Genomic DNA, 55,745 nt, shown 5'->3' with positions numbered 1-55,745 from the left:
CCTCCCAGCCAAGCCCCAGCCATTTCAGGTCGCGAAAAATGCCTGCCTCGAATTCCGGCGTGCAGCGTGTCGTATCGATATCCTCGATGCGCAGCAGCAGGCGTCCGCCCGCCGCCTTTGCCAATTTCTGATTGAGCAGCGCCGAATAGGCATGGCCGAGATGCAGTTCGCCGTTCGGGCTCGGCGCGAAGCGGAATGTCAGCAGTGTCATTGTCCGGCGGCAATCGGGTTGTGTGGCGCTTTCGCCAATTGCTACTTTGCGCCGGTGGCGTCGTGCGTCCAGAGGGACACGTGACGAAGCGTGCGGCACTTTTGATTTTGGAACAAGCAGACATGCAACGCATCGCCAGTCTCGACGACATTGCGCAAGGGCTGGATAGGCTATGCTTACTCGACCCACGCCTGGAAAAAGTGCGCGGCATGGCCGGCGAGGTGCCGCTCAGGCTGTCGGAGCCGGGGTTCAGGAGCCTTGCCTCGATCGTCGTTTCACAACAAGTGTCCCGCGCGAGCGCCGATGCCATCTTCGGCCGGCTGACGAGACTGCTCGATCCGCTGACGCCGCAGGCGATACTTGCCGCCGACGAGGCGATCTTTCGCGAGGCCGGGCTGTCGCGGCCCAAGCAGCGCGGCCTGGTTGCCGTCGCCCGGGCGGTGGCCGAGGGACTCGACCTCGATCACCTGTGCCGGCTCGATGCAAGCGAGGCGATCGCGGCCATGACCAAGGTGCCGGGCATCGGCTCGTGGACGGCTGAAGTCTACCTTTTGTTTGCCGCCGGACACCCAGATATCTTTCCGGCGCGCGATGTTGCGTTGCAGAGCGCGGTCGGCCATGCACTCGGCATCGACCCGCGTCCGCCGGAGAAAATGCTGATCCGGCTTGCCGAATCATGGAGCCCGTGGCGCGGCGTCGCATCGCGGCTTTTCTGGGCTTATTATCGCGAATTGAAGGGCAGGGATGCCGCGCCTCCGGCCTGAATCCGCAAAAAAGCATTGAAATCATGCGTTTTTGAGACCCGGCATGATCGACAATCCGCTTCACATCCCTGTCATGTCGGGCTTACAGTATCCGCGTCGACCGGTTCTAGGGTGAAGGAGGTCAACGACGTGACGGTTGCCGTATCTCCGGATGGGCTTCCAGCGCTGGTGCTGAATGCGGATTACCGTCCGCTCAGCTATTACCCCCTGTCGCTCTGGTCCTGGCAGGATGCCATCAAGGCGGTGTTCCTCGAGAGGGTGAACATCGTCGCCGAATACGAACACGCCGTCTCTTCACCGACCTTTTCGATGAAGCTGCCGAGCGTCGTCAGCCTGAAGGCTTACGTGAAGCCGTCGAGGCATCCGGCGTTTACCCGTTTCAACGTCTTCCTGCGTGACCGTTTCCAATGCCAATATTGCGGCACGCCGGACGATCTGACGTTCGACCATGTCATTCCTCGCCATCGCGGCGGCGCCACGACCTGGGAGAATGTCGTCGCTGCCTGCTCGCCCTGCAATCTGAGGAAGGGCGGCATGATGCCGGCCCACGCCAAGATGTGGCCGCTGCAGAAGCCCTACCAGCCGACGGTGCATGATTTGCATAATAACGGCCGGCTGTTCCCGCCCAACCATCTACACGAAAGCTGGATGGATTATCTGTACTGGGATGTCGAACTTGAGCCGTGAGATCATCCGATAATTCGGGAGGCTGGCCGTCTGAAGCGATTGTCTGCGCTTCCGATGCTCACGGACCAATGTCCGCTCCGCTTCGGTTCTCGACAATCACTCCACCCGACTCAGCCTGCCGAATTCTTGGATGATCTCGTGTCGCGCTAAATCAGTCGCGGGCAAAGGCGCCGCGGAAGGCGACGACTGCCAGGACAAAGCTGGCGATGGCGTTCCAGCCGGCCAGCGACAGGCCGAGGATGCGGAGCGCCGCCTTGTCGCAGGAGGGCGGGACGAATTTGTCGAGCGCATCGAGCACGCCCTTGCCGCCGGTGTCCACCGGCCCGGCGGCTGCGGTGCAATCGGTCGGGCCTGGCCACCACGCCCATTCGACGCCGGAGTGATAAACGCCGAGATAGACGCCGTAGAGCATCAGCAGGCCGCCAACAGCCAGCAGGCCACGGCTTACCCAGGCGGGCGCGTGAAGAGCCGACGCAAGCACCGCCAGCAGCATCAAGGGCACGCCGACGTAGTAAGGCGTGCGCTGCTCGAGGCAGAGCTTGCAGGGGATATAGCCGCCGAGATACTGGAAGGCCAGCGCCGAGCCGACCGTGGCGGCCATGGCGACAGCGAGAAACAGGGCGGTGCGCAGCCGCTGGCGTCCGGTATCGGCATTCACGGTCGCTGTCATCGGACTCAGTCCATTCGGTTCGATGTCGTTCAGACGGCGTATTTGACGACGATATAGAGCAAAATCAGGGCAGCGGCGGCGGCGCCTGCAATCTGGCCAAGGCGCTTTTCGATGAAGTGGCGGATCGGCTCGCCATAGCGGCGCAAGAGCCAGGCGAGAAACAGGAAGCGAGCACCGCGCGCCACGATTGCCAGCACGATGAACAGCAGCAAAGGAACACCGATGACGCCCGACAGGATCGTCACAACCTTGATCGGCGGCAGATGGGCGAGGCCGGAGGTGACCAGCATCAGGATGATGAAGCCGACACCCGATGAGACGCGCATCGCTTCGAACTCGTCATATTTGCCATAAAATTCGAGGATCGGCCGCGCCACCGCATCATAGGCATAATGGCCGATGAACCAGCCGGCGATGCCGCCCAGCACCGAGGCGACGGTGGCGACCAGCGCGTAACGATAGGCGCGATCCGGCCGTGACAGCGCCATCGGCAGATAGAGGACGTCGGCCGGCACCAGGAACACCGAGCTCTCGACGAAGGCGATGAAGGCCAGCCACCATTCGGCGGATTTGCTCGCCGCCAGCGACAAGGTCCAGTCGTAAAGTCCGCGAAGCATCGGCACTCCTAATGCACGCCCAAACCAGAAGCGGTCTTGGGATCACGACATGTACAAACAAGACTTGGAAGCGCCCCGCATCAACCTCGTCGGACAAGGTGCGCTTCAATGACATGCGCCGCCTGTCTAGAAAGATTTTCCGCGCTGCACAATGGCAGCTGCTTCACGAAATCGAAAGGCTGAGGCTTGAGCGAGCCCAGATGTCGCGATTTGGCCAGTTGACGAGCAAGCCATGGCGTCGAACACTTGCCCGCTGAAGTGCGTCAAGGCAGTTTCCAATTACATCGTGGGTTTTCCGGTCGAACACGATCCGTGTTTAAATACCGGCGATTCCTGTCGCATCCTCTCTCCCTGCTTCGCCCTTTGCGCCGCCATGTCGTTGTCTGATTTCATTTATCGCCCCTTTGAGAAGCTCATCCGTCCGCTGGATATTCCACCCGCGCCGCTGCCTGCGAGCGGGCCGTTTGCACTGCTCCTGCATTTTGCGCGGATGTTCCGCGGCACCCTTGCGGCCATTACCGTCCTGATGATGGCGGTCGAGGGGATTCAACCTTGCGACGATTTGGGGGGCCTCGTTCGTCGTCGATGGGGTGAGCGCGAAGGGCGCGGCGGTTTTCCTGCAGGAGGACTGGCCGACGCTGGTCGTGCTCGGCGTGCTGGTTTTCCCCGTGCTGCCGTTGCTCATCTTCGTGGGCAATGCGCTGAACTCGCAGACGGTGGCCGTATGCATGCCGGCGGCGATGCAGTGGCAGGGCCACAAGGCGGTGGAACGTCAGGATCTTGCCTTCTTCCACGACCTCTTCGCAGGTCAGGTGGCGTCGCGCATTTCGCAAGTCGCATCCGCCGTGCAGCAGCAGATCGTCGTGGCCTTCTACAGAATACCGCTGTTTCTGGTGCAACTCGTCGGGTCGCTCGTTCTGCTTGGCGCGTTGTCCTGGCCGCTGGCGCTTCCGGTTTTCCTCTGGATCTCCGCCAACATCGCCATTGCGGTGGTGGCGGTACCCCAATATTCCGAGCGGTCGCGCCGCTCGGCGCGGGGGCGAAGCCTCGTGGTCGGCGCCATGACCGACCTCTACAGCAACATTCAGATGGTCAAGCTGTTTGCGGCGGAAGACAGCGAGGCGGGCGCGATGCGGACCGTGATGGAAAACGCCATCGAGACCCAGCAGCGCGAAAGGCGCATCTATCTGACGACCGATATGGGCGTCGTCCTGCTCAACGTTGCCCTCTTTCTCACCAACGTTGCCATAGGGCTCTGGGGATTTGTCGCCGGCTTCGTCACGTTGGTCAGTTCGCCGCTTCGATCGCCATCGTGCAGCGGCTCAATGCCAACTCCCGTGCCTTCCTGCAGATGGGCCAGCAGATTTTCCAGGCGGTGGGCACGATCCGCGACGCAATGCCGGTCGTGACGACGCCGCCGACCATAAAAGACGCGCCGAACGCCAAGCCGCTCGACGTCACGGCCGGCGAAGTCGAGTTCAAGAACATCCAGTTCGAATACCGCGAGGGGCAACGGGTGATCGAAGACCTGTCTCTCACCGTGCGCGCCGGCGAGAAGGTCGGGCTCGTCGGCCTCTCCGGGGCCGGCAAGTCGACCCTTGTCAGCCTGCTCCTGAGGTTCTTCGAGCTGAAGGGCGGCGCGATCCTGATCGATGGGCAGGATCTCCGCAGCGTGACCCAGGCCAGCCTTCGGGAGAGCATCGGCGTCGTCACCCAGGACGTCTCACTGCTGCATCGCTCCGTCGGCGACAACATCCGTTATGGCCGGCCCGATGCCCCGCCGGAGGCGTTGGAGCGCGCCGCGATGCTGGCCGAGGCCGACGGCTTCATCGCCGATCTCAGAGATGGCGAAGGCCGCACCGGCTACGACGCTTTCGTCGGCGACCGCGGGGTGAAACTTTCCGGCGGCCAGCGTCAGCGCGTCGCGATCGCCCGGGTGTTGCTCAAGGACGCGCCAATCCTGGTTCTCGATGAGGCGACGTCCGCATTGGACAGCGAGGCCGAGGCGGCGGTCCAGGACAAGCTCGCTCTTCTGATGGAAGGCAAAACTGTGATCGCCATCGCCCATCGCCTGTCGACGATTGCCAGGATGGACCGGATCGTCGTCCTCGACAAAGGCCGCATCGTCGAGGAGGGAAAACCATCGGCGCTGCTGGAGCGCGACGGGCTCTATGCCCGACTGTGGAAGCTTCAGACCGGCGGCTATATTGCCGACGCCCTCGAGGAGATGTGAGCCGCCCTCGGTGATGATGTTTTTGCTCATGGCCGGCTCGATACATTCTGCTTTCACTCCGGAAACCGGACTTGGCTGAACTCGTTTCCACCATAACGTTCGGAAGCCGATCCCAACTTCATCGATCATGAGCGAAGCCATAATCCCGAACTCCCGTGCCGCCATTCTCGAGCGGCGATCTGCCGGCGCGCTGACATGGTCCGGCCCCGCCCTGATGTTGTTCGCGCGGTCGGCTTTCGCTGTTGCCGCGCAGGGCCTGGTTGCGGCCGTGTACGCTGCGCACGGTTCGGCGACGCCCTGGCGCGACGCAGGGGCTTGGCTGCCGGTATACGGCAGCTTGATCGACGCGGGCTGCCTTGGACTCCTTTGGTGCCTTGCGCGGCGCGAGGGCATCACGTTGCTCGATTTGGTCGGTTTCGATCGCAACCGCTTGGGGCGCGATCTGTTGTTGGGCGTTGCGCTCATCCTCCCGAGCCTCGTTTTCATCTACGTTGGGATCACCGCCAGCAGCCTGTTGGTCTATGGCAACCCTGACGCACCGCAAATATACGGACCTTTGCCGCTCTTGCCTGCGCTCTACGGGGTGCTGATCTTTCCGTTGGTCTGGGGCATTACGGAGCAGACCACCTATAACGGCTATCTTCTGCCGCGTTTCCAAGTCTTGTCGGGAAGCACGGGATTTGCCGTTGCCGTCGTAGCGTTTTCCTGGTCGTTTCAGCATGCGGTGATGCCGCTGACGTTCGACCCGCATTTCATGCTCTACCGGCTCTTGGCACCCATCGCGCATTCGACATTCATCACCCTCGTGTACCTGCGCGTGCGCCGCATCCTGCCGCTGGCGACGGCGCATTGGCTCATGGATGGGGCGTCGGTATTCATCGGCATTCTGTGGCCGCTGTTGCGGTAGAAGGGTTCAAACGGGACGAGATGCCCGCTATCGATCGAAGCGCCGTATCACGAAAACCGAAAGGCTGGGCTCGAGCTAGATGGGATCTCGGGAATTGGCCAGTTGACGAACAGGCCTCCAACCGTATAGTCCGCGCCCATCCAGGCCGCCCGGCCTGAGCCCCTATGGCGGAATTGGTAGACGCGCTCGACTCAAAATCGAGTTCCGCAAGGAGTGCTGGTTCGATCCCGGCTAGGGGCACCACTTTTTAAATTCCCACCCACTTCTTATTGAACCTAATGGCGTGGATGGGATCGTCCAGCGACGCGCCCGACCGTGGCCGAATGATTGCACCTTGCCTGCTGCCGCGAGCTGCTCGAGCTTCCGCTGAACGGTGCGCGGACCAGCCCCAAGCGCAAATCTGGCGTTCCTCACCGCACGCGATCAGGCGTGCCGCGGTCCCGCAAAAAGACGTTGCCGCAAAGTCGATCGCTGCCCGACGGACATGTTTCCTCCCGCGAACTACCCACCAGACCCGGCCCACAGATGCAACCTCGGGAGGTGAGATATGCGGTAACATTATGGCACAATGCGAAACAGCTTCGTCTTGGATCGTGCTGCGGGCCGGACCCGCCGCCGTGCCTAGCGCAGGGCCGCCACGACGTCGGCGAAGTCGGCCCGCTTGCCATTGCCGGCGCGACGCAATTGCACCTCGACGGGCTTGCCGTCGGATTGGTCGCAGTAGACGATGGGTCCGGGCCGCACCCATTTGTCGCCCCACTCGGTCAGCGCGATAATGACCGTTTTGAATTCCAGCCCCTTCCGGGTCAGGACGTAGTCGGCCTGCTCGCCGGCGGCACCCGGGCGACGGTCCATCAGGCCGGCCTCGACGAAATCCTCGAGGCGCTTGGCCAGGATGTTGGTGGCGATCCCCAGGCTCTTCTGGAATTGCGAAAAGCGCGTGCAGCCGCCGAATATCGCGTCGCGCAGGATCAACAGGCTCCAGCGCTCGCCGACCAGTTCCAGGGCCCGTGAGGCCGAGCAGTTTTGTTTTTCATAGAGACGACCAAGCATGGTGTGAACATACCCTATTGACTTGCATCATGCAAGTATGCATTGTGCTTGCATGATGCAAGCGACAGAGATCGAGAGAGCGTCGCTCCACTTCATCGCCCGAGATTTCGGGTGTCCATCAACCAATCAGATCCAGACAGGAGATATGTCATGAAAAAGGAAGAAGATTACACGACGTCATTCGTCGTTAAGCAAAGCCCCGAAGAGGTTTTTGCCGCGGTTGTCAATCCGCGAGCCTGGTGGTCGGAAGATATAGTTGGCGATACCAATAAGCTCGGTGCGATATTCTACTATCATTTCAAGGATATCCACCGCGGCACATTCAAGGTCACGGAGCTTGTGCCTGGCAAGAAGGTCGTCTGGCACGTCGTCCAGAACTACTTCAACTTCGTCAAGGATGCGACCGAGTGGACCGGCACGGACGTGGTCTTCGAGATCGCGCCGACCGAAAAGGGGACCGAGCTGCGTTTCACCCATGTCGGGCTGAAGCCGAGTGAAGAATGCTACGATGTCTGCCATGACTCCTGGCGCTTCTATGTCGCGAGTCTCCGCGACCTGATTTCGACGGGCAAGGGGCAACCCAACAAGGGCGAAGAGAACGCCAACCCAACGGTCGTGCCGCAAAGCGAGGATACCCGCACCGCCGAGCGCAAGGCGGCAGGCGATGGCGCCGGGATGATCGTCATGACGACGGCAGCGGCGAAGCCCGGCATCGAAAGCAAGGTGCGGAATGCCCTGCGGGACGTGGCGGGGGCGGCCCGCAAGCAAAGCGGGTGCATCGACTATAGCGTCTTTCGCTCGGAGGCAGAGCCCAACGTTACCATCTGCGTCGAGCGCTGGGCATCGAAGCAGGAGCGCGACGCTTTTCTACGCTCGGCGGACGCGAAGAATTTCGTTTCGGCCATAAGCGGCGCCTTCCTGGAGCGGCCTTCGCCGATCTCCTACACGACGTTGGAAGTCGGGTCCTAATTGCAAGGTTCGCCTGGTCACCGCGCCGGCTGCCCTGGAGCAATGCAACGGGGGAGACGGCGTCCAAGCGTGGGAACAGAAAACCATAACCTACTTGCATGATGCAAGAACGAATGGCTTGCATTCATGCAAGAGGAGGAGAGATCGCCGTGCCGAAATCGATGGAAGTCACAAACAAAGCCGTTCTCGTGACCGGGGCCAATCGCGGCCTCGGCAAGGCGCTGGTCGAGGAAATATTGAGGCGGGGTGCCAAGCGCGTCTATGCCGGCGCGCGCAAACCGCTCGCCCACGCGGATCGGCGCGTCACGCCGCTGATCCTGGACGTGACCGATGCGGTGCAGATTGGGGCGGCTGTCGAGCGGATCGGGTCTCTCGATATCCTCATCAACAACGCCGGCATCGGGCTCTACGACGATCTTGGCGATCGTGCTGCGCTCGAGCGACACCTCGCCGTCAACCTGCTCGGCGTGCATGGCGTAACCCACGCATTCCTGCCGCTGCTCACGCATTCGCGCGGCGCCGTGGTCAACATCCTGTCGGAAGCGGCTCTCGTTCCCTTCCCGATTATTCCGTCTTACTCACTGTCGAAGGCCGCCGCGTTTTCCATGACGCAATCGCTGCGTGCTCTCGCCGGCGCTCGTGGCGTGAGCGTTCATGCAGTCCTGTCCGGTCCCATAGACACCGACATGAGCAGAGACGCCGATATACCGAAGAGCTCCGCGGAGAGCGTCGCGAAAGGCATCCTGGACGGCATGGCGCGAGGGGAAGAGGAAATCTTCCCTGATCCAAAATCGGCATCCATGGCCGAGAGCTGGCGCGGAAGCGCGTTCAAAGCGCTCGAACGCCAGATGGCGGCTTTCGTCCAAGCCATGCCCGGCGAGCCATAGGCGACTGGCCATCGATGCGCTGCCAGCATTTGCAATTCAGCGCCCCACAGTGGAGCGGAACATCATGCTGTTGAACGCAACTTCCCCGGTTTTCACCAGCGGATCACGATGACTTTGTCGGTCCCGTTGGCGAGTTCGACAGCTTCGGTGCCATCCGGTTTGCGGCTTTGGATTCTGGCGCTCTCGACAGCTTCAACGCCAACAACGTTGACTGCAAAGGCTTCATCGATTTCGGCGGCACAGACCAAGGTGTCCGGCGGCAGGTCCTTTATTTGATCCAACAACTCGCGAAGCTTCATGGTCGAATCTCCTTGGCGATAGCAGGAATGAGCAGCACGCTTTCGCCGCACATTCGGAACCATGTCCCTTGAGAAAGGTTCCCGATGAGGTGGAGATGCCGCAGAATGGGACGAACACGGCGATCCGCCCGTCGCGATGATGTGAACGCGCCGTGCGAAGCATCTGTCTCAAATCCCTGTCCCTAATGCTGCCGGCGCAATTCCTTGTTGATCATGCCGCCCATCGCTAGACCGACCGCCATCACCGCAAAAGTCGCCGCGATAGATCGCTTCGGCAGCACCGTCTCCCAACCTGGCGTCAACCGCTTCGGCACGAAGCCATAATCTGTTGCCGCGGCAATGGCCGCTGCCGCCAACGCATCGCGAAATATCAGAAGCCACGACGCGGCGGCCTCGAGGCGAGCCATAGTTCGAAAAGGAATGCCCAGAAGATGGAGGAAGCGTGATGCGTGCCATAGCCGACGAGCGTGTGCGCCACGTCACCGCGCCGCACCGACGCGGCCTGTTCGCCGTAGAGCCAGTGGCTGGTCGCATTCGTGGGCTGCAGGGCGCCTTTGCCTTCCCGCCTGGCAAGCAGGGCCAGCGCAGCTGTCGTGGCGAAGCTGACGATCGTACCCGAAACGGCTGCGGACAATCCTGTCTGGATCAGACTTTTCACTTGGTCCTCCGTCGTTTCGCGGTCGGCTCCTTGGAACGCCTTTGTGAATTCGCGGCAGTGTCGTGTGATTGCCAAAACGGCAAAACGAGTCCGAAGTTCCGGGAACGGACTTTTGGTTGGACGTTATCCCAGGAGCGTCCTCCGGGATAACGCCTTTGAAGTCCGGCTGCCTTTCCTCGCAAGCTACGGATCGTACCCTGAGCCGCTATTACATCGGCCCCGGCACCATCTTGGTCGGCTGCTCAGGCATCGGAAACGGATAGTTGTCGCATTTCACGTCCGGGTTCGTCGGGCTGAACATTCCGAGCGGGTTGTCCTTGAACAGCCAGGCGTGAAGGTCGTAGTGGTGGAACTCCTTCGGGATGAGCGGATAATGCCCCTCCATCGGCCCCTGGAATGTCTGGCCGAAGAGCTTCGGCGGCTCCTTTGTGTCCGGCGTCAAGGGCACGAGCCATTCCGCGCCGACCAGGCGCAATTCGCCGCCGACCGGCTCATAGATCAGCACATTGGGGCGCGTCGGATCCGCGGTCGGGCCGACAGTCGTGACGTTGACGAAATGGATGCCCATCGCGCCCTTCGGGTAGTCCATCGCCCCCTCTACCTTTTCGCCGCTGTAGAAGACGCATCCTACCGTCGATAGATAAAGCTCGCGAATGGCAACCTTGTAGTCTTCATACCTGGACAGCGATTTACGCAGGGCATCGATCTCGGCTTTGTCGGGTTCGGCCGCCCGAGGAGTGGCGGCGTTCAGACACGCGCCAACGAGACCTGCCAAGGTGAGGATACCGACACGCCTGAGGTGAGTTGTTTTCATCATGCATTCCTCCCAGATTTTTTTCTTCTGGCCGTGCAGGACCGAGGCGGCAGTGATGCTGGACGCGCGGCCGTAATCGATCGCCTCATCCCGGTTGGGACTGCGTCGATGCTAATCCTTTCCGCTGATCGGGAGAATTAACCCTGACGACCTAGGCCCGAGCGGGCCGACGGTGCGGAGACGGACGGTCGGGCCCACTTTGGACCCCAAGCACTAGCGCCGGCGCAGCAGGCTCCTCATCCGGTTGCGCAGCAGACGCGCCATGTTGCGGGTTTCGCGGTAGAGGTGAAGCTGCGACGCCGCCTGGCCGGCGGGGCGGTCGGCGTCCGGCGTCAGCCCGATCACCAGCGTGCCCATCGGCTTGCGTTCGCTCCACAGCCGGCTCATCACCGGATGGTCGGGCACCGCGCAGGAATCGGTCATCATGATGTTGGGGTCGTCGAGATGCTGCCTGGTCACCTCGATCATCAGCAGCGTGCCCGGCGAATAGGCGGCGAGCGTCTCGTCATAGGCGGTCTTCCAGGTGTAGGCGACGCCGGCCTCGACGAAGACGATCAGGCAGGCGACGGTGCGGCCGTCGAGCGTCAGCGAATGGATGCGGCAGAGATCCTGCTCGGCCAGCCGGTGCACCGCTTCGCGGGCGAAGGCGGCGCGGTAGCGGTCGATGGCCATGGCGGTGCGCTCGCGGCCTTTCCAGCCGGCAGCCTCCAGCGTCAGGAAATTTTCGATGGCGTGGCGGATCTCGTCAGGCCCGCGCGCCACGACATGCTGCAGCCGGCCGAGGTCGGCGAGGCGGCGCTTTAGGCGGCGGAACTCGCGATAATGGTGGGCGCGCAGCGAAGCCTTCAGATATTCCTCGCCGTCGAGCGCGCTTTCGAGCACCGGGCGCTCGGCCTTGCCGGTGGTGACCAGCGTCAGGCCGCGCGTTTCGGCGACGCTGGCGAGCAGGCTCGCCACCGGGCCGTCCAGCCTTATGTCGGGCAGCACGAAGACCTTCGGCAGCTTGAGATGCGGCCTGGACAGCATCGCGAAGAAATCCTCGATGACGCCGATCGGATCGTCGCGATCGACCAGCGGCGTGCCGATCGGGCCGAACGGGCTCGACCAGGTGCGCATGACAGGAACGCCGAGCGGCACCATCGGCCGCTCGACCGAGAACGGCACCAGCAGGCGCAGCCGGTTGCGGTACTGGTCACCGTCCCGGATGACGGCCAGCCGCACCTCGCGGTCCTCGAGCCTGGGCATGGCCGGCGCCAGGAAGCGCGGATTGAAGAAGACGTTGGACTCGATCGTGCGGGTACAGAGATAGTCGAGCTCCTCGACCAGGTCGAAGCCGGCGGAGGCCGGATAGATGGCAAGCTTGCGCTCGGGCCGGTTGTTGGCGAGGATCTCGACATGGGCGGGATCGGCTTCGCGGGCAAGCCCGGCAAGGCCGGACACCATGGCGCCGGCCGGGCCGCCGCTGGTTTCCTCGAGCAAGGGGACGGCAGCCATCAGGCGGCTCCTTTGGCGGGCACGAAAATGACCATGGCGATGCCGAGCTTGCGCCAGACCGTAAAGGACAGCGCGCCGGCCTCGAAGATCATGGCGAAGACGGTGGCCATCGCCGCGCCCCACAGACCGAAGAGCGGGATCAGCACGACGCTAAGCGCGATGTTGAAGGCCAGCGTCATGGCATAGACGGCGGCACAGATGTTCTGGTTGCCGCTCATGGTGAGCAGGCTTTCGCAAGGGCCGACGGCGGCCCGCGCGACGACGCCGAACACCAGCAGGAACAGCAGCGGATAGCCGGCGGAAAATTCCGGGCCGAACAGGGTCAGCATCGGCTCGCCCAGGGCCAGCACCAGCAGCGCCATCGCCAGCGACGGCCAGAAGGTCCACGACACGGTTTCGCGGGCGAAGGCGGCGAGCTTTTGCGGCTCGCCATGGGTGAACTGCGCATAGCGCTGGGCGACGCCGGCCTTGACCGCGAAATAGACGAAATGCACCAGCGCCAGCGTCTTGACGGTGGCGAAATAGACGGCGACGTCGTTGGGATCGAGATAGGCGCCGACCATCAGCACGTCGGCATTGGTGAGCAGGAAGAAGAAGCTCTCGACCAGGAAGATCGGCAGCGAGACGATGAACCATTGGCCGAAATGCAATTTCATCGGCCCGGCCGGAATCCTTTTGTCGATGCGCGACGTCACGCCGATAAGCTGGCCGAGCGTGGTGGCGTAGGTGGCGGCGATCGCGGCGAAGATCGCGGTCTTGGCGTCCGGCGCATAGCCCGCCAGCAGCATCAGCGCCATGAACGCCAGGATCAGCAGCGGCCGCACCAGGAATGTCGGCGACAGCGCAAACAGCGCCCAGGAATTGGCCCGCGCCAGCCCTTGCAGCAGGTCGGACATGGCGATCATCGGCAGGCAGATGATGCCGAGGATGAACGGCACGACATAATAGTTCTCGATAAAGGGCGACAGTAGCCAGACGCCGAGCGCGCCGAGGCCGGCGATCACCGTCGAGGCAATCAGCACGAACAGCCGGCTGGCCCGCACGATGCCGCGCAATTCGGCTAGCATGCCGCGCTCGCGATATTCGGGAATGAAGCGGATGATCGAGGTGTGGAAGCCGAGGCAGGCGAGATTGCCGACGATGACCATCGTCACCCACACGAGCACGAAAATGCCGTATTCGAACGACCCCATCCAGCGCGCCATCAAAACCTGGCTGACGAAGGCGATGACGGCGCTGACGATGCGGACCGAAAAGGCGATCAGCGACATGCGGCCGGCCTCGCCGCGCGCGCCGGCGCTGAACAGGACGGCATCGATCAGGCCAAGCAGCGGCCTTATGCGCAGCGCAACGCGCTGCGGCAGGAACCGCCCGGCTGTCGTCGCCGCGGAAAAGCGCACCCAATACTCTCCGTTTTCCGCCAATTTACAGGGGTTGGGTGTAGCGGAGACACATTAAGAAACGGTTGGGTGAGCTTTCCTTCGCCCCGTCTCTATACGGGGAGAAGGTGCCGGCAGGCGGATGAGGGGCGGCGCGCTGCTCATATTCATCATTCGCGCAACCCTTTACCCCGCTCGGTAGTGTCTCAGTTTGAAATACGCGGAAGCGCCTATCCCGTTTGCCCCATATGCGAAAACGCCTATATGCTTAGCGGAAAGCATGGCAGCAACAATGGTCTACACTGTCATCTGGTATGGAAGACAGGGCATCGTCGACAAGGTGATCTTCGACGACGAGAAGACCGCGAAAGATCATGCAACCTCCATGTTCCAAACCCGAAAGGGTGACGATGGAATCGTGTCCGTTGAAGTTCGTAAGGACAACGGCGCTGTCGTTTTTAGCCATGCGGAGAACTAGGAGTGCCCACCGGACCTAAGGCCAGAAGCGCCCCGCCGACGTGATCGGCAACGCCGTCCGCGTCCTGCGCATTGCGACAGGCGAGGAAGCTGACGATGTGATTGACGACGGCAAGGACCCCACTGCCAAGGCCCTTGGCGCAGAGCGGAAAGAAGCGGGCCGAGAATATGACGCCAGAGCGTCGCGCTGAGATCGCCAAAAAGGCTGCGGAAAAGCGTTGGGCAATCAGAAATAGCGCTTGCGTGTTAATAATTTAAACCATACGGTATGGTAAGATTCGTTAACACGGAGCTATCCACATGCCCCAAATGACCCCGACGCGCGTTCTCCGGGAAGAATGGGAGGTTCTACCGCGCCTTGAGTACCTGCAGCTTGAAAGGGCCAAGCTTCTCATTGCTCGGAACATAGCCGTCGGCGCGGCGGCTGATGCGACCCTATTTTTCCCAGCCAATGCAGCCGGGACGTTCTCTTATCACTATGGCACCTTCTCGCTTCGGAATGAGTTTGTCGGAGCCGATTGGGTTCTTGACCGGACAAATGGTGTCGAAATAATCCGGAATGAGGCAAGGCGCATCAAGATCGTCTTTGCGAACGTCGACATCGCCTGCAGCGATCACCATGACCCGAAGCCGCGTTCCAGCAAGGGAGCTGGCGCGGAGCGCCTTTGCGCGGGCAATGACCTGTTTGGTGGCCTGCCTAGCTATGCTCCGGTCCATCAAGCCGACGAGAAAGGCTGGACTGTATACTACTTGATGGTTGCTCCGGACGGGGCGGCCGAATTGAGTTGTCCCGTTGTGAAGGGCGGTCGATTTACGCATTTTGTGGAGCGGCTTTTCCTCTCGGATGGCAGTGATCTGGATGCAGAGCCGAAGCTGTCGTTTGATAGCGATGATGTCGCCGATGATTTCGACCCGAAGGTTGCTCGCAAGAAGTAATCGTCATGGCATTCAATCCGAAAAGGCTCGTCCTCGCTCGGAAACGACGGCGGATGACAGGTAAAGGACTCGCTGAAGCTGCGGGGTTGTCCCCGATTACCGTTTCGCGCATCGAAAACGGAGAAAACGAACCCGACGAGATGAGCATCGGCAAGCTTGCCACCGCGCTGGACTACCCGGCAACCTTTTTCCACCTAGATGACCCTGACGAGCTTGATACGACAGCCGTTAGCTTTCGCAGTCTTTCAAAAATGAGCGCGAAGGAACGGGATGCGGCGATCAACGCAGGACGCCTGGGTTTGGAACTTAGTGATTGGCTTGAAGAGCAATTCAGCCTGCCCGACACCAACCTTCTCGACTTAAGCTATGAAACAGACCCGGAAATGGCCGCCCGCGCTCTGCGCGGGTATTGGAATCTCGGCGAGAAACCAATCGGCAATATGCTTGGCCTGCTAGAGGTGCACGGCGTGAGGGTTTTCTCTCTGTCGGAAGCAACTAGCTCTGTCGATGCCTTTTCGTTCTGGCGCGACGAGAGGCCTTATATCTTTTTGAACAATTACAAGACGCCAGAGCATAGCATTTTCGATTCTGCCCATGAGCTATGTCATCTGGTGATGCACAGGCACGCTGGTGCGCAACGGTCACGTCTTGCCGAACGCGAGGCAAACCAATTCGCTTCGGCATTCTTGATGCCGGAACACGACGTGCGTTCACGTGTGCCCCGATTCATTACCGTAGATATTATCCTCCGTGCGAAAGCCCGCTGGCGCGTATCTGCGATGGCGATGGCGTATAGGCTTCATTCATTGAGCCTGCTCACGGAGTGGCAATACAAATCAGCCTGCATTGAACTAGGCCGCCGTGGCTATCGAACCGGTGAGCCGAACGGCATCGAGCGCGAAACGTCGGCGGTTTGGCGAAAGATTCTCGCTCATCTTTGGAGCGAGCGCATGACGAAACATGAGATCGCAGCATTGCTGCATCTCCCGCCAGACGAACTAGAGGGATTGATTTGGGGGTTGGCAGGACCGGTCGTTCGACCAGACCGCGACGATATTCTCGCGCCGCTGCGCATCATATGATGTGAGCGCCCGGCGCGAGGCTGTGCGCGACGGAGCTCCCGGCCATCGACCTGATCGATGGCGACGGACTATGCGACCTGCTCAAGGACCAGAAGATCGGCGTGCAGGTGAAGATGGTTGAGGAAATGACTGTGGACGAAGCCGCCTTCCCGGGATTTTGGCGGGTCAAGCCTGCGGGACAGCGCCCCCTCTCTGGCCTGGCCTTCGAAGCCCTACAAGCCAAGCAATTGGCTTTTTGTCCGCTGCGCGGACCGCTTCTCACTCCGCTCGGGTGGGTAGGGAGATTGGCAGTCGCCAACATCCGCGCTGCCCCTCATCCGCCCTTCGGGCACCTTCTCCCCGTATAGTGACGAGGAGAAGGAAGAGTGTCGCTTACATCCCCTTCATCGCATCACATGAAACATTCGGGTTCATATCCGCGAACACGCCGGTCGGGTTGCCCTTCCAGGCCCAGACATGCAGCTCGTAGAACGGGCCGAGGCCATAGCGGTTGGGCGCGCTGTTGAAGTTGAACAGATGTCCGTCGAGCGAGGCCGGGCCTTTCGAGGTGATGTATTCGACCGCGATCAGTTTTAGCGTCCCGTCGGCCGCCGGCTCGTACATCACCGCTTCAGGCTTGGCGACATCGACAGCGTCATCCTTGAGGTAGCCCGGATTGACGTAGTGGATGCCCATGGCGCCGCCGGTGATGCCGCTGGCGCAGGGAATCGGCGCATAGCCCTCGGCGGTTGCCGCCGCCACATTCTCGAAGCGGCTGTTGGCCGCGCGTACCATGTCGGCCAGCGGATTGCCGTCCTTTGCCTGGGCCGCGGTGGCGGCGATCGACAGGATGGCCAGGGCGGCAAGGCGCCCGGTGCAAAGATTGATGTTCATGTTCTCTCCGGTTGTTTGAGGACGCGCACCGAGCGGGTCTGCTCAACGCTGCGGCGTCCGTTGGAATTTTGCGAAACAGGTCGCTCGTCCTGTTTTCATGTCGGCCGCAGTGATGCGGCCGGTTGCACGGCTTGTATCAGCCCGTCCAAACGGCGCGGCGGCCTAATGGTCCCACCAATAATATTCCCAGTATTCGCGCCGCTGCTCGCGGTCGGGCAGTCCGATGTCCTGCCTCAGATAATCGTCTTGCGGGGGCAGCCGGCGCCGCCTGCCCAGCAGACGCGAAGGCAGCGCCGCCGCGATCCGCCATAGACGGCCAAGCAGGGAACCGCCGGGGTTTCCCACGACAGGCGCCGGTTCGCCGACCGGCATGCCATCAGGCATGTCGCAATTGCCGCGAATGGCAGTTTGATACTCATCCTTTTGTCCGCCACTTGGGGTTTGCCTGCCATCAACGGTAAAAGTAGGGGTCAAGAACCCGCACCTCCGTGATCTTGTCGACAGGCAGCGAATTCTTCTGGGCGGTGCTGCGGATCGCCTCGGGCGAGGGCGCGTCGTAGATGCAGAAGCTGCGCTTCTTGTCCGGCGACACGTAGGACTGCAGCCAGGTAACGCCCTTTTCGGCATTGCGCATGACGACACCGCCCAGCGCGTCGGCGCCGGCTTCGTTCATCGGCACGTTGAGGCCGTCGGGGAATGTGCGTTCGATCAGATAGCGAGGCATGGAAGCCTTCCTTTCTCCAGTGGGTCACGCCCGGTTTGAGCGCGGCTCGACATTGATCACGCCCGCCAAGAGCGCACATCGGAACCTTTCCCCATTTTTGGCGGGACGATTCCCTATGTTGGCAGCGTTATGGACGGGGGATATGTTGACGGGTCCATCGCGGGTCCGCCTTTTCGGCGAACTCGATCTGCGTGAGCGAATGATGCTTCTGGAACGGCAGACACAGCTGGAGCGACTCGACGGGCTGCTGGCCGATGCCGGGCGCGGCCGTGGCTGCGTCGCGGTGCTTGCTGGCGAGGCCGGGGCCGGCAAGACCGCGCTTGTCGAGGCCTTCATCGACCGGACTGTGCAAGCCACGCGCATATTCCGCAGCGCCTGCGAGGATCTGTCGATACCCGATCCGCTCGGGCCGCTTTACGATCTGGCGCGGGACGCGCAATGGGCGCTGCCGCAGGCGATCGACCGTCGGCAAGGACAGAGGCTGCCGCTGTTTTCGGATGCGCTCGACATCTTCGAGACAAAGGCGCAGCCGACCCTGCTGGTGATCGAGGACTTGCACTGGGCCGATGATGCGACGCTCGATTTCGTCCGCTTTCTCGGCCGGCGCATCGCCAACAGGCATCTCTTGCTGCTGCTAACGGCGCGCACCGATCGCAGCGAGGGACAGATGCGGGTGCGCCGCGCGCTCGGCGAGATACCGGCAGGCAGCGTCGCGCGCATCGACGTGCCGCTGCTCAGCGAGGCAGCGGTGCTGTCGCTGGCCGAGGCGGCGGGGCGCGATGGCGATGCTATCTACCGGGCGACGGCGGGCAACGCCTTTTTCGTCACCGAACTGTTGTGCAGCGGATGCGAGGAAAAAACGGCGCTGCCGGCAAGCGTGCGCGACGCGGTTCTGGCGCGCGCCGAGCGCCTGTCGGCCGGCGCCCGCGCGATGCTCGACGCGGTGTCGGTGTTCCCACGCCGGGCCGACGCCTGGGCGTTGCAAGGCCTGTGCGGCGTCGCCAGCGCCGGCCAGCTTGCCGAATGCGTCGCCAACGGCCTGTTGGAGGATCAGGGCGACGGCTATGCGTTCCGGCACGAGATCGCCCGCCGCGCCATCGAAGCGATGTTGACGACGAGCCACCGGCGGCAGTTCAACCAGCGCGCGCTGGCCGCCCTGCTCGAAAACGGCGAGGTTTCCACCGGCCGCCTGGTGCATCACGCGGTGGAGGCGCACAATCTGCAGGCAGTGCGCGAGCTGGCCCCGGTTGCGGCGCGCGAGGCCTCCCGCGTCGGCGCCCATCGCGATGCGGCCGGCTTCTATGAAGCCGTGTTGCGGCAGGCCGACAGCCTGCCGGTGGAGGAGCGCACGGCGCTCTATGAGAAATATGCCTTCGAGTGCCACCTCATCGGCAAGATCGACGAGGCCATCGCCGCGCAGGACCAGGCGCGCCGGCTGCATCAGGCCCAGGGGAATACGGGGAAGGAAGGGGATTGCCTCAGATGGCTGTCGCGCTTTGCCTACCTGCTTGGCGACCGCATGGCTGCCGATGCCCTTGGCGAGCAGGCGGTTCAGCTGCTGGAGGCCGCGCCGGCCGGGCCGGAACTCGCCATGGCCTATTCCAACCTCTCGCAACTGGCGATGCTGGCCGAAAGGCTCGACGACACGCTGCGGCTCGGCAACAAGGCGATTGCGCTCGCCGAACAACTGAACCGGCCCGACATCGTCTGCCACGCGCTCAACAATGTCGGCAGCGCCGAGCAGTGGCTGGATCTGGCAAACGGACGGCTGCACCTTGCCCGCAGCCTGGAGATCGCGCTGGAGCAGAATTTTCAGGAACATGCGGCGCGCGCCTTCACCAACAGCGCCTGCAGCGAGATGAACCAGCTCGGCTTCGCTGACGCGCGGTCGTTCCTCGATCGCGGCATCAACTATTGCGTCGAAAACGACCTCGTCACCTGGCGCGACTATATGCGCGGCGTGCTGGCGCAGCTGCTGCTGCGCCAGGGGCAATGGGAAGAGGCTGCCGCCGAGGCACTCGAGGTGATCGCCAACGAGCAGGCGACGATGCTGGTCCGCCATCCCGCCGTGGTGGCGATGGCAAAGCTGCGCGTGCGGCGCGGCGATCCTTCCGCCGAGCCGCTGCTTGCCGAAATGGCGCGGTTCCTCGAAAAGGGATCGGAATTGCAGCGGCTGGCGCCCTATGCGGCACTGATGGCCGAGCGGGCATGGCTTGGCCAGGGCGACCGGGAGGAGGCGTTCGGCCTGATCGCGCTGGCCGAGAGCCTGTCGACGACACGGGCGGTCTTCGGCGAGCTGGCGATGTGGCGGCAGAAGCTGGCGCCGGACCTCGATCCCGGCGACACCATCGGCATGGCCGCGCCCTACCGGCTGCTGCTCGCCGGCGACTGGCAGGCGGCGGCAGAACTATGGGCCGAGATGAACGCGCCCTACGAACGCGGGCTGGCGTTGGCAGAGGGCGACGAGACCGCACAGCGCTCGGCACTGGAGATTTTTGAGAGCCTCGGCGCCAGGCCCGTCGCCGTTCACCTGCGCGACACCATGCGGCGCAACGGGGTCAACCGTATTGCAAGGGGGCCGCGCCAAACGACGCGTGCCAATCGTGCCGGCCTGACCCAGCGCCAGATGGAGGTGCTGCAACTGATCGAGCGCGGGTTCTCCAACAAGCGGATTGCCGAGCAGCTGACAATTTCGCCGAAGACGGTCGATCACCACGTCTCGGCGGTTCTGGGCAAGCTGGAAGCGGTTTCGCGGGGTGAGGCGACGGCCGCGGCACGCGATTCAGGGCTGATTTGAGAAGCGAATAAATCAAAGGCCGGCGACCCTTCGCGCCCCCCTCTGGCCTGCCGGCCATCTCCCCCTCAGGTGGGGAGATTGGCTAATCGCGAACGCTAGCGCTGCCCCTCACCCGCCCTTCGGGCACCTTCTCCCCGTGAACGGGGAGAAGGAAGGTGGCGCTTACGCAAACGCCCCATGGCAATGCTTGTATTTCTTGCCCGAACCACAGGGGCAAGCCTCGTTGCGGCCGACCTTGCCCCAGGTCGCCGGGTTCTTCGGGTCACGGTCTTCGGGGGCGACGATGGCGTTGGTCTCCTGGCGGACCAGGACGGCCGTCTCGCCGCCTTCGAAATCGTCCTCGCCGGTGAAGCCGTCGATATGGCTGCCGAACATGTCGGGGGCTTCGGGCGGCGGCGCATCGGCCGCCTGGCGGACCAGCTCGACGCGCATCAATTGCGCGGTGACGGCCTGGCGCAGATTGCCCAGCATCGCCTGGAACAGCTCGAACGCCTCGCCCTTGTACTCCTGCAGCGGATCGCGCTGGGCATAGCCGCGGAAGCCGACGACCGAGCGCAGATGGTCGAGATTGACGATGTGCTCGCGCCACAGATGGTCGAGCGTCTGCAGCACCACGGAACGTTCGACATAGGTCATCACGTCGGGGCCGAAACGCTCGGCGCGCTCCTTGGCGGCGGCGTCGGCGGCCTGGCTGACGCGCTCGCGGATGTCGTCCTCGGCGATGCCTTCTTCCTTGACCCAGTCCTCGACCGGCAGATCGAGATTGAGGAATTCGGCGATCTCGGCCTTGAGGCCGGCGACGTTCCACTGCTCGGCATAGGCGTTTTCGGGAATGTTCTTGGCGACGATCTCCTCGATGACGCCTTCGCGCATCTCTGTGATGGTCTCGGACAGGCCCTCGCCGTCCATCAGCTCGATGCGCTGCTCGAACACCACCTTGCGCTGGTCGTTGGAGACGTCGTCATATTTCAACAGGTTCTTGCGGATGTCGAAGTTGCGCGCCTCGACCTTCTTCTGCGCCTTTTCCAGCGCCTTGTTGATCCAGGGGTGGATGATCGCCTCGTCTTCCTTGAGGCCGAGCTTCTGCAGCATGCCGTCCATGCGCTCGGAGCCGAAGATGCGCATCAGGTCGTCCTGCAGCGACAGGAAGAACTTCGAGCGGCCGGGGTCACCCTGGCGGCCCGAGCGGCCGCGCAACTGGTTGTCGATGCGGCGCGATTCATGGCGTTCGGTGGCGAGCACGTAGAGGCCGCCGGCGGCGAGCGCCTTTTCCTTCAGCCGGGCGATGTCGTCGCGGATTTCCTTTTCCCTCGCCTCGCGCTCGGGGCCGGCCGGCATGTCGCCAAGCTCGTCGGCGATGCGCATGTCGGCATTGCCGCCGAGCTGGATGTCGGTGCCGCGGCCGGCCATGTTGGTGGCGATGGTGATGGCGCCGGGCTTGCCGGCCTGGGCGACGATCGCCGCCTCGCGCTCGTGGTGGCGGGCGTTCAGCACCTCGAAATCCTTAAAACCTTCCTTGCGCAGGCGTTCGGCCAGCTGCTCGGACTTCTCGATGGAAGTCGTGCCGACCAGCGTCGGCTGACCCTTGGCGCGGGCTTCCTTGATCTCCTTGACGATCGCCTTGTATTTCTCCTCGACCGTCCGGTAGACCTCGTCGTCTTCGTCAATGCGGATGACCGGCAGGTTGGTCGGGATCTCGGTGACGTCGAGATTGTAGATGTTGGCGAATTCCTCGGCCTCGGTCAGCGCCGTGCCGGTCATGCCGGCGAGCTTCTTGTAGAGGCGGAAATAGTTCTGGAAGGTGACCGAGGCGAGCGTCTGGTTCTCCGGCTGGATCGCCACATGCTCCTTGGCTTCGAGCGCCTGGTGCAGGCCCTCCGAATAGCGGCGGCCGGGCATCATGCGGCCGGTGAACTCGTCGATTATGACGATCTCGCCGTTGCGCACGATATAGTCCTTGTCCCGCTGGAACAGCCGGTGCGCCTTCAGCGCGTTGTTGACGTGGTGGACGATGGCGACGTTCTCGACGTCGTAGAGCGACTCGCCCTTGAGCAAGCCGGCATCGCGCAGCATGTTCTCCAGCTTCTCGGTGCCTTCCTCGGTGAAGATCGAGGTCTTTTGCTTCTCGTCGATCTCGTAGTCCTGCGGCTGCAGCTGGATGATGAAGGTGTCGATAGTATTGTACATTTCCGAACGGTCCTCGAGCGGACCGGAAATGATCAGCGGCGTGCGGGCTTCGTCGACCAGGATGGAATCGACCTCGTCGACGATGGCGTAGCTGTGTCCGCGCTGCACCATCTGGGCGCGCTCGTACTTCATGTTGTCGCGCAGATAGTCGAAGCCAAGCTCGTTGTTGGTGGCGTAGGTGACGTCGGCGGCGTAGGCGACGCGGCGCTCCTCGTCGGACAGGCCATGGACGATGACGCCGACTTTGAGGCCGAGGAATTTGTAGACGCGGCCCATCCATTCGGAGTCGCGCGTGGCCAGGTAATCGTTGACCGTGACGACATGGACGCCGTTGCCGGCGAGCGCGTTGAGGTAGACCGGCAACGTCGCCACCAGCGTCTTGCCTTCGCCGGTGCGCATCTCGGCGATGCCGCCATTGTGCAGCACCATGCCGCCGATCAGCTGCACGTCGAACGGCCGCATGCCGAGCACGCGGCGGGCGGCCTCACGCACGGTGGCGAAGGCCGGCACCAGGAGGTCGTCGAGACTGGCGCCGTTGGCGATGTCCTGGCGGAATTTGTCCGTGCGGGCCTGAAGCTCGGCGTCGGAAAGCGCCCGCATCTCGTTTTCCATGTCATTAATCGCCTCGACGCGCGGCCGGGTCGATTTGACCCGACGATCGTTGGAGGAGCCGAAAACCTTACGGGCGAGACCGCCGAGACTGACCATCCAATGGCCCTTTCGATAGCATTCCAAGTCATTGCGACGGGCGCCGGCCGGCCCCCATCAAATGCGCGTGAACGCGGACAAACGCAAAAAGCGCCCGGAAAACGGTTCTGGACGCAAAGTCGTTGGACAGATAAGAGGGGGCTCATTCGATGTCAACGCCGCGCCCGCCCTGTCGACCGCGCCAAATTCCGCCACAATCCTGCTGGTCTGGAAGCCATTCCGCTCTAGCTACCCCGCTTTGGAGATAACCGTAATGTCAGTATTGTTCCGCCGCGCGTCGCTCGCCAGCCTTGGTCTGGCATTCGGGCTATCGGCCCTCTCGCTGTCGCCGCTGATGGCGCAGGAAGCCGCCCCTGCCCAGCCGGCGGCACCCGCCCCGGCAGCCAAGCCGGTCGATCCGAACGCCGTGGTCGCCACCATCAACGGCCAGACGCTGACCGAGGCAGACCTTGGGCTTGCCGAGGGCGAGCTGTCGCAGCAGTTCGCGCAGCTTCCGCCCGAGCAGCGCCGCGCCGCGGCGCTGTCGGCGGCGATCGAAATCCGCGTGATGGCGGCTCAGGCGGTGACCACCGGCCTCGACAAGGATCCCGACTTCCAGCGCCGCATGGCCTTCCTGCAGCAGCGCGCGCTGCATGGCGAAATGGTCGAGAAGGGCGTCGTCGACAAGGTTACCGATGCCGAGGTCCGCGCCCGCTACGACCAGGAAATTGCCAACACGCCGCCCACCAACGAGGTGCACGCCCGTCACATCCTCGTGAAGACGAAGGAAGAGGCAGACGCCATCATCAAGCAGCTCGACGGCGGCGCCGACTTCCAGAAGCTTGCCAACGAGCACACCAGCGATCCGAGCGGCAAGACCAGCGGCGGCGATCTCGGCTGGTTCGGACCTGGCCAGATGGTGCCGGAATTCGACAAGGCGGTATTTGCGCTGGCGGTCGGCAAATACACCGAGCAGCCGGTGCAGTCGCAGTTCGGCTGGCACGTCATCAAGGTCGAGGACAAGCGCACCAAGCAGCCGCCGGCCTTCGACCAGGTCAAGGACCAGGCCCGCCAGGCGGTCATCCGCGACAAGTATTTCGCGCTGGTCAAGTCGCTGCGCGCCAACGCCAAGGTCGACATCCCGGATGCGAACCTGAAGAAGACGGTCGACGCACTGGAAAGCGCCAAATAGGGCTAGATTGAGCTACGGCAGGGCGCTTGCCGCCCTGTTGCTTCTATTTGGGGGCGCGACCGATGATGCGTCGACGCCGCCGCCGGATCGGCGTGGCGTCGCCGGCATCCTCAGCGACTATGCCTTTCAAGACATAGCCGACCGCCCTGCGCAGCGTCGCTTCGTCCTCGTCCAGGCGGTTCGTCAGAAGATGCGTCCAGGCGAACGAGGCGATCAGGTCGGCGACGACAGTGGCATCGACATCGGCTGCCACCTCTCCCCTTGCCTTGGCGCGTTCGACCATCTGGCCGGTATGGACACGACGCCCTCTTGCGTATTCGGCTAGAGCGGCGGCCGCGTTTTCATCCGACTGCGCTTCGGCAATCAGCGATCGGAACACGCTGCCCGACGATGTGTCGCGCCAGTGCGCGAACAAGCTCTTCAGGAAGCCGACGAGATCCTCCTCGAGCTTCCCGGTATCGGGATTGTCGACGCGCTTTTGCCGCTGGTAAACGTCGAGCAGCAAGGCGGCCTTGCTTGGCCACCAGCGATAGATCGTCGGTTTTCCGGCGCGTGCGCGGCGCGCCACCGCCTCGATCGAGAAGCCGGAATAGCCGGTTTCGACCAGTACCGCCTCTGCGGCATCGAGAATGGCATCGGCGCTTTCCGGGCTGCGCCGTGCGCCAGCCGACTTGCGCCCGGGATCGGTGATTTCGCCCATCTCTTCTTCCTTACCCGCGATTTCAGCAGCCATCATATACAACTCTTGAAGAAACGGAACGATCCGTTTTATATGTAACGGAACGTTCCGTAACGATAAGGAGAGTTTGATGAACTCGACCGCCGTGACCCGCTTTTCGCGCCTGCGCTTCGCCCTGCTGGTGCTGCTCGGCGTGTATCCGCTGATCACTGCCATTTTGTACGTGGTTTTTCCGCTGACGCAGGAATGGCAAATCTGGCAACGCACGCTGGTCATCGCGCCGCTGATGGTCTCGATCATGATCTGGGGGCTGATTCCGGGCGTGCAGCGGGCGTTTCGCGGGTTCATCAACCCGGCGGTCCGCTGATGTTCATTCCAGCGCTTGCGACGTTTCCGACGCAACGCGCCACGCGCCATCGGCCAGCACGAGTTCCAGCGTCACCCGCGCCTTGCCGGTCAGGCGCTGCGCCGATTTGTCCTTCGGCACATAGTCGTAGCGCATGGCGAAAACCACGTCGGCACGGTTCTTGCCGTGCGGCGTCACCTTAAGGCTGCCGGGCTCGAGACCGAACGACCACGATGCCCATTGCGCGAACCAGCCGGTCTTGACCTTGACGATCGCCTCGCTGTCGTAGCGCGTGCCGTAGATGGTGGCCGACGAACCGTAAAGCCGCCTGACGGTTTCGCGCATTCTCCTGGCATCAGGCGCCAGATAGTTTTCGCGCAGAAACTGCTCGATGGCGCTCTTGTCGCCGACGGAGCGTTCGAGCGCAGCCACCTGCGACGCGGGAGCCGGGCTGACGGCCGGTTTCGGTTGCTGGGCAGTGTCTGCGCCCGGAACGAATTCGAAACGCTCGAGCAGCGACCCCTGCTCCCAGGGACGCTGCGCCTCGCGCGTTGCGGAAACGACGTCGCGGCGCACCGCGATCATCATGTCGTTGATGCTCTGTCCGGGCTCGGCCATGTGCCGCAAAAGTGCCGCCGCAAACGGCGAGTTGCGCCCCGTCCCGTCCATTGCCACAGCGCCGGGCGCCGTCGAGAAGGCGATGAACGAGCCGCGCGTCGACTCGAACTGGGCAAGGCCGGCGAGAGCCGTCGCCGAGCGCGTCGTGGCCCTGCGGCTGAGACTTCGGGCAAACGGGTTGTTGCGGCAGGCATCGAGGAAGACCAGGCTGACCTTGGTCTGCTGCTCCATGATGTCGAGAACCTCGTCGATCGGCACCGCCTCGAGCTGCAGCTTGACCGGCATGTCCAGCCGGGTGTCGACCGGCACGATGAAGTTGCGCCCGTCGACCTGCAGGCCATGGCCGGCATAGTAGAACAGCCCGGCACCGGCGCCTTGCAGCGCATCGGAGAATTCGCCGATCTTGCGCTCGAGCTCGCGCTTGCCGAGATCGTTGCCTTCGATCACTTCGAAGCCGATGGCGCGCAGCTTGTCGGCGATGTCGAGCGCATCGTTGACGGGATTGGCCAGCGTGCCGGCTTCGGCGTAGCTGCCGTTGCCGACCACAAGCGCCACGCGCCGCGCCGTCTGCGCATCGGCGCGCAGCAGCAGAAAGCCCAGAAACGCCAGTGCCAAGACCACAAGCCTGCCCATGGGGCAGGATCATAGCGCTATCGCTCGCAGCGACGCCAACAAATTTGCAACAGCCTGCTTGCTGCATGAGGCGGTGTCAGGCTTCCGGCATCCGTAACGGCTGTGAAACGCCTTGCGCCAGCGCGTGCTATCGGGCAAACCGGCGTTCCTTTCGCGATTTTTCCCGCCCGGGGTCTTCCATGTCCACACAGGTTTCGCCGCTCGCGCCGAAGAAATATGCCAAGATGCCGGCCATCGAGGGCGTGCGCGTCGCCACCGCCGAGGCCGGCATAAAATACAAGAACCGCACCGACTTGCTGGCCATGGTGTTCGACGCCGGCACCACCGTCGCCGGCGTGTTCACCAGGTCGAAATGCCCGTCGGCGCCGGTTGATTTCTGCCGGCAGAACCTCGTGGCTGGCAAAGCACGCGTGCTGGTCGTCAATTCCGGCAATGCCAATGCCTTTACCGGCCAGAAGGGCCGCGCCTCGACGGCACTCACGGGCGAGGTGGCGGCGAAGGCGGCCGGCTGCACAGCGGGCGAGGTATTCCTGGCCTCGACCGGCGTGATCGGCGAACCGCTCGACGCCGGCAGGTTCAGCCATCTGCTGGCCGGGCTGGTCAAGGACGGCAAGCCGGACTTGTGGACCGAAGCCGCCAAGGCAATCATGACCACCGACACCTATCCCAAACTGGCGACCGCGACGGTCAAGCTCGGCGATGCCGACGTCACCATCAACGGCATCGCCAAGGGCGCCGGGATGATCGCGCCCGACATGGCGACGATGCTTTCCTTCATCGCCACCGATGCGCCGATCGCAGCACCCGTGCTGCAGGACCTCCTGTCGCGCGGCACGGCCAAGACCTTCAACGCGGTTACCGTCGATAGTGACACCTCGACCAGCGACACGCTGCTGATATTCGCCACGGGTGCTGCCGCCAGGCGCGGCGCGCCGGCAATTTCCGACCCCAAGGATGCGCGCCTCGGCGCCTTCCGCCGTGCCCTCGGCAAGGTGCTGAAATCGCTGGCACTGCAGGTGGTGCGCGACGGCGAGGGCGCCCGCAAGCAGGTCGAGGTCACCGTCACCGGGGCCAAATCGGCCCGCTCGGCCAAGCGCATCGCGCTGTCGATCGCCAATTCGCCGCTGGTCAAGACGGCAGTCGCCGGCGAGGACGCCAATTGGGGCCGCGTCGTCATGGCCGTCGGCAAGGCCGGCGAACCGGCCGACCGCGACCTTCTGTCGATCTGGTTCGGCGACAACCGCCTGGCCTATCAGGGCGAGCGCGACGCCGCCTATTCCGAGGAGGCGACTTCGGCGTATATGAAGCGCGACGAGATCCGCATCCGCGCCGATATCGGCATCGGCCGCGGCAAGGCGACGGTGTGGACCTGCGATCTCACCAAGGAATATGTCGCCATAAACGGCGATTATCGGAGCTGATGGCGTTGGCTTCCAGACATCCGGCAAGCGTGTTGGCGATCGTGCGCCGCTATGAGGCGGCCGGCTTTCGCGCCTGGCCGGCGGCCGCCGTCCATTATGACGGCACCTGGGTGGTTCGGCTGACGGCCGGCCACCCGGCCAAGCGGCTGAACTCGGTCAATCCGCTCGATCCGGGCGACATCCAGCACATTGCCGAGCGCATCGGCCGTGCCAGCCGCCGCTTCGACGCCTATGGCAGGCCGCTGACCTTTCGCATCTCGCCGCTGTCGGGGCCGGATCTTTCGAAGTACCTCGACGGCGAGGGCTGGAGCATATTCGCGGAGTCGCTGGTCATGCGGCTGCCGCTGGCGGACGCCATACTCGACGATGCCATGGACCAGATTCCGTTGAAGGACATCAGCCGTTTCATCGGCGCGGCGCTCAAGGTGAGCGGCTCGGATGTGTCGCTGCGGCCGGGCCTGTCGGAGATCATCGGCGCCATCCAGCCGGAGGCCGGGCTGTTTGCGCTGGAGGCCGGCAGCGAACCGCTGGCAACGTTGATCTGCGTGCATGACGGCGACCTTGCCGGCCTGTTCGAGATCGCCACCGACAGGTCGGTGCGCAACCAGGGCCATGGCCGCCATCTCATCCGGTCGGCGCTGAAATGGGCGCGGCTGCGCGGGGCGCGGGAAGCCTGGCTGCAGGTCGAGGCCGACAACGCGCCGGCGCTGGCGCTCTACCGTTCGCTCGGATTCGACGAAGTCTATCGCTATCGCTATCGCCGGCCACCCGGCGCATGAGCGGCTTGGATACGATCGGCAAACGCCTGCTCCTGGTCGCGGCCTGCGCGCTGGTCGATGCCGACGGGCGCGTGCTGTTGGCGCAGCGGCCCGAAGGCAAGCAACTCGCCGGCCTGTGGGAGTTTCCGGGCGGCAAGGTCGAGCCCGGTGAGACGCCGGAACAATGCCTGATCCGCGAATTGTACGAGGAGATCGGCATCGAAACCGACATCCCTTGCCTGGCGCCACTCACCTTCGCCAGCCATTCCTACGATGATTTTCACCTGCTGATGCCGCTGTTCGTCTGCCGTCGATTCCGCGGCATTGCCCAGCCGAAGGAAGGCCAGGTGCTGAAATGGGTGCGGCCGCGCCAGATGCGCGATTTTCCAATGCCGCCGGCCGATGCCCCGCTGATCCAGTTCCTCATCGATCTGCTGTAACGGCCGACCTGCCGTAAGTCGGGCAGCGCCGCAACGCGCTGGCAGCAGCGTTAATGAAAGATTTATCTGACCGTGAAAAATTGACGCTAGGCGGTTACGCCGATTCCACCGCTGGGGAGCGATTTGCATGAGCCTTGAAAAGGACTGGGACTCGCCTTGGCCCGACCGCCTTCCTGGCGCCGCCAATGCCGGCATGGGAATATTGCGCATCGCCCTCTTGTTCGGCTCGGCCGCGGTGGCTCTGGCCTTGATCGCGACGCCCTACCTCGACAGCCGGACCCGCTCGCAGTTTGCCCGCGACGGGCTTGATACGATGAGCACCGGCTCGATCGGCCAGCGCGACAGCTATACGCTACGCAAGAGCGTGCTGCAGCCGCTGCCCAGTTCGGTCTGCGTTATACGGGCCGATGGCAGAAGCAGCGGCGACTGCTGACTCCTCAACAGATCTCCAGGATTCGGCTGTTTCCTAGAATGCAGCTGGTTCACCGCGCGTTAAGCCTGTCGCATTAACCTTTCTTAACGGGTCGGCGCTAGGTTCGGGCAAGAGGGATAGGCGCCCATGAAAATCTTGCTGCAACGATTTTTAGAAGACGAGAGGGGTGCGACGGCTATCGAATATGGTTTGATCGTCGCCGTTCTGTCGCTTGCCATTGTCGCTGGTATTGGCCAGGCTGCCGGCGCCATCCAGTGGTTGTTCAGCGACAACAGCAGCAAGCTTGCCAACGCTTTTGCACAGTGACCTGCTTAGCTTTTGCGTGGGATACGCTTAGCTTTTGCGCAAGGATGCGCTCAGGGGCCGCCGGGGTTTTCCAGGATTGTCTTCAGCGATATTTTTGCGGAGCCCGGCTTCAGCGGCTTTTGCTGAGAGGCATCGGGCGCCCAGCCTGACATCCAGACCACCGAGAAACTCGCCCTGACGCGGCCATCGGCATCCGAAAACCGCTCCGCATAGATTTCGGCGGCGCGCGCGAACAGCGCTCGCGTGCCCGGCCGCCTGCTGCGGTCGACAAGCGCGCTGGTCTCGCCCATGGCGCGCAGATCGGCGACCAGGCCAAATAGCGAATCGTAGCGCACCGTGATCGTCTCGACGTCGGCAACTGGCAGTGCCAGGCCGGCGCGCTGCAGCAGCGCGCCGGCGTCGCGGACGTCGGTGAACGGGATCACACGCGGGCTGGCGCCGCCATAGAGTTCGGTCTCGGCGGCAAGCAGGCTTTCGCGCAGTTCGGAGAGCGTGCCTGTGCCGGCGAAGGCGCCGAGGAAAAGCCCGTCCGGCTTCAGCGCCCGGCGGACCTGCACCAGCATGCCGGGAATGTCGTTCATCGCCTGCAGCGACAGCAGCGAGACGGCGAGGTCGAGGCTTTCCGGCTCGAATGGCACGGTTTCCAATGGCGCCAACAGTCCTGGCTGGCCACCCAGGAAAGCGGCGTCGGCCTCGACACGCACGTTTTCCGTCACCTTGCCGCTTTCGGCGAGCACCTCTGCTGCTGCCGGCGTCTGGCAAAACAATGAGGCCGCCTTGCCGAACCTGCGTTCGACGGCGCCGAGCCGGTCGGCAAGATCCTCGGCCGCCCGCCGCATGAGGAAATCCGCGCCGGCGATGGGGCGGGCCAGTGCCCGGCGCTTGCGAGCCAGCCAGAGCGAGGTGTCAATTACAGGCTGCAATGGGCAGGTCCTTGTGCTTCGCTCTCTGATATAGTGATGCGGAGGACCAACCACGTGGCCGATCCCATGCCAGAGATCAAGCGTATTGCGATCAAGAGCATTGCCCGCAAGGCATTGGGCTGGCCAGCGCGCCTCTTGTTCCCGCCGGTCTGTGCCGGCTGCCGCCGCCATGTCTCGCAGCCCGGCGTGTTGTGCGGCGCCTGCTGGCCGAAACTCAGGCTGCTGGAACGGCCATGGTGCCCGGTGATGGGCACGCCGTTCACCCACAATATGGGTGAAGGGTTCCTTTCGGCGGAGGCGATAGCCGACCCGCCGCCGTTCGAGCGCGCGCGGGCGGCGGTCGCCTATTCCGGCGTTGCCCGCCAGATGGTGCAAGGGCTGAAATACCAGGACCGCACCGATCTGGCGCCGTGGATGGCGCGCTGGATGCTTCGCGCCGGTGCCGAGCTCATCGCCGAGGCCGACGTGGTCGTGCCGGTGCCGCTGCACTGGCGGCGTTTCTTCAGGCGGCAGTTCAACCAGTCGGCGGAACTGGCGCGGGCGGTGGCGCAGCTCGGGGAGCGGCCCTTCGCGCCATCAGCCATCAGGCGCGTCAAACTCACGCGCCAGCAGGTCGGGCTTGAGCGGCGGGAACGCGAGGAAAATGTTCGCGCCGCATTCAAAGTGCCTGATGAGGCGGAGATCGAAATCGCCGGCCGCCGGGTGCTGTTGATCGACGATGTCTACACCACCGGCGCCACCGTCCGCGCGGTCGCCAGGGCATTGAAGAAGGGCGGTGCCGGCGCGGTCGACGTAATGACCTTCGCGCGTGTGCTGCCGGGGGACTTTCGGGCCGACGAATCGGCGCCTATATAGCCTAGATGACAGCGGAACGAGGCAGGGTTGCTGACCGATGGTCGATGTGACGATCTACACGCGGATGATGTGCGGCTATTGCACCGCGGCCAAGCGGCTGCTCGACAGGAAGGGTGTCGCCTATACCGAGCACGACGCCTCCTTCTCGCCGGAACTGCGCCGGGAAATGATTTCCCGGGCCCACGGCCGTTCCACCTTTCCGCAGATATTCATCGGCGACACGCATGTCGGCGGCTCCGACGATCTCCACGAATTGGAGGCGGAAGGACGGCTGGACAGATTGCTCGCCAACGGCTCGACCAGATAAGGACATGACGATGGGTGCTTTCAAGGCGGCGGCGATCCAGATGCGTTCGGGAACCAGCCCGGAGCGCAATGCGGTCGATCTGGAACGGCTGGTGCGCGAGGCGGCAGGCCTTGGCGCGAGCTACATCCAGACCCCGGAAATGACCGGCGCGCTGATCCGCGACAGCCAGGCGCGAGCCGCTTCCTTCACCTCCGAAGACAAGGACATCGTCGTCTCGACGTCACGGAGGCTGGCCAAGGAGCTCGGCATCTTCCTGCATATCGGCTCGACCGCCATTCTGCGCGCCGACGGCAAGCTTGCCAACCGCGCCCTTCTGTTCGGGCCGGACGGCGCCACGATTGCCACCTACGACAAGATCCACATGTTCGACGTCGATCTCGACGAAGGCGAGAGCTGGCGCGAATCCGCCGCCTATGAGCCAGGCACCGAGGCTGTCGTCACCGAAATCGAGGGCGCGAAGCTAGGCTTTGCCGTCTGCTACGATCTACGCTTTCCGCGGCTGTTTCGTGCCGAGGCGCTGGCCGGCGCCGATCTGCTTTCGGTGCCCGCAGCCTTCACCCGCCAGACCGGAGAAGCGCACTGGCACGTGCTGCTCAGGGCGCGTGCCATCGAGAACGGCGCCTATGTCGTTGCCGCCGCGCAAGGCGGCGTGCACGAAGACGGCCGCGAAACCTATGGCCATTCGCTGATCGTCGATCCCTGGGGCCGCGTCATCGCCGAGGCGGCGCATGACGAGCCGGCGGTGATCGTCGCCGAGATCGACCCGGCGCAGTCCGTCGCCGCGCGCAAGAAGATACCGAACCTCAAGAACGCACGCGATTTTGCGGTAAACGCCGGTTCGGCGGAGGCAATGCCGCTCAGGGGTGCGGCCTCTTGATCCGCTTTTCCCTGATCTGCGAGCACGAGCACGAATTCGAGGCCTGGTTCCGCAGCAACGACGATTTCGACACACAGAAGAGGCGCGGTTTCGTCGATTGCCCGGCCTGCGGCTCGCACAAGGTCGAGAAGGCGCTGATGGCGCCTGCCGTCTCCACCGGGCGCAAGCGCGAAAGCATCGCGCTGGCCATGGGCGAGGCGCAGAAGCAGGCGCTGGCGCAGCTCAAGGCCATGGCCGACAAGGTGCGCGAGAATGCCGACTATGTCGGCGACAAATTCGCCGAGGAAGCGCGCAAGATCCATTTCGGTGAAAGCGATCCGCGCGGCATCTATGGCGAGGCGACGCTGGACGAGGCCAAGAGCCTGGCCGAAGACGGCGTCGAGTTCATGCCTATTCCAAGTTTCCCCGACGACCGCAACTGAGGAAAGTCTTGCCCCATCCGGAGAAGACTGAAAAGCGGCGTGGTTCAGAGATAGTGATCCGTGTTTTCAGCTGGTTGGCTATAAGGTCGATCGACAAGAGAACGATCGATGGGTTGCCAGTTTTCTATAATGGCGAGAGCGGTGGGAAAGATGCCGATAAGGTTGCCGCCGCGCTGCGATTGATTCAAGAATTTGACCCTGTTCGATACAGCCGTCTGGTCCGCGATCTCAAACGGATCTGGATCACAATCAATCCAGGTGCCGCTGCGCAATTTGTGAAATCGACTTCGACTTGCGAGCTTGATCGGCGATTTGTTCTAGGCGAGCACACGCTGACCGACCAGATCGCCAGCGCGATAGTGCATGAGGCGACGCATGCGCGTCTCCATCAGCGAGGCATTGGCTATGAGGAGGAATTGCGCCACCGGGTGGAGTGGGTTTGCATGAGACGTGAACTGGCTTTTGCGGCGAAACTGCCGGACGGGGCGAGTATTCGTCAATGGGTCGAAGCTCGACAAACGGAACCCTCGGATTTTTCCAATGTAGCGATGAATGGTAGGCAAATTGATAGCGCGCGTGATGCCTTGCTCCATCTCAATGCTCCAGGTTGGCTGGCAGACTTGATCGTCTTTTTCGCACGGCGGCGATATCAGAGGCGTATCAGGCGACGAGAAGCTGAAGCGCATTTCGACAAGCGAAAATGATGCTCCGTTGTCGCTTGTGGGGAATTCGCTTCCGCCCAGAGCGGCGATGCCGCCGCCCCCTGCACAAGCGTCCGCAATTTCAGGCCGAGCAGCAAGGATGGGCCTCGCGGGCAATCGTTTCGCTGCTTCTCTCATGCCCACTGCCTGACGGGCTTGCTTCACTTGACGGGCTTGCTTCCGCATAGGCTGCAAACTGGCGTTCAAGCGCCTTGACTGCACTGCTGCGCCAGCCTTCCGCCAGGGATTCCGACATGGGATCGGGGAAGATTTCCTCTTCGCCGTTCTCCACTCCGTCCAGGATCGCCCGCGCGACAGACTCCGGAGAGGCCTTCGCGATGTCCAGGCCCCGTGTCATGTCCGTGTCCACCGGGCCGGGAAGGACCCTGTGGACGCTGACACCCCGTCCGGCCAAAAGGGTGCGCAACGACTGCGACAGTGAGAACGAGGCCGCCTTCGAGATCGAGTAAGCCGGACTGAACGGCACGGCGGCAATCGAGGCCAGCGACAGAATGTTGACGATGGCTCCCCGCGACCGGGCCAGCAACGGCAGCAGAGCCTGGGTAACGTCGTACGAGCCGAAGAGGTTTACGGCGAGCTGTTGTTCGAGCACACGACGGTCGCTGAGGTCATCGAAGGGCGATACGCCGGCGTTGTTGATGAGGATATCGAGAGCATCGATCTTCTCGACCGCCTCCCGGATCTGCGCAGCGTTGGTCACATCCATGGTCAGGGACGTCACACGCCGGTCCGGGTGGGCCATGGCTTGGCGGGTTGCGGCGAAGACGCGCTTTACGCCTCTGCTCAGGGCTTCCTCGACCAGTGCCCGACCGATGCCCCGATTGGCTCCAGTCACCAGGATGGTTGTACCTTCGATCTTCATTGCGTCTCTCCTAGTGCTTATCGTTGTGTTCGAGCCCAGTGCACAATCTAGCCGCGACTCAAGGTTGGCGCGCCGCAACTCAGGTTGGCTACAGTCGCCGTTGTCGATACGACTGGTTGGTGAGATGGACTTAGCGCCGGATGTCGAAGCCATGGGAGTGACAAGTGTGACGGGATTCCGATGGACTCGCTGATCACGGCCGCGGCGCATGCGCTTGCGGCGGGCGATCCGCTCGGCGCCTTGAAGCGGGTTGCGCTGCGCGACGATGCGCCGGCACTGGCGTTGCGCGGTATCGCGATGGCGCAGCTTGGCGACCTGGTTCGGGCGAAGGTTCTTCTCAAGAGGGCGGCGCGCGCATTCAGCCCGAGGGAGGCCGTGGCCCGCGCGCGGTGTATCGTCGCCGAGGCCGAGATCGCGCTCGTCTCGCGCGACCTTACCTGGCCGGCCAAGGCACTCGACGCCGCACGGGCGACGCTTGAAAAGCATGGCGACCGCGTCAACGCCGCGCATGCGCGCAACCTCGACGTTCGGCGCCTGCTGCTGATCGGCCATCTCGACGAAGCCGAGCGCAGGCTGGACGGCTTCGATCCCTCGCCGCTGCCGCCGGCATCGCGGGCCGCCCACGAGCTGGCTGTCGCCGGCATCGCCATCCGCCGCTTGCGGACCGGCCCTGCGCGCGCCGCGCTTGGCCTGGCGGCGCGGGCGGCGCGCGCGTCCGGCATCCCCGCGCTGATCGCGGAGGTGGAGAGCGCATCGCTGGTGCTGGACACGCCGGCCGCACGCCTTGTCGCGCGTGGCGGGGAACGGCCCCTCCTGCTCGATGAAGTCGAAGCGCTCCTGGCGTCGGGGGCGCTCGTGGTGGATGCATGCCGCAATGTCGTGCGGGTCGCAGACAACGTCGTCTCGCTGGCGACCCGCCCGGTGCTGTTCGCGCTGGCCCGCGCGCTGGCCGAAGCCTGGCCGGCTGACGTGGCAAGAAGTATGCTTATTGCGCGCGCTTTCCGCGGAAAGGACGCGGACGAATCACATCGCGCACGGTTACGGGTCGAAGTCGGGCGGCTTCGCGCGGAGCTTCGGAGTTTGGCGGATGTGAGCGCGACGAAGCGGGGCTTTGCGCTGGCCCCGCGCCGCGCAGGTGAGGTCGTCGTGCTGGCGCCACCCGTCGAAGAAGAGCATGCCGCCGTGCTCGCCTTTCTCGCCGACGGCGAGTCTTGGTCGAGTTCGGCCCTGTCGATTGTGCTGGGAGCCAGTTCGCGTACCGTGCAGCGAGCGCTCGAGCAACTCGCCCTGGCCGGCAAGGTGCAGTCGTTCGGCCGCGGACGGGCGCGTCGCTGGATGACCCCACCGCTGACGGGTTTCCCGACAATCTTGTTACTCCCCGGCCCACTGCCGGGCTACTAGGATGGAATCATGGAACGATCCGCAGCCGAAATCCTTCGAGAATATGGACCCTTTCCGGGTGTCGACCACGTAGACGGCGTTACCTTCGACGGTGAGCATGTCTGGTTTGCCTCAGGCGACAGATTGAACGCCTTCGATCCGGCAAGCGGCAAAGTGGTGCGCTCGATCGATGTCGCGGCACACGCCGGAACGGCCTTCGACGGCCAGCATCTCTATCAGATCGCCGAGGATCGTATCCAGAAGATCGATCCGAAGAATGGCCACGTCCTGGCGACGATCCCGGCGCCCGGCAATGGCGGTGATTCCGGGCTCGCCTGGGCCGAAGGAACACTCTGGGTCGGGCAGCATCGGGGCCGAAAGATTCATCAGGTCGATCCCGAGACAGGGGCAATCCTTCGCACCATCGTTTCCAACCGCGTCGTCACCGGCGTCAGCTGGGTCGACGGCGAGCTGTGGCATGGCACCTGGGAGGGCGAGGAGAGCGATGTCAGACGGATCGATCCTGAAACGGGAAAGGTCCTTGAGAAGCTCGATATGCCGCCGGGAACAGGCGTGTCGGGGCTCGAATCCGATGGCGGCGACCAGTTTTTCTGTGGCGGCGGAAACAGCGGCAAGATCAGAGCTGTTCGCCGGCCCAAACGAGGCTCGGCGGCCAGGATTTGACCTTTTCCATCCCCTCGGCGCGGCCCTTGGCCGGTTCGGTTAACTCAGGCTCGCTATCAGTTTTTCGAGCAGGCGTGCGAGCATGATCTGCTCCGGGCGTGCTAACCCAGAAAGTATCTGGTGCTCGTTGGCGACGTGAGCGGTAACCGCCTCGTCAATCAACGCCAGACCCTTTTTAGTCAGCTGCACGACAATGCCGCGGCGATCGTCGGGGTGCGGCCCGCGCTTGATCAGGCCGGATTTCTCGAGCCGATCGAGGCGGTTGGTCATCGCGCCCGACGTCACCATCGTCGCCTCGTAGAGAGCCGTCGGCGTCAGCGCGTATGGCGGCCCGGAACGACGCAGCGTCGCCAGCACATCGAATTCTCCGGATTGCAGCCCGTAACTTGCAAACAGCGGCGCCAGCCGCTCTCGTGCGATCAGCGAGGCGGCCTCGTTCAACCGTCCGAGCACGGCCATCGGCGAGACATCGAGATCCGGCCGTTCCTTTTTCCATTGCCCGATCGCTTTTGCTGCGCGATCCATGTCTCTCACCGTTATGTATCTTGACGTGAAGAATCTTTACCTTATCTTACCTCAGCTTGCGATATTGGCCAAGTGCCGCGAACGGGCGACGGGACGGTGCGATGAAATTTCTCTGGGACTCGGCGCTTGGCCTTCTGGTTGTCACCGGTGGACTGCTCGGCCTGACGCTGCCGTTCGGCAAGATCGCGACGGCGGCCGGCGTGGCCGCCATGGTCTGGGCCTTCGTCATCTCGCTTGGTGCCGGCGGCGTGCTTTTGTGCGCATTGCTGCTCAACGGGAAGCGCATGCGGCTTACGCCGCACAGGCTGCGCTATTTCTTCGTCACCGCGGCCGTCTCATATGCAATCCCCAATCTGCTGATGTTTTCAGCCATTCCGCATCTGGGCGCCGGCTACAGCGGCATCATGTTCACGCTGTCGCCGGTCGTCACGCTGGTGTTCTCGATGCTGCTCGGCGTCAGGCGCCCGACCATGCTGGGCATCGTCGGCATAGTCGTCGGTTTCGTCGGCGCAGTCATGGTGGCGGTGACGCGCGGCGAAGCGGGCCAGCCGGCCGAATTTTTCTGGGTTGCGATGGGCCTGCTCATCCCGGTCAGCCTCGCCGCCGGCAACATTTACCGCACCGTCGACTGGCCCGAAGGCACCGGCCCGATCGAGCTCGCCGTCGGCAGCCACCTGGCAGCAGCCTTGATGCTGTTTGCCGGCATTCTGGTCCTGCTTGGCGGCAATGCATTCGGCTCGCTCGGCGGCGTGCCGCTGGTCGCAGCGGCACAGGTGGCATCAGCCTCGGCGATGTTCGCCTTCTTCTTCCGCCTGCAAGCGGTCGGCGGCCCGGTCTATCTCAGCCAGATCGGCTACGTCGCGGCGGCGGTCGGGCTGTTTGCCGGGACCCTCTTCCTCGGCGAGCGCTATCAACTGCTGACCTGGGCCGGTGCCGTCATCATCACCGCCGGCGTGTTCATCACCACCAAGGCGCAAAGCCAGAGGCCATAGAGGCCAGAAGGCGTAAGCTTCAGACGGATGCCTTCTCCGCTAGCACCATGTAGTTGACGTCCATGTCCTTCGAGCGCTGCCAGCGGTCGGCGAGCGGGTTGTAGGTGACGCCGGTGCGGTCGATGACGGTCAGGCCGGCGCCGGCAAGCGCCTTTTCCAGTTCCTCGGGGCGCACCAGCTTGCCGAACTGGTGGGTGCCGCGTGGCAGCCAACGCAGCACATATTCGGCGCCGATGATGGCCAGGCCCAGGGCCTTCAGCGTGCGGTTGATGGTGGCGACGAACATGATGCCGCCAGGCTTGACCATCTCGCCGCATTTGGCCAGGAACAGATCGACATTGGCGACATGCTCGACCACTTCCATGTTGAGGATGACGTCGAATTTTTCGCCGGCATCGGCAAGGTCTTCCGCGGTCGTGGCGCGATAATCCACGCTCACGCCGACTTCCGCCGCATGCAGCTTGGCCACTTCGATGTTAGTGGCGGAGGCATCGGCGCCGACCACTTCGGCGCCAAGCCGCGCCATCGGCTCGCACAAAAGCCCGCCGCCGCAGCCGATGTCAAGGAAGCGCAGGCCTTCGAATGGCCGTGCCGCACGCGGATCGCGGCCGAAGCGGGCCGCCACCTGGTCGCGGATATAGGCAAGCCGGATCGGGTTGAACTTGTGCAACGGGCGGAACTTGCCGTTCGGGTTCCACCATTCGGCAGCAAGGGCGGAAAAGCGTTCCACCTCTCCGGCATCGATCGTCGATCGTCGGGGCTCTGGCATGGCGTGGTCTCCTCGGACGCTAGGAAGTCGGGCGCGAGGCTGCGAATGTCAAGGCGCGAAATTCACCGCCGGCGGTGCGATGCGCGCGATGCCTTCCGGCGCGGCCTTTTGCCGGCTGCATTTGTGTCAGCACGTGTCAGTTGATGGTGTGCCGGAAGGAAACGCCTAGGCTTTGGCGGACGAAGCAGAGACATCGGGTTCGGAGGAGTGCGCAATGATGCGAACGGTTGCTTCCATTCTTTGGCGCCGGCTTGACCAGGAAGGCCACGACGCTTGCCTTCTGTCGGAAGCGAGTTCCGGGTGGAACCTCAGGGGACAGGCGCTTTTCGTCCAGGACGGCGAGCCGTGCAGCATCGCCTACGAGGCGGACTGCGACGCCGATTGGCATACACGATCGGCGCGCGCCGACGGCTTTCTCGGCACGCAAGAGCTGCATTACAGGATCGACCGGCTGACCGAGCGCCAATGGACGCTGAACGGCGAACATCAAGCGGAAGTCGACGGTCTCATCGATGTCGATCTCGGCTTCACGCCCGCCACAAACCTTTTGGCGCTTCGCCGTTTTGCCCTCGATGTCGGTACGGCGACGCCCGCGCCGGCAGCCTATCTGACATTTCCCGAACTCAGGCTCGTTCGCCTCGAGCAAACCTATCAGCGCGTCGATGCTGCACATTACGCCTATGCCGCCCCGATGTTCGGCTACCACGAGACACTGGAGGTCTCGCCGCTCGGTTTCGTCCTCGATTATCCGCGCCTGTGGAGAGCCACGGCACAGCTGGGCTGAAGCGAGCACCATTTTGGCAAGAAGCAGTGCAGGCGCGATGCTGCGCTGGTGTGTCGCCCGGCCGGCAGCGGCGGCACGCCTTGCGAAACGACTGTCATTTGGCTAAGGAGGCCGCGCATTGAGTGCCCGGCCACAGCTTGGCGCATTTTTCCGCTTTTCGGCCTTCGGTCCGGCATCCAGTCAAAGGCATTTCGCTTCTATGGCGCGCATCGTGATGAAATTCGGCGGAACCTCCGTCGCCGACATCGCCCGCATCCGCAATGTGGCGCGTCATGTCAAGCGCGAGGTCGACGCCGGCCATGAGGTCGCCGTCGTGGTCTCGGCGATGTCCGGCAAGACCAACGAGCTCGTGCAATGGACGCGCGAGGCCTCGCCGATGCACGATGCGCGTGAATATGACGCCGTGGTCGCGTCCGGCGAGCAGGTCACTGCCGGCTTGCTGGCGATCGCGCTGCAGAATATCGGCGTGCATGCCCGCTCCTGGCAAGGCTGGCAGATCCCGATCAAGACCGACAACGCGCATGGCGCGGCGCGCATTCTCGACATCGACGGCGCGTTCTTGATCAAGCGCTTCGGCGAAGGCCAGGTGGCGGTGGTTGCCGGTTTCCAGGGCATCGGGCCGGACAATCGGATCGCGACACTCGGTCGTGGCGGCTCCGATACCAGCGCAGTCGCCATCGCGGCAGCGGTCAAGGCCGACCGCTGCGATATCTACACCGACGTCGACGGGGTCTATACGACCGATCCGCGCATCGAGCCGAAGGCGCGGCGGCTGGCCAAGATTTCGTTCGAGGAAATGCTCGAAATGGCCTCGCTCGGCGCCAAGGTCCTGCAGGTGCGCTCGGTCGAGCTTGCCATGGTGCACAGGGTGCGTACTTTCGTGCGGTCGTCCTTCGACGATCCCGACGCACCAGGAATGGGGGATTTGCTTAATCCGCCGGGAACGCTTATTTGCGACGAGGAAGAGATCGTGGAACAGCAGGTCGTCACCGGAATTGCCTACGCCAAGGACGAGGCGCAGATTTCGTTGCGCCGCGTCGGCGATCGGCCGGGCGTCGCCGCCGGCATTTTCGGGCCGCTGGCCGAGGCCAACATCAATGTCGACATGATCGTCCAGAATATCTCCGAGGACGGCAAGTTCACTGACATGACCTTCACCGTGCCATCCGGCGACGTCGACAAGGCGCTCGCCGTGCTCGAGCGGCTGAAGGCGACGATCGGCTACGACGTGGTGCAGTCGGAAGCCGGCATGTCGAAGGTCTCGGTCATCGGCATCGGCATGCGCAGCCATGCCGGCGTCGCCGCTACCGCCTTCAAGGCGCTTGCCGACCGCGCGATCAACATCCGCGCCATCACGACGTCCGAAATCAAGATTTCGATCCTGATCGACGGTCCCTATACGGAACTAGCAGTTCGCACTTTGCATTCCGTGTACGGTCTGGATAAGCAGTAGCGGACTGCATCGGCCCGAAAATCGGAATCGATTTTCGGAAGGCAGGATGCAGCGGATCGAAAATCTTGGAGCGGTCTTTATGCGTCCAATTGGACGATGGCGCTCTAATTGAGTTGTTGCGTTTGTGCCGCTGTGCAGGGCAACCTGCACCGGTTGAAACGCTATTGGAGAAGAAGCCGCGATGCGTGATTCGGCCAGTGGCCCGCGCGTTTTGCTGAAACGGCTCCGCGAGCTCATGCAAGAGCCGCTGGAGCCGCAGGAGCGGCTTGACCGAATCGTGCGCGACATCGCCTCCAACATGGTTGCCGAGGTTTGCTCGCTCTATGTGCTGCGCGCCGATTCGGTGCTCGAACTCTACGCCACCGAAGGCCTGAACCCGAACGCCGTCCACCTGGCGCAGCTCAGGCTGGGGCAAGGCCTGGTCGGCACGATCGCGGCCTCGGCGCGGCCGCTCAACCTCTCCAACGCACAGGAGCATCCTGCCTTCGCCTACCTGCCGGAGACAGGGGAAGAGATATACAATTCCTTCCTCGGCGTGCCGGTGCTGCGGGCAGGGCGGACACTCGGCGTCCTGGTCGTGCAGAACAAGACCATGCGCCATTATCGCGACGACGAGGTCGAGGCGCTGGAAACGACGGCGATGGTGATCGCCGAGATGATCGCCACCGGCGATCTGGAGCGGCTGACAAGGCCCGGCCTAGAGCTCGATCTGCGCCGCCCGGTAAGCTTTACCGGCCTGTCCTTCAACGAAGGCGTCGGGCTCGGCCATGTGGTGCTGCACGAGCCGCGCATCGTCGTCACCAATCTTTTCAACGAGGACAGCGAGGAAGAGGTCAGGCGGCTCGACGCCTCCCTCGGCTCGCTCCGGCTCTCCATCGACGACATGCTGGAGCGCCGCGACGTCGCCTTCGAGGGCGAGCATCGCCAGGTGCTCGAAGCCTATCGCATGTTCGCCAACGACCGCGGCTGGGTGCGCCGGCTCGAGGAGGCGATCCGCAACGGCCTGACGGCCGAAGCGGCGGTCGAAAAGGTGCAGAGCGACATGCGTGCCCGCATGCTGCACATGACCGATCCGTATCTGCGCGAACGGATGAGCGATTTCGACGATCTCGCCAATCGGCTGCTGCGGCAGCTGATGGGGCGCGGACCGGAGGACGTCGCGGCCTCGCTGCCCAAGGACGCCATCATCGTCGCCCGCTCCATGGGTGCTGCGGAGCTGCTCGATTATCCCAGGGACAAGCTGCGCGGGCTGGTGCTGGAGGACGGCGCCGCGACCAGCCATGTCGTCATCGTGGCGCGGGCCATGGGCATACCGGTCGCCGGCCAGATGAAGGGCGCCGTTTCCATGGCGGAAAACGGCGATGCCATCATCGTCGACGGCGAGGAAGGCGCGATCCATCTGCGCCCGCAGCCCGACCTCGAGGCGGCCTATGCCGAGAAAGTGCGTTTCCGGGCGCGGCGGCAGGAGGTCTACCGCGAGCTGCGCAAGAAGCCGTCGGTGACTAAGGACGGTGTCCAGGTCGACCTTCTGATGAATGCCGGGCTGGCGGTCGACCTGCCGCAACTGGCCGAAGCGGGCGCGGCCGGCATCGGCCTGTTCCGCACCGAGCTGCAATTCATGGTCGCCTCGACCTTTCCGCGCGCGGAAGCCCAGGAGCGCTTGTACCGTGACGTGCTCGAGGCGGCGCGCGACAAGCCGGTGACGTTCCGCACCATCGATATTGGCGGCGACAAGGTGCTGCCCTATTTCAAGGGCTCGATCCAGGAGGAGAACCCGGCGCTCGGCTGGCGCGCCATCCGCCTGACGCTCGACCGGCCTGGCCTGCTGCGCACCCAGATCCGCGCGCTGCTCAAGGCGTGCGGCGGGCGCGAACTGAAGCTGATGCTGCCAATGGTGACGGAACTCGGTGAGATCGCGCAGGCGCGCGAGATCATCGATCGCGAGGTCCGGCATTTGTCGCGCTTTGCCCATCATTTGCCGACCAGCCTTAAGGTGGGGGCGATGCTGGAGGTGCCGTCGCTGCTGTTCCAGCTCGACGAGTTGATGAAGGCGGTCGATTTCGTCTCGGTCGGCTCGAACGACCTGTTCCAGTTCGTCATGGCGGTGGACCGTGGCAATACCCAATTGTCCGACCGCTTCGACCCGCTGTCGACGCCGTTCCTGCGTGTTTTGAGGCAAATTGCCGACGCCGGGGCGCGCAACCAGACGCCGGTGACCTTGTGCGGCGAACTTGCCGGCAAGCCGATCTCGGCGATGGCGCTGATCGGCCTTGGCTACCGCTCGATCTCGATGTCGCCGGCATCGATCGGCCCGGTCAAGGCGATGCTGAAGGAACTGCCGCTCAGCGAGTTGGAAGCGTTCTTCGACGACAATCTGATGGCGCCGGCGCATGGCCTGCCGATGCGGGCGCTGCTGCAAGCCTTTGCCGACGACCGCTCTATACCGCTATAGACTTCGCCATGATCAACCTGCCCCGCGACCGTATGGATCAAGTCGTCAAGCGTTTCGACATGCTCGAAGCGCAGATGTCGGCCGGGCCAGCGCCGGACGCCTATGTCAGGATGGCCTCCGAATATGCCGACATCCAGGAGATGGTGGCAAAGATCAGGGCACTGCGCGCCGCGGAGCACGAACAGGGCGATCTGGAGGCGATGCTCGCCGACAAGGGCACCGACGCCGAGATGCGCGCCTTGGCCGAGGCCGACCTGCCGGAGGTCAAGCATCGCATCGAGGCGCTGCAGAAGGACATCCAGATCCTGCTGTTGCCCAAGGATGCCGCCGACGACAAGAACGCCATCCTCGAGATCCGCGCCGGCACCGGCGGCGACGAGGCGGCGCTTTTCGCCGGCGACCTGTTTCGCATGTACGAGCGCTATGCCGCGGCGCATGGCTGGCGTTTCGAGACGGTGTCGGCCAGCGAGGGTGAGGTCGGCGGCTACAAGGAAATCATCGCGACCGTTTCGGGCAAGGGCGTCTTTGCCCATCTGAAATTCGAATCCGGCGTGCACCGGGTGCAGCGCGTGCCGACGACCGAGGCGGGCGGGCGCATCCATACCTCGGCGGCGACGGTCGCGGTGCTGCCGGAAGCGGAAGAGGTCGATATCGACATCAGGGCCGAAGACATCCGCATCGACACGATGCGCGCCTCGGGTTCCGGTGGCCAGCACGTCAACACCACCGATTCGGCCGTGCGCATCACCCATCTTCCGACCGGCATCATGGTGGTGCAGGCGGAAAAGTCGCAGCACCAGAACCGGGCGAAGGCCATGCAGATCCTGCGCGCCAGGCTCTACGACCTCGAGCGCAGCAAGGCGGACGAGGAACGTTCCGAATCGCGCAAGTCGCAGGTCGGCTCGGGCGACCGCTCGGAACGCATCCGCACCTATAATTTTCCGCAGGGTCGCGTCACCGATCATCGCATCAACCTGACGCTCTATAAGCTCGACCGGGTGATGATGGGCGAACTCGACGAGGTCATCGACGCGCTGATAGCCGATCACCAGTCGAAGCTGCTCGCCGATATCGGCGTCGATGGCTGACAGCCTGCCCGCCACGCTGGCGCCACTACTGCGGGAGGCGCGAAACCGGCTCGCCGCAGCCGGGATCGCGGATCCGGCGCTCGATGCCAGGCTGATCGTCGAGCATTTTTCCGGCACCAGTCGCACGCAGGCCATCGCCGATCCCGGGCGCGCTGTCGATACGGACGTGACGGCGGTAATCGAAGCCGCCTTGCGGCGGCGCATCGCCGGCGAGCCGGTGCACCGAATCCTTGGCTACCGCGAATTCTATGGCTTGCGCCTTTCGCTTTCGCCGCAAACGCTGGAGCCGCGGCCGGATACCGAAACGCTGGTCGAGGCTATACTGCCCTTCGTCAAGGCAATGGCGGCACGCGAGGGCGGCTGCCGCATCCTCGATCTAGGGACCGGTACCGGTGCCATCGCGCTGGCGCTGCTCAGCGCCGTTCCGGCCGCGACCGCCACCGGCGTTGACATTTCGCAGGAGGCGCTGGCCACAGCCATGCGCAATGCCGGGGAATTGGGGCTCGCCGGCCGGTTCACGCCGCTCAAATCCGACTGGTTTGAAAAAGTTTCTGGCCGGTACCATGTAATTGTCGCAAACCCTCCCTATATACCGTCAGACGACATTGGAAATCTGCAGGACGAGGTCCGCGGTTTCGATCCACGTCAGGCCCTCGATGGCGGTGTGGACGGTCTGAGCCCCTACAGGAAGATCGCCGCGGGAGCGGCAGCGTATTTCGAAGTCCAAGGCAGGATTGCGGTCGAGATCGGCCATACGCAGCACCAACAGGTTACGGAGATATTCTCCGCGGCCGGGTACCGTTCTGTCGGGGTGTTTCGTGATCTCGGCGGAAACGACAGAGTTCTTGTGTTCGAACGGTGGAAGCCGTGATGCAGTGCGAAAAAAGCGCTTGGCAATACCGGGGAATGCGGCTAGGGTCGCCATAACCGGATGAGACGAAGCAGGCAGTGCTCTTAGCGATTCGGTTTCCTTGGAAATAGCTGCCTTCTTGCGCAAACGACGCCCAAGCTTCGTGCGGGAATCGTCCGGCAAGTGAAGTAACCGGAACAGGATGGCACGTGGCGCCAACGCAATTGATGCGGGCGAACGCCGGTGAAGGAACGAAACGGCTGGCCGCATGAGCGCCTCCGTTCGTGAAGAGTTTTTCGAAAATTTCAAAGTGAAGAGAGTCTAATGAGGCCACAACAGCAAAACAGGCGCATGCGCGGTCGCAACAACAGTGGCGGCGGCGGCAACAACAATAACAACAACAATCGTAAGGGGCCGAATCCCCTGACGCGTAACTATGAGAGCAACGGCCCGGACGTGAAGATCCGCGGATCGGCTCAGCAGATTGCCGAGAAGTACGCAACCCTTGCCCGTGACGCGCAAAGCTCCGGCGACCGGGTGATGGCGGAAAACTATCTCCAGCATGCAGAGCACTATAACCGCATCATCGCAGCCGCTCAGGCGCAGATGCCGATCCAGAACGCCCAACAGAATCGCGACGATTTCGACGATGACGGCGACGAGGATCGCGACGAGTTCGACAATGCCGGCAACAACAATGCCAACGAGACGTCGGGTTCGGCGGTCAATCACGGGGCCGGCCCGCAGCCGGTCATCGATGGCACGCCGGCCGAGCTGGCTCTGAACCAGGAAAACAGCCGCGACAATCGGGGCGGCCGCGATAACCGTGACGGACGCGACAACAATGGCGGACGCCACCGCGACCGTCGCCCCAATGGCGGTTACGGCCAGCGCGGCGAGTATGGCGCGCGCGGCGAGCAGCAGGGTGGACAGCGCGTCGAACAGCCACGGCGCGACGAGACGCCGGCGCAGGCGGAGCCCGTACCGGCCGCTGAGCCGGTCTTTGTGAGCGAGCCCGCACCGCAATTCGAAAACCTTTCGCCGGCGGGTCTCGCCGCCCAGGCCGAGCTCAACGAAGCCGCGGCCGAAAACAGCCCGGCACGCCGCCCCAGGCGTCCGCGCCGTCCGCGGCTCGATGTCGAACAGGCAAATGGCGGCAACGACAATGCCGTCCCTGACAGTGCCGAGACTGGCAAGGTCGATGCAGCGCCGGCTGAAGACGCCGGCGGTCAACCTATTATTGCCGACGTCGAGAATTGATCGAAGAAACGTTCAGGCGATCTTAGCGCATCGTTTACCCTAGGCGGCGGAGAGAAATCTCCGCCGTTTTTGTTTTGCGCGCTCGGAATATTATGCGTTCGCCAGTGTCGAGTCTTGAGGGTCCGTGGTTTGCGTCCCATATCTTGCGTGAACAGGATCCGGCTCGAACGGGCGGGTCCGTCACCGCAATCTGATCCGGTGCCGCGAAGCGGGCCGGTGACGGAAGGAGACAGGCATGAATCTTGAAAAATATTCCGAGCGCGTGCGCGGCTTTATCCAGTCCGCGCAAACCATGGCGCTTTCCCGCAGCCACCAGCAATTCACCCCCGAGCATATCCTCAAGGTCCTTGTCGATGACGACGAGGGCCTGGCTGCGTCGCTGATCGAGCGCGCCGGCGGCAATGTCCGTGACGTCAAGCTCGGCGTCGAAACGGCACTGGAGGCAATGCCCAAGGTCGAGGGCGGCAATGGCCAGCTCTATTTGGCGCAGCCGCTGGCAAAGGTGTTCTCGACCGCCGAGGAACTGGCCAAGAAGGCCGGTGACAGCTTCGTCACCGTCGAACGGCTTTTGCAGGCGCTTGCCATGGAAAAATCGGCCAAGACCGCCGACATCCTGTCCAAGGCCGGTGTCACGCCGCAGGCGCTGAACCAGGTCATCAACGACGTACGCAAAGGTCGCACCGCCGATTCGGCGAGCGCCGAGCAGGGCTACGACGCGCTGAAGAAATACGCGCGCGACCTGACGGCGGACGCCCGCGCGGGCAAGCTCGATCCGGTCATCGGCCGCGACGACGAAATCCGCCGCACCATCCAGGTGCTGTCGCGCCGCACCAAGAACAACCCGGTGCTGATCGGCGAACCCGGCGTCGGCAAGACGGCGATCGCCGAAGGGCTGGCGCTGCGCATCGTCAATGGCGATGTGCCGGAATCGCTCAAGGACAAGCAGCTGATGGCGCTCGACATGGGGTCGCTGATCGCCGGCGCCAAATACCGCGGCGAGTTCGAGGAGCGGCTGAAGGCGGTGCTTTCCGAAGTCACGTCTGCCGCCGGCGGCATCATTCTGTTCATCGACGAGATGCACACGCTTGTCGGTGCCGGCAAGGCGGATGGCGCCATGGACGCGTCGAACCTGCTGAAGCCGGCGCTCGCCCGCGGCGAACTGCATTGTGTCGGCGCAACCACGCTCGACGAATACCGCAAGCATGTCGAGAAGGATGCGGCCCTTGCCCGCCGCTTCCAGCCGGTCTTCGTCAATGAGCCGACGGTCGAAGACACCGTCTCGATCCTGCGCGGCCTGAAAGAGAAATACGAGCAGCACCACAAGGTGCGCATCTCGGATTCGGCACTGGTCGCGGCCGCAACCCTGTCCAACCGCTACATCGCCGACCGCTTCCTGCCGGACAAGGCGATCGATCTCGTCGACGAGGCCGCCTCGCGGCTCCGCATGCAGGTCGATTCGAAGCCCGAGGCGCTGGACGAGATCGACCGCCGCATCATGCAGCTCAAGATCGAGCGCGAGGCGCTCAAGGTCGAGAAGGACGATGCCTCGAAAGACCGGCTCGCCCGGCTCGAGAAGGAACTCTCGAACCTCGAGGAGGAATCGACCGAGCTGACCTCGAAATGGCAGGCCGAGAAGCAGAAGCTCGGGCTTGCCGCCGACCTCAAGAAGCAGCTCGACGAAGCCCGCAACGAACTTGCCATTGCCCAGCGCAAGGGCGAATTCCAGCGCGCCGGCGAACTTGCTTATGGCAAGATCCCGGAACTCGAAAAGCAGCTGAAGCAGGCTGAAGCCAGGGATGGCAAGGCCGGCATGGTCGAGGAAGTGGTCGGTCCCGATCACGTCGCCCATATTGTCTCGCGCTGGACGGGGATCCCGGTCGATAAGATGCTGGAAGGCGAGCGCGACAAGCTGTTGCGCATGGAAGACGAGGTCGGCAAGCGCGTCGTCGGCCAGGGCGAGGCGGTGCAGGCGGTATCAAAAGCGGTGCGCCGTGCGCGCGCCGGCCTGCAGGACCCGAACCGGCCGCTCGGCTCGTTCATGTTCCTCGGGCCGACGGGCGTCGGCAAGACCGAGCTGACCAAGGCCCTGGCCAGCTTCCTGTTCGACGACGAGAGCGCCATGGTGCGCATCGACATGTCGGAGTTCATGGAGAAGCACTCGGTCGCCCGGCTGATCGGCGCGCCCCCCGGCTATGTCGGCTATGAGGAAGGCGGCGCGCTGACCGAAGCGATACGGCGGCGGCCCTATCAGGTCGTGCTTTTCGACGAGATCGAGAAGGCGCATCCTGATGTCTTCAACGTGCTGCTGCAGGTGCTCGACGACGGCCGGCTGACCGATGGGCAGGGCCGCACGGTCGATTTCCGCAACACGCTGATCATCATGACGTCGAACCTCGGCGGCGAATATCTGGTCAATCTCGGCGAGGACCAGGATGTCGACGTCGTGCGCGACGAGGTGATGAATGTCGTCAGGGCTTCGTTCCGGCCGGAATTCCTCAACCGCATCGACGAGGTAATCCTGTTCCACCGGCTGCGCCGGCAGGATATGGGTCGTATCGTCGAGATCCAGCTCAAGCGCCTGGAAAACCTGCTTGTCGACCGCAAGATCGCGCTTTCGCTCGATCAGGAGGCGATCGATTGGCTGGCGGCCAAGGGCTATGACCCTGCCTATGGCGCGCGGCCGCTGAAGCGGGTGATGCAGAAGGAATTGCAGGACCCGCTGGCGGAAAAGATCCTGCTCGGCGAGATCCTCGACGGCTCGACCGTCAAGGTCACCGCTGGGTCCGACCGCTTGAACTTCCGCTCGAAGCCGGCAGTCGTGGCAACCGAAGCGGCCGCCTGAGCTCAAGCCAAGAGCCTGTTCCATCCCGATCGAATCGGGATGGAATTCCTATCTTCAATCTCGACCATGATCCTTTCCGAAAAACCGGCATACCCTTTTGTTACGCCGGCCTTCGGTTCATGGTCCAACATCACTGGCGGGGCGCAGATGACGCTGGACGACTATAACAGCTTCTGCGCCTCGCTGCCTTCGGCGACCCATGTCGTGCAGTGGGGCGGCGCCCGTGTCTGGAAGGTCGGCGGCAAGGTCTTCGCGATCGGCGGCTGGAGTGAGGGCAAGGAGCCGTTCGTTACCTTCAAATGCTCCGACATCGCCTATGACGTGCTGAGGGAGCAGCCGGGCCTTCGGCCCGCGCCCTATCTTGCCTCACGCGGCATGAAATGGATCCAGCGCCAGACCGGCGAAAGCATGGATGATGGCGCGCTGAAGGATTACCGGCGCGAAAGCCACCGTCTTGTCGTGCTGAAGCTGACGAAGCAGGCGCGCAAGGAATTGGGACTCGCTGCCGGTTAATCGGTCAGAAATCCGCCATCTTCATGCCCGGTTCATATTGGAACCTTATCGTTGGCAACTGATTTGCTGGCGAAGGGGTTCGCCTACCACATCGGCCCGAAATCGAGTTTTGATTTTCGCAAAGCACGATGCGGAGATTTAAAGCGTTAGAGCGTCCTTTGCGCGTCGAAAAAGACGCGCGGCGCTTTGAAGAGACAATGCCGGCGGCGGCAATTACGGACCGGAGAATTTGGCCATCATGTTGCGCACCATCTTCACCCTTTCAGCGCTTGCTGCCGGGCTGCTGGCGTCGAATGCGATGGCCTCGCCAATAGTGGATACCGCGCCACGGGTGGTTCGTGCCGCCAATGGCGGCGGCATTCTTGTCGCCCAGAACGGCAATCTCGATATCTACTACGATGCCAGGGGAAACCGCGTCATCGTCGATGCGGAGACCGGCAAGGTCATCGCCATCCAGCCGCCGCAGACCAGGCTCGACCGCCGCGCCTTGCGCCGCGAGCGCTTGCGCAACCTCGGACCGGTGGAGGACGACCCCTATTATCTCGACGACCCTGAGGACACGGCGCGGTTCCGCCGCAGGCAGATGGAAGACGAGGGCAGGGTCATCATACCGCCGGCTGACGAGTACGACCCCTATGGCGACAATTCGGTGGAAGCCTTCCCCGAAGCGCCACGGGATGACGGCTACGGCAACGGTTATCCGGAGGCAGCGCAGCCGGTAAAGCCGCGCACCATCGAGCGCCAGCCGCTCAACGAGGCCTCGATCGAGCCGGTCGAGCCGACGGTGCCGAACGAGCAGGCGGCCTTACCGCCAGACACAGCCCCGCCGCCAAGCACTGGCGGCAAGACGGCGGTCGACCCGTCGCTTGCGCTCGGCGCCCGCGAGGACGTGGCGGCACTGCAGGTGCTGCTCGACCGTGCCGGTGCATCGCCCGGCGTCATCGACGGACGCTTCGGCTCGAATGTCGACAAGGCACTCGCCGCCTATAACGAAATCACCGGCAGCAATCTGAAATCGACCGACGCGGTCGGTATCCAGGCGGCCCTGGCGCAATCCGGTGGCGATGCCTTCGCCTCCTACACGATCACGCCCGAGGATGCGGCCGGCCCCTATGTCGCCTCGATACCGGAGGACTACAGCCAAAAGGCCCAGCTCGATCGGATGGGCTACACGTCGGTACCCGAAGCGCTGGCCGAGCGCTTCCATATGGATGAAACCTATCTGAACAAGCTCAATCCGGACGCCAATTTCAATCGTCCGGGCACCATCATCAAGGTCGCCAATTTCGGCAGGCTGGTGGCGACGCCGGTGGCGCGCATCATCGCCGACAAGTCCAATAAGCAGGTCCGCGCCTATGATGCTGCGGGCAAGCTGGTCGCAGCCTATCCGGCGACTATCGGCTCGTCCGACACGCCGTCGCCGTCCGGCACGCATGCGGTGTCGCGTGTCGCATTGGACCCGAACTACACCTACAACCCGAACATCAATTTCAAGCAGGGCGAAAACGACAGGATCCTGACCATCCCGCCGGGGCCGAACGGCCCGGTCGGCTCGGTCTGGATTGCGCTGGACAAGCCGACCTACGGCATTCACGGCACGCCGGATCCGTCCAAGATCGGCAAGACCGAAAGCCATGGCTGCGTGCGGCTGACCAATTGGGACGCGCGCGAGCTTGCCAAGATCGTGACGCCCGGCGTTATCGTGGAGTTCGTCGACTAAAGCGCGACGCCTTCGCCCGAATCACCCGATGACCTTGCGCAGCAGTGGCGCGCGCAGCGCTGCGGCATAGATCAGCTGCACCACCAGGATGAAGCCGACGCTGAGCAACGGGCTGATCAGGCAGAGTGCAGCGCCGACGGCCCACAGGATCTGTGCCTTGACGATGCGCAGATAGACCGTTCGGGTGGTCTCCGCGTCGACACCTTCGGCCAGAAATCCGTTTTTGTCCGCGTAGCGCCAACTGGCGAGCAGCGTCAGTCCGAGCATCAAAAGATTGAACCAGTACACGAGCACCGCTGTCCTGAATTCGAGGAAGTCGGCGAGAAGGTCGGTCGAGAACGGCAGCAAGGCGATGAAGCCGAGGAAACAGAGGTTCAGCGTGGCAAGCCGCCGGTCGGATTTTGCAATCAGCCCGTGTTGCGCCTGCTGGCCGAACCAGAAGATGGTCAGCGTCAGGAAGCTGAGCGCATAGGTCAGGAAGCGCGGCGCCAGTGCTGTGATCGCTGTGATCAACTCGCGTTCGGAATGCACCGTTTCATGCGCCGGCACCCTGATCTCGAGAACGATCAGGGTGAGCGCGATGGCGAACACGCCGTCGGTGATGCCGACGACGCGCCCGCGTCCTTCCGCCGAGGGTTCGAGCGGTCGTTTCATGCGGTATTTCCCCCTTGCCTGTAGCGCTGCGAGAAGCTTAGCACGGCACTTGCCGTTTGCACCCTGTGAGCGGCGTGATCCTGCCTGTGTGGCCAGGTTGGGCCTGGTTTCAACGAGAACAGCGTGCTGGCCGGTTGTCGCCGGCGCGCCGGCGATCTAGGTAAGGCGGCATGCACACGCCAACCAAAGTCGGTACCGGCGCCGTTCCCCTGACCGGCTCACTTCCCGCCGATACGTTCTGTCCGCAGGCGCAGCGGCGGTTCGTGCTGATCGCCGCGATCCTGGCTTCTGCGCTCGGCTTCATCGACGGGTCGGTCCTGGCCATTGCGACGCCGGCGATCCGCGTCGACCTCGGCGCCAGCCTCGCCGAGGCACAATGGATTTCCAATGCCTACGCATTGACACTCTCAGCCCTCATTCTCGTCGGCGGCGCCGCCGGCGATCGCTTCGGCCTGCGCCACTCCTTCGCCGCCGGCATCGTCCTGTTCATTGCCGCCTCGCTTGCCTGCGCGCTGGCGCCTAACCCGACGGCGCTTATTGCGTTTCGGGCTATCCAGGGTGTCGGAGCGGCCATCATGGTGCCGGGCAGCCTGGCCATTATCGCCAAAGCCTATCCGAAAAAGGAACGCGGCCGGGCGATCGGCATCTGGGCCGCAGCATCAGCACTGACGACGGCGCTCGGCCCGGTGCTGGGCGGCTTCGTGCTGTCGGCGTTCGGCGACGGCATCTGGCGGGCGATCTTCGCCATCAATCTGCCGCTCGGCCTTATCTCGGTCTATCTTCTGCTGGCCAAGGTCCCTGCCGACGCGCCGGCGGAAAAGCGCGGCCTCGATCTCGGCGGCGCTGCACTCGCCATATTGGCGTTCGGAGCTCTCGCTTACGGTCTGACCTCGATGAGCGGCGACGGGGAGGGGCTGATGTCCGGCCCGAGTATTGCCGCCGGTGCGGTTTTGCTCGTCGTGTTCATCGTCTTCGAGCGCCGGCGGCGCGAGCCGATGATCGAGCTGTCGTTGTTTCGAATCGGCGCGTTCGCGGGCGCCAATGTGGCGACCTTCTTCCTTTATTTCGCGCTGTCGGCCAATCTGTTCTATCTGCCGATGCTCATGATCGCCGGATGGGGGCTGAGCGCGGCCGAGGTCGGTTTCATCTTCCTGCCGCTTTCGGCATTGATCGCAGTGTTGTCCGGACCGGTCGGCCAGTGGTCCGACCGCATCGGGCCTCGCTTTCCGATCGCCAGCGGCAGTCTGGTTGTGGCTCTTGCCTTTGCCGGACTTGCCCTGCTGGCCTATTGGGGCATCCACAATTTCTGGATCGGGGTATTCCCGCTGATGGCTCTGATGGGGTTCGGCATGGCGCTGGTGGTATCGCCGCTGTCGACCGCCGTCATGACGGCGGTCGAGGACAAGGATACGGGTGCGGCCTCGGGCATCAACAACGCCGTCTCGCGCATCGGCGGCCTGATTGCCGTGGCGGCGATGGGATCGCTGGCGGCCTGGGTCTATGCTGGCGTGCTCGGCACCGCTGCCGGCTCCGGCATTCCGGGTTTCGGCGAACCGCCGCCAGCCGGCCTGGCGCCCGGCCTCGATACGGCACGACTTGCCGCCAGCGACGCGGCATTCGCCGCCGTTGCCGCGGTGACCGCGCTGCTTTGCCTGTTTTCGGCAATCACCGCGTGGACGACGGTTTCCGGCGAGCGGCTGCCATGGGCGCGCGACACGGCGAATCAGCAGGGCTGACGACGAAAAACGTCGGCTCAGCCTTCGATCTTGGCGCTCGCGACCTTCAACTGATTGCTGTCTTCCTGCTTGAGCAGGTCGTCGATGCGTTCGCGCTCGCGCTTGAAGGCGACGAGGTCGTCGCCCTTCAGCGTCTTACCGACCGGTAGGCGGACGCGCATCGAATCGACCTTTGTGCCGTTGACGATCAGTTCGTAATGAAGATGCGGACCGGTGGAGAGGCCGGTTGAGCCGAGATAGCCGATAACCTGACCCTGGCGAACGCGAACACCCGGCTCGATGCCTTTGGCAAAGGCGCTCTGGTGATTGTAGGACGTCTCGTAGCCATTGGCGTGACGCAAGATGATCTGCTTGCCATAGCCGCCGGCCCAGCCGGCCTTTTCGACGACGCCGTTGCCCGCGGCAATGATCGGCGATCCCACGGGAGCTGCCCAGTCGGTGCCGGTGTGCATTTTCACATACCCCAAAATGGGGTGACGCCTGGCACCGAACCCGGACGTAAACCGGCCATTGGGCAAGGGATTGCGCAGCAGAAACTGCTCGGCGCTGCTGCCGTTTTCGTCGAAGTAGTCGGTGCTGCCGTCCTGCATCTGGAAACGATAGAAATTTCGTGTCGTGCCGCCGAAAGTCGCGGAGACGTAAAGCAGCTCGGATTCGTCAGACGCCTGGTCGTCGCCATCGGGCTGCGAGAACAGCACCTCGATGCGGTCCGTGGGATTGAGGCGCGACTGAAAGTCGACACCGGATGCCAGCAACTTGATCAGCCGTTGCGTCATCGCCTTGGACATGCCGTAGGAATAGGCGGTGCGGTAGATGCCGTCATAGATGTTCGGCAGATTGCCGC

Annotated in this window: 56 protein-coding genes, 1 tRNA gene and 1 pseudogene (2 of these 58 only partly in view); 36 read left to right on the top strand and 22 right to left on the bottom strand. The window is 63.5% G+C overall.

The genetic code is table 11. From position 1 onward, the window contains the following. Positions 1-211, bottom strand: partial view of a tRNA glutamyl-Q(34) synthetase GluQRS gene (gene gluQRS, locus NKK47_RS13520; RefSeq protein ID WP_352577192.1) — the 5' portion only. It extends 665 nt beyond the left edge of the window; only the first 211 of its 876 coding nucleotides appear in the window; the start codon lies at positions 209-211; its stop codon lies off the left edge, out of view. Positions 212-333: 122 nt separating this feature from the next. Here gluQRS and NKK47_RS13515 point away from each other — a divergent pair, with 122 nt between their 5' ends. Then, positions 334-975: a DNA-3-methyladenine glycosylase family protein gene (locus NKK47_RS13515; RefSeq protein ID WP_023677955.1), complete on the top strand. Its 642-nt coding sequence runs from the start codon at positions 334-336 to the stop codon at positions 973-975. A gap of 129 nt (positions 976-1,104) precedes the next feature. Then, positions 1,105-1,662, top strand: a complete 558-nt coding sequence (locus NKK47_RS13510) for an HNH endonuclease (protein WP_023677956.1) — start codon at positions 1,105-1,107, stop codon at positions 1,660-1,662. A gap of 151 nt (positions 1,663-1,813) precedes the next feature. On the opposite strand, the gene NKK47_RS13505 is transcribed toward NKK47_RS13510, so the two are convergent. Next, positions 1,814-2,332, bottom strand: coding sequence for a disulfide bond formation protein B (locus NKK47_RS13505; RefSeq protein WP_023677957.1), 519 nt, complete (start codon positions 2,330-2,332; stop codon positions 1,814-1,816). A 29-nt stretch (positions 2,333-2,361) separates the two neighbouring features. Next, complete coding sequence (locus NKK47_RS13500) at positions 2,362-2,949, bottom strand: YqaA family protein (protein WP_023677958.1); 588 nt, start codon at positions 2,947-2,949, stop codon at positions 2,362-2,364. Between the two features lie 373 nt (positions 2,950-3,322). Here NKK47_RS13500 and NKK47_RS13495 point away from each other — a divergent pair. The 3 genes and pseudogenes from NKK47_RS13495 to NKK47_RS13485 all read left to right on the top strand — a co-directional run bounded on the left by NKK47_RS13495 (position 3,323) and on the right by NKK47_RS13485 (position 6,332). Then, positions 3,323-5,182 (top strand): annotated as a pseudogene (locus tag NKK47_RS13495) (ABC transporter ATP-binding protein). A 127-nt stretch (positions 5,183-5,309) separates the two neighbouring features. Continuing rightward, positions 5,310-6,089 (top strand): CPBP family glutamic-type intramembrane protease, encoded by a 780-nt coding sequence (locus tag NKK47_RS13490; RefSeq protein WP_352577190.1) that lies wholly within the window; start codon positions 5,310-5,312, stop codon positions 6,087-6,089. Positions 6,090-6,247: 158 nt separating this feature from the next. Beyond that, positions 6,248-6,332 (top strand) — tRNA-Leu (locus NKK47_RS13485). Between the two features lie 378 nt (positions 6,333-6,710). Here NKK47_RS13485 and NKK47_RS13480 read toward each other — a convergent pair. Further along, positions 6,711-7,142, bottom strand: a complete 432-nt coding sequence (locus NKK47_RS13480; RefSeq protein WP_352456668.1) for a winged helix-turn-helix transcriptional regulator — start codon at positions 7,140-7,142, stop codon at positions 6,711-6,713. 150 nt (positions 7,143-7,292) lie between these two features. On the opposite strand from NKK47_RS13480, the gene NKK47_RS13475 reads away from it, so the two are divergent. Together NKK47_RS13475 and NKK47_RS13470 are read left to right on the top strand one after the other, a co-directional pair. Next, a complete protein-coding gene (locus NKK47_RS13475; protein ID WP_352577188.1) occupies positions 7,293-8,111 on the top strand; it encodes an antibiotic biosynthesis monooxygenase in 819 nt (272 codons plus the stop codon). A 149-nt stretch (positions 8,112-8,260) separates the two neighbouring features. Then, positions 8,261-8,998 (top strand): SDR family NAD(P)-dependent oxidoreductase, encoded by a 738-nt coding sequence (locus NKK47_RS13470; protein WP_352577186.1) that lies wholly within the window; start codon positions 8,261-8,263, stop codon positions 8,996-8,998. A 92-nt stretch (positions 8,999-9,090) separates the two neighbouring features. Here the strand turns inward: NKK47_RS13470 and NKK47_RS13465 are convergent, their stop codons facing one another. The 6 genes from NKK47_RS13465 to NKK47_RS13440 form a co-directional block, all read right to left on the bottom strand. Further along, positions 9,091-9,297 carry a sugar phosphorylase gene (locus NKK47_RS13465; protein WP_352577184.1) on the bottom strand — a complete coding sequence of 69 codons (207 nt, stop codon included), beginning with the start codon at positions 9,295-9,297 and terminating at the stop codon, positions 9,091-9,093. 182 nt (positions 9,298-9,479) lie between these two features. Continuing rightward, on the bottom strand, positions 9,480-9,653 hold the full coding sequence (locus NKK47_RS13460; protein ID WP_352577182.1) for a hypothetical protein: 174 nt from the start codon (positions 9,651-9,653) through the stop codon (positions 9,480-9,482). Between the two features lie 14 nt (positions 9,654-9,667). After that, complete coding sequence (locus NKK47_RS13455) at positions 9,668-9,955, bottom strand: hypothetical protein (RefSeq protein WP_352577181.1); 288 nt, start codon at positions 9,953-9,955, stop codon at positions 9,668-9,670. 208 nt (positions 9,956-10,163) lie between these two features. Beyond that, entirely contained in the window at positions 10,164-10,772 is a 609-nt protein-coding gene (locus tag NKK47_RS13450) for a hypothetical protein (protein ID WP_023677966.1), read from the bottom strand. 210 nt (positions 10,773-10,982) lie between these two features. Beyond that, a complete protein-coding gene (locus tag NKK47_RS13445) occupies positions 10,983-12,263 on the bottom strand; it encodes a GNAT family N-acetyltransferase (RefSeq protein WP_352577179.1) in 1,281 nt (426 codons plus the stop codon). After that, entirely contained in the window at positions 12,263-13,663 is a 1,401-nt protein-coding gene (locus NKK47_RS13440; protein ID WP_352577177.1) for a lipopolysaccharide biosynthesis protein, read from the bottom strand. The genes NKK47_RS13445 and NKK47_RS13440 overlap by 1 nt, the downstream gene beginning before the upstream one ends. 259 nt (positions 13,664-13,922) lie before the next feature. Here NKK47_RS13440 and NKK47_RS13435 point away from each other — a divergent pair, with 259 nt between their 5' ends. The 3 genes from NKK47_RS13435 (at position 13,923) to NKK47_RS13425 (ending at position 16,137) form a co-directional block, all read left to right on the top strand. Continuing rightward, the gene (locus tag NKK47_RS13435) at positions 13,923-14,120 is read left to right on the top strand and encodes a hypothetical protein (protein WP_023721050.1); all 198 of its coding nucleotides are present in this window, start codon (positions 13,923-13,925) and stop codon (positions 14,118-14,120) included. Between the two features lie 299 nt (positions 14,121-14,419). After that, the gene (locus tag NKK47_RS13430) at positions 14,420-15,055 is read left to right on the top strand and encodes a hypothetical protein (protein WP_352577175.1); all 636 of its coding nucleotides are present in this window, start codon (positions 14,420-14,422) and stop codon (positions 15,053-15,055) included. Between the two features lie 5 nt (positions 15,056-15,060). Further along, the gene (locus NKK47_RS13425; protein ID WP_352577173.1) at positions 15,061-16,137 is read left to right on the top strand and encodes an ImmA/IrrE family metallo-endopeptidase; all 1,077 of its coding nucleotides are present in this window, start codon (positions 15,061-15,063) and stop codon (positions 16,135-16,137) included. Between the two features lie 372 nt (positions 16,138-16,509). Here the strand turns inward: NKK47_RS13425 and NKK47_RS13420 are convergent, their stop codons facing one another. The 3 genes from NKK47_RS13420 to NKK47_RS13410 all read right to left on the bottom strand — a co-directional run bounded on the left by NKK47_RS13420 (position 16,510) and on the right by NKK47_RS13410 (position 17,734). Continuing rightward, positions 16,510-17,010 carry a hypothetical protein gene (locus NKK47_RS13420; RefSeq protein WP_352577171.1) on the bottom strand — a complete coding sequence of 167 codons (501 nt, stop codon included), beginning with the start codon at positions 17,008-17,010 and terminating at the stop codon, positions 16,510-16,512. 162 nt (positions 17,011-17,172) lie between these two features. After that, positions 17,173-17,394 (bottom strand): hypothetical protein, encoded by a 222-nt coding sequence (locus NKK47_RS13415; RefSeq protein WP_352471339.1) that lies wholly within the window; start codon positions 17,392-17,394, stop codon positions 17,173-17,175. Positions 17,395-17,461: 67 nt separating this feature from the next. Further along, positions 17,462-17,734 (bottom strand): DUF4242 domain-containing protein, encoded by a 273-nt coding sequence (locus NKK47_RS13410; protein ID WP_023677971.1) that lies wholly within the window; start codon positions 17,732-17,734, stop codon positions 17,462-17,464. A 142-nt stretch (positions 17,735-17,876) separates the two neighbouring features. Between NKK47_RS13410 and NKK47_RS13405 the strand changes: the two genes are divergently transcribed. After that, a complete protein-coding gene (locus NKK47_RS13405) occupies positions 17,877-20,531 on the top strand; it encodes an ATP-binding protein (protein ID WP_352577169.1) in 2,655 nt (884 codons plus the stop codon). 162 nt (positions 20,532-20,693) lie between these two features. Here the strand turns inward: NKK47_RS13405 and secA are convergent, their stop codons facing one another. Then, entirely contained in the window at positions 20,694-23,426 is a 2,733-nt protein-coding gene (gene secA / locus NKK47_RS13400; protein WP_352577167.1) for a preprotein translocase subunit SecA, read from the bottom strand. Positions 23,427-23,679: 253 nt separating this feature from the next. Here secA and NKK47_RS13395 point away from each other — a divergent pair, with 253 nt between their 5' ends. After that, on the top strand, positions 23,680-24,597 hold the full coding sequence (locus tag NKK47_RS13395) for a peptidylprolyl isomerase (protein ID WP_352577165.1): 918 nt from the start codon (positions 23,680-23,682) through the stop codon (positions 24,595-24,597). A 43-nt stretch (positions 24,598-24,640) separates the two neighbouring features. Here NKK47_RS13395 and NKK47_RS13390 read toward each other — a convergent pair whose 3' ends face one another. Then, positions 24,641-25,297: a TetR/AcrR family transcriptional regulator gene (locus NKK47_RS13390; protein WP_352577250.1), complete on the bottom strand. Its 657-nt coding sequence runs from the start codon at positions 25,295-25,297 to the stop codon at positions 24,641-24,643. A 109-nt stretch (positions 25,298-25,406) separates the two neighbouring features. Between NKK47_RS13390 and NKK47_RS13385 the strand changes: the two genes are divergently transcribed. After that, positions 25,407-25,643, top strand: coding sequence for a putative antibiotic biosynthesis monooxygenase (locus NKK47_RS13385; RefSeq protein WP_352471336.1), 237 nt, complete (start codon positions 25,407-25,409; stop codon positions 25,641-25,643). Between the two features lie 3 nt (positions 25,644-25,646). Here NKK47_RS13385 and NKK47_RS13380 read toward each other — a convergent pair whose 3' ends face one another. Next, positions 25,647-26,873: a caspase family protein gene (locus NKK47_RS13380; RefSeq protein WP_352577163.1), complete on the bottom strand. Its 1,227-nt coding sequence runs from the start codon at positions 26,871-26,873 to the stop codon at positions 25,647-25,649. A gap of 179 nt (positions 26,874-27,052) precedes the next feature. On the opposite strand from NKK47_RS13380, the gene argJ reads away from it, so the two are divergent. The 5 genes from argJ to NKK47_RS13355 all read left to right on the top strand — a co-directional run bounded on the left by argJ (position 27,053) and on the right by NKK47_RS13355 (position 30,231). Beyond that, the gene (gene argJ / locus NKK47_RS13375; protein WP_352577161.1) at positions 27,053-28,294 is read left to right on the top strand and encodes a bifunctional glutamate N-acetyltransferase/amino-acid acetyltransferase ArgJ; all 1,242 of its coding nucleotides are present in this window, start codon (positions 27,053-27,055) and stop codon (positions 28,292-28,294) included. Continuing rightward, positions 28,294-29,073 carry a GNAT family N-acetyltransferase gene (locus NKK47_RS13370; RefSeq protein WP_352577159.1) on the top strand — a complete coding sequence of 260 codons (780 nt, stop codon included), beginning with the start codon at positions 28,294-28,296 and terminating at the stop codon, positions 29,071-29,073. Before argJ ends, NKK47_RS13370 begins: the two co-directional genes overlap by 1 nt. Next, positions 29,070-29,492, top strand: a complete 423-nt coding sequence (locus NKK47_RS13365) for a (deoxy)nucleoside triphosphate pyrophosphohydrolase (protein WP_023677979.1) — start codon at positions 29,070-29,072, stop codon at positions 29,490-29,492. The genes NKK47_RS13370 and NKK47_RS13365 overlap by 4 nt, the downstream gene beginning before the upstream one ends. 127 nt (positions 29,493-29,619) lie before the next feature. Next, positions 29,620-29,925, top strand: a complete 306-nt coding sequence (locus NKK47_RS13360; RefSeq protein WP_023677980.1) for a hypothetical protein — start codon at positions 29,620-29,622, stop codon at positions 29,923-29,925. A gap of 126 nt (positions 29,926-30,051) precedes the next feature. Continuing rightward, positions 30,052-30,231: a Flp family type IVb pilin gene (locus tag NKK47_RS13355; RefSeq protein WP_352453066.1), complete on the top strand. Its 180-nt coding sequence runs from the start codon at positions 30,052-30,054 to the stop codon at positions 30,229-30,231. Between the two features lie 50 nt (positions 30,232-30,281). On the opposite strand, the gene NKK47_RS13350 is transcribed toward NKK47_RS13355, so the two are convergent. Further along, positions 30,282-31,154, bottom strand: a complete 873-nt coding sequence (locus NKK47_RS13350; protein ID WP_352577157.1) for a methyltransferase domain-containing protein — start codon at positions 31,152-31,154, stop codon at positions 30,282-30,284. Between the two features lie 54 nt (positions 31,155-31,208). On the opposite strand from NKK47_RS13350, the gene NKK47_RS13345 reads away from it, so the two are divergent. The 5 genes from NKK47_RS13345 to NKK47_RS13325 are packed head-to-tail and all read left to right on the top strand — an operon-like array spanning position 31,209 to position 34,319. After that, positions 31,209-32,009 (top strand): ComF family protein, encoded by an 801-nt coding sequence (locus tag NKK47_RS13345; protein ID WP_352577155.1) that lies wholly within the window; start codon positions 31,209-31,211, stop codon positions 32,007-32,009. Between the two features lie 37 nt (positions 32,010-32,046). Beyond that, positions 32,047-32,316, top strand: a complete 270-nt coding sequence (grxC, locus tag NKK47_RS13340) for a glutaredoxin 3 (protein WP_352577153.1) — start codon at positions 32,047-32,049, stop codon at positions 32,314-32,316. 10 nt (positions 32,317-32,326) lie between these two features. Further along, complete coding sequence (locus tag NKK47_RS13335; protein WP_352577151.1) at positions 32,327-33,193, top strand: carbon-nitrogen hydrolase family protein; 867 nt, start codon at positions 32,327-32,329, stop codon at positions 33,191-33,193. Next, entirely contained in the window at positions 33,190-33,615 is a 426-nt protein-coding gene (locus NKK47_RS13330) for a DUF1178 family protein (RefSeq protein WP_352577149.1), read from the top strand. Before NKK47_RS13335 ends, NKK47_RS13330 begins: the two co-directional genes overlap by 4 nt. Before the next feature lie 8 nt (positions 33,616-33,623). Continuing rightward, positions 33,624-34,319: a hypothetical protein gene (locus tag NKK47_RS13325; protein ID WP_352577147.1), complete on the top strand. Its 696-nt coding sequence runs from the start codon at positions 33,624-33,626 to the stop codon at positions 34,317-34,319. Positions 34,320-34,398: 79 nt separating this feature from the next. Here the strand turns inward: NKK47_RS13325 and NKK47_RS13320 are convergent, their stop codons facing one another. Then, positions 34,399-35,199: an SDR family NAD(P)-dependent oxidoreductase gene (locus tag NKK47_RS13320; protein ID WP_352577145.1), complete on the bottom strand. Its 801-nt coding sequence runs from the start codon at positions 35,197-35,199 to the stop codon at positions 34,399-34,401. Positions 35,200-35,379: 180 nt separating this feature from the next. Here NKK47_RS13320 and NKK47_RS13315 point away from each other — a divergent pair, with 180 nt between their 5' ends. Both NKK47_RS13315 and NKK47_RS13310 read left to right on the top strand, forming a co-directional pair. Beyond that, a complete protein-coding gene (locus tag NKK47_RS13315; protein WP_352577143.1) occupies positions 35,380-36,600 on the top strand; it encodes a helix-turn-helix domain-containing protein in 1,221 nt (406 codons plus the stop codon). Positions 36,601-36,609: 9 nt separating this feature from the next. Further along, positions 36,610-37,263 (top strand): Vgb family protein, encoded by a 654-nt coding sequence (locus tag NKK47_RS13310; RefSeq protein WP_352577141.1) that lies wholly within the window; start codon positions 36,610-36,612, stop codon positions 37,261-37,263. 39 nt (positions 37,264-37,302) lie between these two features. On the opposite strand, the gene NKK47_RS13305 is transcribed toward NKK47_RS13310, so the two are convergent. Next, on the bottom strand, positions 37,303-37,788 hold the full coding sequence (locus NKK47_RS13305; protein ID WP_352577139.1) for a MarR family winged helix-turn-helix transcriptional regulator: 486 nt from the start codon (positions 37,786-37,788) through the stop codon (positions 37,303-37,305). 101 nt (positions 37,789-37,889) lie between these two features. On the opposite strand from NKK47_RS13305, the gene NKK47_RS13300 reads away from it, so the two are divergent. Beyond that, positions 37,890-38,780, top strand: a complete 891-nt coding sequence (locus tag NKK47_RS13300; RefSeq protein WP_352503215.1) for a DMT family transporter — start codon at positions 37,890-37,892, stop codon at positions 38,778-38,780. 19 nt (positions 38,781-38,799) lie between these two features. Here the strand turns inward: NKK47_RS13300 and ubiG are convergent, their stop codons facing one another. Beyond that, a complete protein-coding gene (gene ubiG, locus NKK47_RS13295; RefSeq protein ID WP_023675148.1) occupies positions 38,800-39,549 on the bottom strand; it encodes a bifunctional 2-polyprenyl-6-hydroxyphenol methylase/3-demethylubiquinol 3-O-methyltransferase UbiG in 750 nt (249 codons plus the stop codon). A 214-nt stretch (positions 39,550-39,763) separates the two neighbouring features. Here ubiG and NKK47_RS13290 point away from each other — a divergent pair, with 214 nt between their 5' ends. The 9 genes from NKK47_RS13290 to NKK47_RS13250 all read left to right on the top strand — a co-directional run bounded on the left by NKK47_RS13290 (position 39,764) and on the right by NKK47_RS13250 (position 52,511). After that, the gene (locus NKK47_RS13290) at positions 39,764-40,333 is read left to right on the top strand and encodes a putative glycolipid-binding domain-containing protein (RefSeq protein WP_352577137.1); all 570 of its coding nucleotides are present in this window, start codon (positions 39,764-39,766) and stop codon (positions 40,331-40,333) included. Positions 40,334-40,532: 199 nt separating this feature from the next. Continuing rightward, a complete protein-coding gene (locus tag NKK47_RS13285; protein ID WP_352577135.1) occupies positions 40,533-41,786 on the top strand; it encodes an aspartate kinase in 1,254 nt (417 codons plus the stop codon). Between the two features lie 181 nt (positions 41,787-41,967). Next, on the top strand, positions 41,968-44,238 hold the full coding sequence (gene ptsP / locus NKK47_RS13280; RefSeq protein WP_352577134.1) for a phosphoenolpyruvate--protein phosphotransferase: 2,271 nt from the start codon (positions 41,968-41,970) through the stop codon (positions 44,236-44,238). An 8-nt stretch (positions 44,239-44,246) separates the two neighbouring features. Next, complete coding sequence (gene prfA, locus NKK47_RS13275; protein ID WP_352577132.1) at positions 44,247-45,326, top strand: peptide chain release factor 1; 1,080 nt, start codon at positions 44,247-44,249, stop codon at positions 45,324-45,326. Further along, complete coding sequence (prmC, locus tag NKK47_RS13270) at positions 45,319-46,197, top strand: peptide chain release factor N(5)-glutamine methyltransferase (RefSeq protein ID WP_352577130.1); 879 nt, start codon at positions 45,319-45,321, stop codon at positions 46,195-46,197. Before prfA ends, prmC begins: the two co-directional genes overlap by 8 nt. 330 nt (positions 46,198-46,527) lie before the next feature. Beyond that, positions 46,528-47,436 carry a DUF4167 domain-containing protein gene (locus tag NKK47_RS13265; RefSeq protein WP_352577128.1) on the top strand — a complete coding sequence of 303 codons (909 nt, stop codon included), beginning with the start codon at positions 46,528-46,530 and terminating at the stop codon, positions 47,434-47,436. A gap of 235 nt (positions 47,437-47,671) precedes the next feature. After that, positions 47,672-50,278 (top strand): ATP-dependent chaperone ClpB, encoded by a 2,607-nt coding sequence (gene clpB / locus NKK47_RS13260; protein WP_352577126.1) that lies wholly within the window; start codon positions 47,672-47,674, stop codon positions 50,276-50,278. A gap of 147 nt (positions 50,279-50,425) precedes the next feature. Further along, complete coding sequence (locus NKK47_RS13255; RefSeq protein ID WP_352577125.1) at positions 50,426-50,791, top strand: MmcQ/YjbR family DNA-binding protein; 366 nt, start codon at positions 50,426-50,428, stop codon at positions 50,789-50,791. 238 nt (positions 50,792-51,029) lie between these two features. Further along, on the top strand, positions 51,030-52,511 hold the full coding sequence (locus tag NKK47_RS13250) for a L,D-transpeptidase family protein (protein ID WP_352577123.1): 1,482 nt from the start codon (positions 51,030-51,032) through the stop codon (positions 52,509-52,511). 21 nt (positions 52,512-52,532) lie between these two features. On the opposite strand, the gene NKK47_RS13245 is transcribed toward NKK47_RS13250, so the two are convergent. Further along, positions 52,533-53,165 (bottom strand): TMEM175 family protein, encoded by a 633-nt coding sequence (locus NKK47_RS13245; RefSeq protein ID WP_023675159.1) that lies wholly within the window; start codon positions 53,163-53,165, stop codon positions 52,533-52,535. A 170-nt stretch (positions 53,166-53,335) separates the two neighbouring features. On the opposite strand from NKK47_RS13245, the gene NKK47_RS13240 reads away from it, so the two are divergent. Beyond that, positions 53,336-54,901, top strand: coding sequence for an MFS transporter (locus NKK47_RS13240; protein ID WP_352577121.1), 1,566 nt, complete (start codon positions 53,336-53,338; stop codon positions 54,899-54,901). Between the two features lie 17 nt (positions 54,902-54,918). Here NKK47_RS13240 and NKK47_RS13235 read toward each other — a convergent pair whose 3' ends face one another. Beyond that, positions 54,919-55,745, bottom strand: the 3' portion of a protein-coding gene (locus tag NKK47_RS13235) for a M23 family metallopeptidase (protein WP_352577119.1). It continues 1,132 nt past the right edge of the window; 827 of the gene's 1,959 nt are visible here — the last part of the coding sequence; the start codon falls outside the window, past its right edge; it ends in the stop codon at positions 54,919-54,921.

Origin of the sequence: Mesorhizobium sp. M0019 (assembly GCF_040323975.1) — a bacterium.
In the GTDB taxonomy this organism is placed as follows: Bacteria; Pseudomonadota; Alphaproteobacteria; order Rhizobiales; family Rhizobiaceae; genus Mesorhizobium.
Note: the sequence above shows the minus strand (reverse complement) of the source record. Positions and strands in the feature narration are given on the sequence as shown.

Bases quoted from the DNA above. Each gene is read 5' to 3' on its own strand.
- NKK47_RS13515 (WP_023677955.1), top strand. From the start codon at position 334: ATGCAACGCATCGCCAGTCTCGACGACATTGCGCAAGGGCTGGATAGG.
- NKK47_RS13505 (WP_023677957.1), bottom strand. From the start codon at position 2,332: ATGACAGCGACCGTGAATGCCGATACCGGACGCCAGCGGCTGCGCACC.
- NKK47_RS13500 (WP_023677958.1), bottom strand. From the start codon at position 2,949: ATGCTTCGCGGACTTTACGACTGGACCTTGTCGCTGGCGGCGAGCAAA.
- NKK47_RS13490 (WP_352577190.1), top strand. From the start codon at position 5,310: ATGAGCGAAGCCATAATCCCGAACTCCCGTGCCGCCATTCTCGAGCGG.
- NKK47_RS13480 (WP_352456668.1), bottom strand. From the start codon at position 7,142: ATGCTTGGTCGTCTCTATGAAAAACAAAACTGCTCGGCCTCACGGGCC.
- NKK47_RS13475 (WP_352577188.1), top strand. From the start codon at position 7,293: ATGAAAAAGGAAGAAGATTACACGACGTCATTCGTCGTTAAGCAAAGC.
- NKK47_RS13465 (WP_352577184.1), bottom strand. From the start codon at position 9,297: ATGAAGCTTCGCGAGTTGTTGGATCAAATAAAGGACCTGCCGCCGGAC.
- NKK47_RS13450 (WP_023677966.1), bottom strand. From the start codon at position 10,772: ATGATGAAAACAACTCACCTCAGGCGTGTCGGTATCCTCACCTTGGCA.
- NKK47_RS13445 (WP_352577179.1), bottom strand. From the start codon at position 12,263: ATGGCTGCCGTCCCCTTGCTCGAGGAAACCAGCGGCGGCCCGGCCGGC.
- NKK47_RS13435 (WP_023721050.1), top strand. From the start codon at position 13,923: ATGGCAGCAACAATGGTCTACACTGTCATCTGGTATGGAAGACAGGGC.
- NKK47_RS13430 (WP_352577175.1), top strand. From the start codon at position 14,420: ATGCCCCAAATGACCCCGACGCGCGTTCTCCGGGAAGAATGGGAGGTT.
- NKK47_RS13425 (WP_352577173.1), top strand. From the start codon at position 15,061: ATGGCATTCAATCCGAAAAGGCTCGTCCTCGCTCGGAAACGACGGCGG.
- NKK47_RS13420 (WP_352577171.1), bottom strand. From the start codon at position 17,010: ATGAACATCAATCTTTGCACCGGGCGCCTTGCCGCCCTGGCCATCCTG.
- NKK47_RS13415 (WP_352471339.1), bottom strand. From the start codon at position 17,394: ATGCCTGATGGCATGCCGGTCGGCGAACCGGCGCCTGTCGTGGGAAAC.
- NKK47_RS13410 (WP_023677971.1), bottom strand. From the start codon at position 17,734: ATGCCTCGCTATCTGATCGAACGCACATTCCCCGACGGCCTCAACGTG.
- NKK47_RS13405 (WP_352577169.1), top strand. From the start codon at position 17,877: ATGTTGACGGGTCCATCGCGGGTCCGCCTTTTCGGCGAACTCGATCTG.
- secA (WP_352577167.1), bottom strand. From the start codon at position 23,426: ATGGTCAGTCTCGGCGGTCTCGCCCGTAAGGTTTTCGGCTCCTCCAAC.
- NKK47_RS13395 (WP_352577165.1), top strand. From the start codon at position 23,680: ATGTCAGTATTGTTCCGCCGCGCGTCGCTCGCCAGCCTTGGTCTGGCA.
- NKK47_RS13390 (WP_352577250.1), bottom strand. From the start codon at position 25,297: ATGGGCGAAATCACCGATCCCGGGCGCAAGTCGGCTGGCGCACGGCGC.
- NKK47_RS13385 (WP_352471336.1), top strand. From the start codon at position 25,407: ATGAACTCGACCGCCGTGACCCGCTTTTCGCGCCTGCGCTTCGCCCTG.
- NKK47_RS13380 (WP_352577163.1), bottom strand. From the start codon at position 26,873: ATGGGCAGGCTTGTGGTCTTGGCACTGGCGTTTCTGGGCTTTCTGCTG.
- argJ (WP_352577161.1), top strand. From the start codon at position 27,053: ATGTCCACACAGGTTTCGCCGCTCGCGCCGAAGAAATATGCCAAGATG.
- NKK47_RS13370 (WP_352577159.1), top strand. From the start codon at position 28,294: ATGGCGTTGGCTTCCAGACATCCGGCAAGCGTGTTGGCGATCGTGCGC.
- NKK47_RS13365 (WP_023677979.1), top strand. From the start codon at position 29,070: ATGAGCGGCTTGGATACGATCGGCAAACGCCTGCTCCTGGTCGCGGCC.
- NKK47_RS13360 (WP_023677980.1), top strand. From the start codon at position 29,620: ATGAGCCTTGAAAAGGACTGGGACTCGCCTTGGCCCGACCGCCTTCCT.
- NKK47_RS13355 (WP_352453066.1), top strand. From the start codon at position 30,052: ATGAAAATCTTGCTGCAACGATTTTTAGAAGACGAGAGGGGTGCGACG.
- grxC (WP_352577153.1), top strand. From the start codon at position 32,047: ATGGTCGATGTGACGATCTACACGCGGATGATGTGCGGCTATTGCACC.
- NKK47_RS13335 (WP_352577151.1), top strand. From the start codon at position 32,327: ATGGGTGCTTTCAAGGCGGCGGCGATCCAGATGCGTTCGGGAACCAGC.
- NKK47_RS13320 (WP_352577145.1), bottom strand. From the start codon at position 35,199: ATGAAGATCGAAGGTACAACCATCCTGGTGACTGGAGCCAATCGGGGC.
- NKK47_RS13315 (WP_352577143.1), top strand. From the start codon at position 35,380: ATGGACTCGCTGATCACGGCCGCGGCGCATGCGCTTGCGGCGGGCGAT.
- NKK47_RS13310 (WP_352577141.1), top strand. From the start codon at position 36,610: ATGGAACGATCCGCAGCCGAAATCCTTCGAGAATATGGACCCTTTCCG.
- NKK47_RS13305 (WP_352577139.1), bottom strand. From the start codon at position 37,788: ATGGATCGCGCAGCAAAAGCGATCGGGCAATGGAAAAAGGAACGGCCG.
- NKK47_RS13300 (WP_352503215.1), top strand. From the start codon at position 37,890: ATGAAATTTCTCTGGGACTCGGCGCTTGGCCTTCTGGTTGTCACCGGT.
- ubiG (WP_023675148.1), bottom strand. From the start codon at position 39,549: ATGCCAGAGCCCCGACGATCGACGATCGATGCCGGAGAGGTGGAACGC.
- NKK47_RS13290 (WP_352577137.1), top strand. From the start codon at position 39,764: ATGATGCGAACGGTTGCTTCCATTCTTTGGCGCCGGCTTGACCAGGAA.
- NKK47_RS13285 (WP_352577135.1), top strand. From the start codon at position 40,533: ATGGCGCGCATCGTGATGAAATTCGGCGGAACCTCCGTCGCCGACATC.
- ptsP (WP_352577134.1), top strand. From the start codon at position 41,968: ATGCGTGATTCGGCCAGTGGCCCGCGCGTTTTGCTGAAACGGCTCCGC.
- prfA (WP_352577132.1), top strand. From the start codon at position 44,247: ATGATCAACCTGCCCCGCGACCGTATGGATCAAGTCGTCAAGCGTTTC.
- prmC (WP_352577130.1), top strand. From the start codon at position 45,319: ATGGCTGACAGCCTGCCCGCCACGCTGGCGCCACTACTGCGGGAGGCG.
- NKK47_RS13265 (WP_352577128.1), top strand. From the start codon at position 46,528: ATGCGCGGTCGCAACAACAGTGGCGGCGGCGGCAACAACAATAACAAC.
- clpB (WP_352577126.1), top strand. From the start codon at position 47,672: ATGAATCTTGAAAAATATTCCGAGCGCGTGCGCGGCTTTATCCAGTCC.
- NKK47_RS13255 (WP_352577125.1), top strand. From the start codon at position 50,426: ATGACGCTGGACGACTATAACAGCTTCTGCGCCTCGCTGCCTTCGGCG.
- NKK47_RS13250 (WP_352577123.1), top strand. From the start codon at position 51,030: ATGTTGCGCACCATCTTCACCCTTTCAGCGCTTGCTGCCGGGCTGCTG.
- NKK47_RS13245 (WP_023675159.1), bottom strand. From the start codon at position 53,165: ATGAAACGACCGCTCGAACCCTCGGCGGAAGGACGCGGGCGCGTCGTC.
- NKK47_RS13240 (WP_352577121.1), top strand. From the start codon at position 53,336: ATGCACACGCCAACCAAAGTCGGTACCGGCGCCGTTCCCCTGACCGGC.